The organism is Aeribacillus sp. FSL K6-1305 (genome assembly GCF_038050115.1).
GTDB classification, from domain to species: Bacteria; Bacillota; Bacilli; order Bacillales; family Aeribacillaceae; genus Aeribacillus; species Aeribacillus composti.
Map to the genome: position 1 here is coordinate 173,014 of NZ_JBBOQV010000002.1, position 57,671 is coordinate 230,684.

General features: G+C 37.3%; 45 protein-coding genes and 3 pseudogenes (2 of these 48 only partly in view). 17 read left to right on the forward strand and 31 right to left on the reverse strand.

Annotated elements, in window-relative coordinates:
- On the reverse strand, nucleotides 1–1,548 hold the 5' portion of the coding sequence (locus NST97_RS10670; protein ID WP_341343207.1) for an NEAT domain-containing protein. The gene continues 1,254 nt to the left of window position 1, outside the view; 1,548 of the gene's 2,802 nt are visible here — the first part of the coding sequence; it begins with the start codon at nucleotides 1,546–1,548; the stop codon falls past the left edge of the window.
- 15 nt (nucleotides 1,549–1,563) lie between these two features.
- Nucleotides 1,564–2,241, reverse strand: coding sequence for a heme uptake protein IsdC (gene isdC / locus NST97_RS10675; protein ID WP_063387709.1), 678 nt, complete (start codon nucleotides 2,239–2,241; stop codon nucleotides 1,564–1,566).
- A 1,052-nt stretch (nucleotides 2,242–3,293) separates the two neighbouring features.
- Here isdC and NST97_RS10680 point away from each other — a divergent pair.
- The 4 genes from NST97_RS10680 to ald all read left to right on the forward strand — a co-directional run bounded on the left by NST97_RS10680 (nucleotide 3,294) and on the right by ald (nucleotide 8,483).
- On the forward strand, nucleotides 3,294–3,425 hold the full coding sequence (locus NST97_RS10680; RefSeq protein ID WP_339193393.1) for a hypothetical protein: 132 nt from the start codon (nucleotides 3,294–3,296) through the stop codon (nucleotides 3,423–3,425).
- 324 nt (nucleotides 3,426–3,749) lie between these two features.
- A complete protein-coding gene (locus NST97_RS10685; RefSeq protein ID WP_063387708.1) occupies nucleotides 3,750–4,505 on the forward strand; it encodes an amino acid ABC transporter ATP-binding protein in 756 nt (251 codons plus the stop codon).
- Nucleotides 4,506–5,989: 1,484 nt separating this feature from the next.
- The gene (locus NST97_RS10690; RefSeq protein WP_327873952.1) at nucleotides 5,990–7,240 is read left to right on the forward strand and encodes a PucR family transcriptional regulator; all 1,251 of its coding nucleotides are present in this window, start codon (nucleotides 5,990–5,992) and stop codon (nucleotides 7,238–7,240) included.
- Between the two features lie 112 nt (nucleotides 7,241–7,352).
- Nucleotides 7,353–8,483, forward strand: coding sequence for an alanine dehydrogenase (gene ald / locus NST97_RS10695; protein ID WP_144598287.1), 1,131 nt, complete (start codon nucleotides 7,353–7,355; stop codon nucleotides 8,481–8,483).
- A gap of 462 nt (nucleotides 8,484–8,945) precedes the next feature.
- Here the strand turns inward: ald and NST97_RS10700 are convergent, their stop codons facing one another.
- The gene (locus NST97_RS10700) at nucleotides 8,946–9,278 is read right to left on the reverse strand and encodes an antibiotic biosynthesis monooxygenase family protein (RefSeq protein WP_340882166.1); all 333 of its coding nucleotides are present in this window, start codon (nucleotides 9,276–9,278) and stop codon (nucleotides 8,946–8,948) included.
- A 970-nt stretch (nucleotides 9,279–10,248) separates the two neighbouring features.
- Nucleotides 10,249–11,778: a malate:quinone oxidoreductase gene (locus tag NST97_RS10705; RefSeq protein ID WP_339197633.1), complete on the reverse strand. Its 1,530-nt coding sequence runs from the start codon at nucleotides 11,776–11,778 to the stop codon at nucleotides 10,249–10,251.
- 504 nt (nucleotides 11,779–12,282) lie between these two features.
- On the opposite strand from NST97_RS10705, the gene NST97_RS10710 reads away from it, so the two are divergent.
- On the forward strand, nucleotides 12,283–13,893 hold the full coding sequence (locus NST97_RS10710; protein WP_157727865.1) for an IS1634 family transposase: 1,611 nt from the start codon (nucleotides 12,283–12,285) through the stop codon (nucleotides 13,891–13,893).
- 659 nt (nucleotides 13,894–14,552) lie between these two features.
- On the opposite strand, the gene NST97_RS10715 is transcribed toward NST97_RS10710, so the two are convergent.
- Nucleotides 14,553–15,143, reverse strand: a complete 591-nt coding sequence (locus tag NST97_RS10715; protein WP_063388770.1) for a TetR/AcrR family transcriptional regulator — start codon at nucleotides 15,141–15,143, stop codon at nucleotides 14,553–14,555.
- Nucleotides 15,144–15,332: 189 nt separating this feature from the next.
- Here NST97_RS10715 and NST97_RS10720 point away from each other — a divergent pair, with 189 nt between their 5' ends.
- Nucleotides 15,333–16,892: an AMP-binding protein gene (locus NST97_RS10720; RefSeq protein ID WP_341343208.1), complete on the forward strand. Its 1,560-nt coding sequence runs from the start codon at nucleotides 15,333–15,335 to the stop codon at nucleotides 16,890–16,892.
- Between the two features lie 170 nt (nucleotides 16,893–17,062).
- On the forward strand, nucleotides 17,063–18,370 hold the full coding sequence (locus NST97_RS10725; protein WP_144598291.1) for an MFS transporter: 1,308 nt from the start codon (nucleotides 17,063–17,065) through the stop codon (nucleotides 18,368–18,370).
- A gap of 545 nt (nucleotides 18,371–18,915) precedes the next feature.
- On the opposite strand, the gene NST97_RS10730 is transcribed toward NST97_RS10725, so the two are convergent.
- The gene (locus NST97_RS10730) at nucleotides 18,916–19,794 is read right to left on the reverse strand and encodes a LysR family transcriptional regulator (RefSeq protein ID WP_063388774.1); all 879 of its coding nucleotides are present in this window, start codon (nucleotides 19,792–19,794) and stop codon (nucleotides 18,916–18,918) included.
- Between the two features lie 215 nt (nucleotides 19,795–20,009).
- Between NST97_RS10730 and NST97_RS10735 the strand changes: the two genes are divergently transcribed.
- On the forward strand, nucleotides 20,010–21,332 hold the full coding sequence (locus NST97_RS10735; RefSeq protein ID WP_341343209.1) for a short-chain fatty acid transporter: 1,323 nt from the start codon (nucleotides 20,010–20,012) through the stop codon (nucleotides 21,330–21,332).
- Between the two features lie 2,012 nt (nucleotides 21,333–23,344).
- Here the strand turns inward: NST97_RS10735 and NST97_RS10740 are convergent.
- Nucleotides 23,345–23,905, reverse strand: a complete 561-nt coding sequence (locus NST97_RS10740; RefSeq protein WP_311066568.1) for a hypothetical protein — start codon at nucleotides 23,903–23,905, stop codon at nucleotides 23,345–23,347.
- A gap of 75 nt (nucleotides 23,906–23,980) precedes the next feature.
- The gene (locus NST97_RS10745; protein ID WP_133309162.1) at nucleotides 23,981–24,454 is read right to left on the reverse strand and encodes a hypothetical protein; all 474 of its coding nucleotides are present in this window, start codon (nucleotides 24,452–24,454) and stop codon (nucleotides 23,981–23,983) included.
- A 120-nt stretch (nucleotides 24,455–24,574) separates the two neighbouring features.
- On the opposite strand from NST97_RS10745, the pseudogene NST97_RS10750 reads away from it, so the two are divergent.
- Nucleotides 24,575–24,897, forward strand: a pseudogene (locus NST97_RS10750) (transposase); the annotation flags it as partial.
- 56 nt (nucleotides 24,898–24,953) lie between these two features.
- Here NST97_RS10750 and NST97_RS10755 read toward each other — a convergent pair.
- Nucleotides 24,954–25,268: a hypothetical protein gene (locus tag NST97_RS10755; protein ID WP_339195866.1), complete on the reverse strand. Its 315-nt coding sequence runs from the start codon at nucleotides 25,266–25,268 to the stop codon at nucleotides 24,954–24,956.
- 468 nt (nucleotides 25,269–25,736) lie between these two features.
- Here NST97_RS10755 and NST97_RS10760 point away from each other — a divergent pair, with 468 nt between their 5' ends.
- From NST97_RS10760 to NST97_RS10770, 3 genes are all read left to right on the forward strand, one after another.
- Nucleotides 25,737–26,177 carry a hypothetical protein gene (locus NST97_RS10760; protein ID WP_339193423.1) on the forward strand — a complete coding sequence of 147 codons (441 nt, stop codon included), beginning with the start codon at nucleotides 25,737–25,739 and terminating at the stop codon, nucleotides 26,175–26,177.
- Nucleotides 26,167–26,979 (forward strand): ImmA/IrrE family metallo-endopeptidase, encoded by an 813-nt coding sequence (locus NST97_RS10765; RefSeq protein WP_339197666.1) that lies wholly within the window; start codon nucleotides 26,167–26,169, stop codon nucleotides 26,977–26,979. Before NST97_RS10760 ends, NST97_RS10765 begins: the two co-directional genes overlap by 11 nt.
- Before the next feature lie 121 nt (nucleotides 26,980–27,100).
- Entirely contained in the window at nucleotides 27,101–27,856 is a 756-nt protein-coding gene (locus tag NST97_RS10770; RefSeq protein ID WP_339193425.1) for a hypothetical protein, read from the forward strand.
- Nucleotides 27,857–28,301: 445 nt separating this feature from the next.
- Here NST97_RS10770 and NST97_RS10775 read toward each other — a convergent pair whose 3' ends face one another.
- From NST97_RS10775 to NST97_RS10805, 7 genes are all read right to left on the reverse strand, one after another.
- On the reverse strand, nucleotides 28,302–29,483 hold the full coding sequence (locus NST97_RS10775; protein WP_063388773.1) for an IS701 family transposase: 1,182 nt from the start codon (nucleotides 29,481–29,483) through the stop codon (nucleotides 28,302–28,304).
- Nucleotides 29,484–29,787: 304 nt separating this feature from the next.
- Nucleotides 29,788–31,062, reverse strand: coding sequence for an ATP-dependent helicase (locus NST97_RS10780; protein WP_341343210.1), 1,275 nt, complete (start codon nucleotides 31,060–31,062; stop codon nucleotides 29,788–29,790).
- Between the two features lie 70 nt (nucleotides 31,063–31,132).
- Nucleotides 31,133–32,710: an IS66 family transposase gene (tnpC, locus tag NST97_RS10785; RefSeq protein WP_094245431.1), complete on the reverse strand. Its 1,578-nt coding sequence runs from the start codon at nucleotides 32,708–32,710 to the stop codon at nucleotides 31,133–31,135.
- Nucleotides 32,711–32,771: 61 nt separating this feature from the next.
- Nucleotides 32,772–33,128 carry an IS66 family insertion sequence element accessory protein TnpB gene (gene tnpB / locus NST97_RS10790; protein WP_003352857.1) on the reverse strand — a complete coding sequence of 119 codons (357 nt, stop codon included), beginning with the start codon at nucleotides 33,126–33,128 and terminating at the stop codon, nucleotides 32,772–32,774.
- Nucleotides 33,122–33,442: an IS66 family insertion sequence element accessory protein TnpA gene (tnpA, locus tag NST97_RS10795; RefSeq protein ID WP_003352856.1), complete on the reverse strand. Its 321-nt coding sequence runs from the start codon at nucleotides 33,440–33,442 to the stop codon at nucleotides 33,122–33,124. The genes tnpB (NST97_RS10790) and tnpA (NST97_RS10795) overlap by 7 nt, the downstream gene beginning before the upstream one ends.
- 46 nt (nucleotides 33,443–33,488) lie before the next feature.
- Nucleotides 33,489–33,983: a UvrD-helicase domain-containing protein gene (locus tag NST97_RS10800; RefSeq protein ID WP_341343211.1), complete on the reverse strand. Its 495-nt coding sequence runs from the start codon at nucleotides 33,981–33,983 to the stop codon at nucleotides 33,489–33,491.
- Nucleotides 33,980–35,644 (reverse strand): ATP-dependent nuclease, encoded by a 1,665-nt coding sequence (locus NST97_RS10805; protein WP_341343212.1) that lies wholly within the window; start codon nucleotides 35,642–35,644, stop codon nucleotides 33,980–33,982. The genes NST97_RS10800 and NST97_RS10805 overlap by 4 nt, the downstream gene beginning before the upstream one ends.
- Before the next feature lie 71 nt (nucleotides 35,645–35,715).
- Here NST97_RS10805 and tnpA (NST97_RS10810) point away from each other — a divergent pair, with 71 nt between their 5' ends.
- Genes tnpA (NST97_RS10810) through tnpC (NST97_RS10820) form a run of 3 tightly spaced genes read left to right on the forward strand, consistent with a single transcriptional unit; the run spans nucleotide 35,716 to nucleotide 38,029 of the window.
- The gene (tnpA, locus tag NST97_RS10810; protein ID WP_066247376.1) at nucleotides 35,716–36,039 is read left to right on the forward strand and encodes an IS66 family insertion sequence element accessory protein TnpA; all 324 of its coding nucleotides are present in this window, start codon (nucleotides 35,716–35,718) and stop codon (nucleotides 36,037–36,039) included.
- Nucleotides 36,036–36,392 carry an IS66 family insertion sequence element accessory protein TnpB gene (gene tnpB / locus NST97_RS10815; protein ID WP_063389611.1) on the forward strand — a complete coding sequence of 119 codons (357 nt, stop codon included), beginning with the start codon at nucleotides 36,036–36,038 and terminating at the stop codon, nucleotides 36,390–36,392. The genes tnpA (NST97_RS10810) and tnpB (NST97_RS10815) overlap by 4 nt, the downstream gene beginning before the upstream one ends.
- A 59-nt stretch (nucleotides 36,393–36,451) precedes the next feature.
- Nucleotides 36,452–38,029 (forward strand): IS66 family transposase, encoded by a 1,578-nt coding sequence (gene tnpC / locus NST97_RS10820; protein ID WP_339211644.1) that lies wholly within the window; start codon nucleotides 36,452–36,454, stop codon nucleotides 38,027–38,029.
- A 20-nt stretch (nucleotides 38,030–38,049) separates the two neighbouring features.
- On the opposite strand, the gene NST97_RS10825 is transcribed toward tnpC (NST97_RS10820), so the two are convergent.
- From NST97_RS10825 to NST97_RS10860, 8 genes and pseudogenes are all read right to left on the reverse strand, one after another.
- The gene (locus NST97_RS10825) at nucleotides 38,050–38,481 is read right to left on the reverse strand and encodes an ATP-dependent nuclease (protein WP_341343213.1); all 432 of its coding nucleotides are present in this window, start codon (nucleotides 38,479–38,481) and stop codon (nucleotides 38,050–38,052) included.
- A 210-nt stretch (nucleotides 38,482–38,691) separates the two neighbouring features.
- Nucleotides 38,692–39,246 (reverse strand): hypothetical protein, encoded by a 555-nt coding sequence (locus tag NST97_RS10830; protein ID WP_339193432.1) that lies wholly within the window; start codon nucleotides 39,244–39,246, stop codon nucleotides 38,692–38,694.
- Nucleotides 39,247–39,792: 546 nt separating this feature from the next.
- A complete protein-coding gene (locus NST97_RS10835) occupies nucleotides 39,793–40,875 on the reverse strand; it encodes a HEPN domain-containing protein (RefSeq protein WP_341343214.1) in 1,083 nt (360 codons plus the stop codon).
- Between the two features lie 80 nt (nucleotides 40,876–40,955).
- On the reverse strand, nucleotides 40,956–41,165 hold the full coding sequence (locus NST97_RS10840) for a hypothetical protein (protein ID WP_341343215.1): 210 nt from the start codon (nucleotides 41,163–41,165) through the stop codon (nucleotides 40,956–40,958).
- 261 nt (nucleotides 41,166–41,426) lie between these two features.
- Nucleotides 41,427–41,682 (reverse strand): annotated as a pseudogene (locus tag NST97_RS10845) (transposase); the annotation flags it as partial.
- A 172-nt stretch (nucleotides 41,683–41,854) separates the two neighbouring features.
- Entirely contained in the window at nucleotides 41,855–45,196 is a 3,342-nt protein-coding gene (locus tag NST97_RS10850) for a DEAD/DEAH box helicase family protein (RefSeq protein WP_341343216.1), read from the reverse strand.
- A gap of 48 nt (nucleotides 45,197–45,244) precedes the next feature.
- Nucleotides 45,245–46,402, reverse strand: coding sequence for a restriction endonuclease subunit S (locus NST97_RS10855; RefSeq protein WP_339193437.1), 1,158 nt, complete (start codon nucleotides 46,400–46,402; stop codon nucleotides 45,245–45,247).
- 7 nt (nucleotides 46,403–46,409) lie between these two features.
- The gene (locus NST97_RS10860) at nucleotides 46,410–47,867 is read right to left on the reverse strand and encodes a type I restriction-modification system subunit M (protein ID WP_341343217.1); all 1,458 of its coding nucleotides are present in this window, start codon (nucleotides 47,865–47,867) and stop codon (nucleotides 46,410–46,412) included.
- Nucleotides 47,868–48,103: 236 nt separating this feature from the next.
- Here NST97_RS10860 and NST97_RS19285 point away from each other — a divergent pair.
- Nucleotides 48,104–48,315, forward strand: a pseudogene (locus NST97_RS19285) (transposase); the annotation flags it as partial.
- Nucleotides 48,316–48,534: 219 nt separating this feature from the next.
- Here NST97_RS19285 and NST97_RS10865 read toward each other — a convergent pair.
- The 4 genes from NST97_RS10865 to rlmD all read right to left on the reverse strand — a co-directional run bounded on the left by NST97_RS10865 (nucleotide 48,535) and on the right by rlmD (nucleotide 53,444).
- On the reverse strand, nucleotides 48,535–49,245 hold the full coding sequence (locus tag NST97_RS10865) for an MAE_28990/MAE_18760 family HEPN-like nuclease (protein WP_339193441.1): 711 nt from the start codon (nucleotides 49,243–49,245) through the stop codon (nucleotides 48,535–48,537).
- Nucleotides 49,232–50,368 carry a DUF262 domain-containing protein gene (locus tag NST97_RS10870; RefSeq protein ID WP_339193443.1) on the reverse strand — a complete coding sequence of 379 codons (1,137 nt, stop codon included), beginning with the start codon at nucleotides 50,366–50,368 and terminating at the stop codon, nucleotides 49,232–49,234. The genes NST97_RS10865 and NST97_RS10870 overlap by 14 nt, the downstream gene beginning before the upstream one ends.
- A 3-nt stretch (nucleotides 50,369–50,371) precedes the next feature.
- Nucleotides 50,372–51,679 (reverse strand): DNA methyltransferase, encoded by a 1,308-nt coding sequence (locus NST97_RS10875; RefSeq protein WP_339210472.1) that lies wholly within the window; start codon nucleotides 51,677–51,679, stop codon nucleotides 50,372–50,374.
- A gap of 391 nt (nucleotides 51,680–52,070) precedes the next feature.
- A complete protein-coding gene (rlmD, locus tag NST97_RS10880; RefSeq protein WP_341343218.1) occupies nucleotides 52,071–53,444 on the reverse strand; it encodes a 23S rRNA (uracil(1939)-C(5))-methyltransferase RlmD in 1,374 nt (457 codons plus the stop codon).
- Between the two features lie 180 nt (nucleotides 53,445–53,624).
- Here rlmD and NST97_RS10885 point away from each other — a divergent pair, with 180 nt between their 5' ends.
- Nucleotides 53,625–53,780, forward strand: a complete 156-nt coding sequence (locus tag NST97_RS10885; protein WP_082829588.1) for a Fur-regulated basic protein FbpA — start codon at nucleotides 53,625–53,627, stop codon at nucleotides 53,778–53,780.
- Between the two features lie 196 nt (nucleotides 53,781–53,976).
- On the opposite strand, the gene NST97_RS10890 is transcribed toward NST97_RS10885, so the two are convergent.
- From NST97_RS10890 to gatA, 3 genes are all read right to left on the reverse strand, one after another.
- Nucleotides 53,977–54,906, reverse strand: a complete 930-nt coding sequence (locus NST97_RS10890) for a diacylglycerol kinase (RefSeq protein WP_063388805.1) — start codon at nucleotides 54,904–54,906, stop codon at nucleotides 53,977–53,979.
- 269 nt (nucleotides 54,907–55,175) lie between these two features.
- The gene (gatB, locus tag NST97_RS10895) at nucleotides 55,176–56,606 is read right to left on the reverse strand and encodes an Asp-tRNA(Asn)/Glu-tRNA(Gln) amidotransferase subunit GatB (RefSeq protein WP_144597463.1); all 1,431 of its coding nucleotides are present in this window, start codon (nucleotides 56,604–56,606) and stop codon (nucleotides 55,176–55,178) included.
- A 13-nt stretch (nucleotides 56,607–56,619) separates the two neighbouring features.
- Nucleotides 56,620–57,671: the 3' portion of an Asp-tRNA(Asn)/Glu-tRNA(Gln) amidotransferase subunit GatA gene (gatA, locus tag NST97_RS10900; protein ID WP_094244375.1), read on the reverse strand. 406 nt of this gene lie beyond the right edge of the window; only the last 1,052 of its 1,458 coding nucleotides appear in the window; its start codon lies beyond the right edge, outside the window; its stop codon occupies nucleotides 56,620–56,622.

The following is a 57,671-nucleotide window of genomic DNA, read 5'->3' on the forward strand; positions in this document are numbered from 1 at the left end:
CTCGCCATCTTCTTGTCCTGGATTTTCAGGCTCTTGGCCGCCTTCATCCGGCTGCTCCGCCTGCACTGGTGTAATACTGTCTACGTCAAACTGGAATTGGACGGTATGCGTCATTTCATACATGTTCGGAACCGAAACAGTCAATTGAGCATTCAATTTTTTTGTTAAATCGTCTACTTCAAACTTGACGACTCTTGTATTTTTTTCTACATTCGTCGATACAACCTCTGCATCGACATATTCGCCATTTCGCTCTACTTTAAAGCTTTTAATTAATGAACTGCTTTTTAACGTCAATAAGACGTATTTTTTGCCGTCCTGCACTGTTAAACGGGCCGGCTTCTCTGTATAGTTGTCCATTGATGAGATATCATCTGTCCCGTTTTTGAACACTGTCAAGTCAATCGTATATTCTCCGTCTTGAAGCTGTTCCGCAGGCTGTTCATCTTGATTGCCATCTTCTCCCGGCTGCGGATTTGGCTCAGTATCTCCAGGAGTTGGATCTTTCGGCTCTTCCCCATCTTCTTGACCTGGATTTTCAGGCTCTTGCCCGCCCTCTTCCGGCTGCTCCGCCTGCACTGGTGTAATGCTGTTTACATCAAACAAGAATTGAACAGTATGAACCGTATCATATACCCCTGGTACGGCAACTCTTGTTTGAACATTCAGTTTTTTCGTTAAATCATCTACTTCAAATTTGACGACTCTCGTATTTTCTGTCTCATTCGTCGATACAACCTCCGCATCGACATATTCACCGTTTCGTTCTACTTGAAAGGTTTTAATCCATTCGCTGCTTTTTAACGTCACTGAGACGTATTTTTTGCCGTCCTGTACTGTTAAACCAGCTGGCTTCACAGTATAGCCGTCCATTGTTGAGGTATCTTCTGTCCCGTTTTTCAAGACCCTAAAGCCAATCGTATATTCGCCGTCTTGAAGCTGTTCCGCAGGCTGTTCATCTTGATTGCCATCTTCTCCCGGCTGCGGATTTGGCTCAGTATCTCCAGGAGTTGGATCTTTCGGCTCTTCCCCATCTTCTTGACCTGGATTTTCAGGCTCTTGCCCGCCCTCTTCCGGCTGCTCCGCCTGCACTGGTGTAATGCTGTTTACATCAAACAAGAATTGAACCGTATGAACTGTATCATATACGCCTGGTACGGCGACTCTTGTTTGAACATTCAATTTTTTCGTTAAATCATCCACCTCAAACTTGACGACTCTTGTGTTTTCTGCTTCATTCGTCGATACAACCTCCGCATCGACGTATTCACCATTTCGTTCTACTTGAAAGGTTTTAATCCATTCGCTGCTTTTTAATGTCACTGATACATATGTTTTGCCGTTCTGCACTGTTAAGCCGGCCGGCTTCACGGTATAGCCGTCCATTGTCGAGGTATCTTCTGTTCCGTTTTTCAAGACCCTAAAGCCAATCGTGTATTCTCCGTCTGCTAAAGCCGATTCAGCAAAAACAGGCTGTATTTTGACGGTCGGCAATAATAGCAGGACAACCATAAAAATGGCAAAAAACTTTCTAATCCTTTTCTTCACAAGAAACCTCCCCTTCTACGAAACTTTAAATCTAGATTTGAATTTAAAAGTTAGAAATGCTGCAGATAATAAAAATAAACCGATGAAAACATAAAGTGACGTGCTGTCACTAGTTTCCGGATTATTTTCTGTCTGCTTGTCTGTTTCATTTTGATTGTTTGTTTTATTTTGACTACTTTTTTCATTGCTTGTTTTTGTAGAAGCAGAGGTAGATGATTCGTTTGAACTATTAGAATCTGAGCTAACAGCTTTAATGCTATTTTGATCAAACTTTAGTCTTATTGTGTAATGGCTGTCATAAACACCCTCTCCAGGAAATTCTTCTTCTGGAATATAAACATGTATTTGAGAGGTTACAATGTCGGGAACTTGATCTACTTCAAATTGCGCAACTCTTTTATTTGCAGAAGTATCTGTGCTTATCACTTTTGTATCTACATTAGAGACTTTAAATTCTTTAATCCACGAACTATGATTTAATCTTACTTGAACAAAGTATTTGCCATTTTTCACAATTAGTTTTGCAGGCTTTTCCCAATAATCATTGGCTATGGATACCGAATCATTATCTGCTTTTAAAACTTTATAGTTGATGGTATATGTTCCATCAGCCAAGGAATTATTCGCCGATGCCGGCAATGAAGCATAAAAAACTACAAAAAGTAAAAAGACGACTGAAAAAATTTTTTTCATTTTTTGATCCGTACCCTCCTTTAAAATGTAATTAATAGATTGTTATATTCCAGAATTAAATAGCTTTCCCCCTTTCGGCCACTTATCAATAATGATTCTCAATCTCAAGAGTCATTTTATTAATAACGATTCTCATTGTCAATAAATTTTTATGAATCTTCCAGTTTTCCATCATTATAGAAATTTTTCATTTAGTAGTTTTTTATTTAGTTGTATACTCCGTATTAGAAGACTTTAGTCGAACTTTATACAAGAAAATAGAAAAATCTTGTTTAATTGAATTTCATCCATAAAAAAATAATTTGTATTTATCGGAATGATTGATTCGCTTTATGTCTGAAAAATTATTCGGACAGTGTATTATTCATGTGAATATAAGCTATCGATTAACAAAATGAATAGAAGAAAAAATGGAGATGCAACAAATTAGATCAGTTCCCTTTTTTCGGAAACGTGGTAGGGTAATAAAGCTGTTAAGGCCAAGGGGAAAATGGAAGATTTGGAGTATTTTTAAAAAATGCTTTTTCATTGATTAAACTTTATTAAGAAAATTTAATGTTTGTACCAGCACTTTCTTCTTTATGTATCGATAACGCAATATGAACTCCATAAAAATATGTATGGAGAAGCTGTTATCTCCATAAAAATAAGTTTAGTTTCTATAAAAAAGTAATATAGAGCAGATACAAAAACGGTAAAAATTAGACATAAACTTTTTTTAAAAAGTTTGAATACGAAATGGAGTGTAAAACGGAATTAATTATTTTTGAATAATTTTTTTAAATAATATTCGCCAGCTATTCTATATGAGTTTACAACTAGGCAATAATGTATTGAAAATACATATGAGCATTTCTTCAAACAATAATATTTTCGCTGTACCTACAATGAAACTTCAAAACAAGCTCATAGTACTAGTAACTCTCATGTCTTTTTATCAATTTGTCCGATCTGTACAATCAACTGTTGACTTTCAAATTATTAAGATCTATTATTATAGAAAATTAAACCTAGCTAAATAGTATGATTTAAATTTAGAACGACTCAATTAGATGGTGCAGATTTTTGAATGGATAAAAGGTGCAGACGACGAAGCGGTAGGTACAGATTTAGCATTACTCATCTACAAACAGGGTGTGGATCAAATACATCCTCTCGTTCATCATTTGACACTGCAAAAATAGTGATTCAAAAGCTTGCATATGACAGATCCTATCCTTATGCAAATGAAATCATATATACCTTATTGACTGCACAGTCAGTTGGATTAATAAATGATCAGACATTTAGAATGCTCATTCCTCAAACGCCGGCTGAAGCACTTTCAAATTTTTGTACAGCCACTGTCAATTTTATTAAAGCACATCATTAAGTCATAGGGTGCCATTGCATGAAATAATATTAAGAGCTTAACATGTCGGAATTTTTTGAATTTTATATTGATATGTAGTTTTGAAGAATATTTATAAAACTACCAGACTTAAGCTTGAAGGCAAGAGGTGGATAACATGCTGGAAATTAAAAATGTACATAAATCATTTGGGAAAAACAAAGTTTTAAACGGAGTTGATTTAAAAATAGATAAAGGGGATGTTGTCGTCATACTTGGACCGAGCGGATCAGGAAAGACAACATTGCTAAGATGCATAAATTTTCTTGAAAAAGCAGATCAAGGTCAGGCAATTTTTGGGGATATTCAGGTTGATCTTCATAAAGCAACTAGAAAACAAATTCATGCAATAAGACAAAAGACTGCATTTGTATTTCAAAATTACAATTTGTTTAATAATAAAACAGCATTAGAAAATGTAACAGAGGGGCTTATTATTGGCAGGAAGATTCCAAAAGAAAAAGCGAATGAAATTGGAAAAAAAGCATTGGATAAAGTAGGACTGTCCCACAAATACAATGCTTACCCTAGTGAATTATCGGGCGGGCAGCAGCAAAGGGTTGGAATTGCAAGAGCGATTGCTTTAAATCCAGACATCATTTTATTTGATGAACCAACTTCCGCACTGGATCCGGAATTAGTTGGTGAAGTTTTAACAGTTATGAAGCAAATTGCCAAAGAAGGAACAACAATGTTGGTTGTAACTCATGAAATGTCTTTTGCGAAAGATGTTGCCAATCGGGTGATTTTTATGGATGGCGGAGTCATTGTAGAAGAAGGATCACCTAAAGAAATTTTCACACATCCAAAAGAAGAAAGAACAAAACAGTTCTTAAAGCGGGTAATACCCGAGGATTTTACTTACTATATTTAAAAAGTGAACAGCCTCTGTCCTTTCACATCACTGTAAATACAGGCCCAAACACAGAAACCTCCTAAAATTCCTAGCCCTAAACGATTCCATACAATTGTTTAGGGCTTTTGCCGAATATTGATTGATTTCCTCCATATCCTTTACGAGCACCACTATTCAAGCTGTTTCCACTGGGCATCCTACGGAATGAACATATCAGGACGTGGAAGCTCCCGTAAAATAAAGAACCTTTGAAATGAGCCAGCGTTTCCCATTAAAGTATTAAATATCCACAACAGCCAAATATTTTAACGACACGACAAGCAAAAGCAAGTTTCTCAAGAACGTGGTAAAATAATAGCATCAGCATAGCCACTGTTCAGCAGCGCTGTATTCTTTCGAAATGCATGAGTACAAGCACTTTATTGATCCAACAGTAATGCAAATTCTCACCCGTTATACGAAGAAGTTTTTCGCGGAAGATTTCGATCAAGTGGCAATTATACAAAGCTGAATATCTATCCATATGTTTCCGGCAAAAATGTCCTATTCTTTTGGAACCCGGCAAATGTAAGCATCGTCGTCTATGCAATGAACAAGCAGTTCATCGGTTTTACCCAGATTTTATCCCATACGTTCGCCAACGTTTTCTAAAATAGGCAATTTTGAAAACGTTTACTTTTTATAATTTGTCAGATTTCCTGACGATAATATTGAGAATGCTGCATTTTAAAAAAATAATCTATTTAAAGACCGTTTAAATGGGCTGCTGCTTTTAATAAAGACGGAATATTTTCATTATAGATTATTAAAACCATTTTAAGGAGGTGGAATCATTCAATTAATGATTGCAGATGATGTGCTTGAGCCTAATACCATGAAATTGGTAAGATCGCTGCCGAATGTAATGAATTGATGACGACACCTTTGATTTGTGAAACTGCTGAACAATCGGCAAGATTAATTCAAAATAACTATGAACTAACAGAGATTTTTATATATGCTGACCCCGTGTTTTTCTACTTAGCAAAAAGTGCGTTTCCTATTAGTAATTTTTCGTATTACATCCCTTTTGCAGGATAAATGATCGGCAAAGAATCGATCAATCAAAAAGGAAAGCCAGGCCGGATTTAGGAAAAATCAATATCACGAAATTATCAAAACACGTAAATGAAAAAGGAAAAGCAAATATTTAGTTTTCTTCATAACTGTAAATCCTTGGATAATTGGCTGCATTTATAGAAGCAAACAAAATGTAATCTGTAATTCTCGGTGTTTGGCTGACCATGTAGAGATTCTTTTTTCGCCATATGACTCTTTATGTTACCTTAGGCGGTATGAGCTTCTTGGCAAGGATATTTGGTACGAATCTTGTTTAGGCTCTTCTAATAATTGTTCAGAAATTTTTTTAATAATGATCGACAAAACGGGTGATTCTTGTTCATTCAATTGACCCTTCATTATTGGATTTAGGACTGTAAAAATGCAAAAGGGGGCAAGAATTAATGAGGAATTCATTAGGCTATCCACAATTACTTTCGCAGTTGCGTCAAGACGATTCCCTAGACCTTTTGGCAGACCGTATTGGTGAAATGCTTGAATGTCCAATAACGATAGAGGATTCCAATCATCAGATCATTTCCTACAGCAGACATAAAGAAAATGTTGATGAAGCAAGAATGGCCACGATTATGAGTAGAAAAGTGCCAGATAAAATCATTAACAGCCTTTGGAAAAATGGGATTATGGCAAAACTGTTCGAAAGCGATGAACCTGTTATTGTCCCTGCAATCAAAGAAGTTGGACTAGGCAACCGTGTCGCTGTTTCGATTCGAAAACATAATGAGGTTTTAGGTTTTATATGGGCACAAATCAATGATAAAACAATGGACGATGATCAATTGCATTTGCTAAAGGAAGCCGCAAAGCTTGTGAAAAACCAGCTCCTCCTTCAGCGAATAAGAAAACGAAAAGAAGAAGAGAGTCATCAAGAATTTCTATGGAAGCTATTAACAGGTCATCTGAACGATGTGTCTAAGATTAAACACCAGGCTAAACGAGTTGGGGTTAATCTGGATGGAAATCTTGCTGTTGCTATCATTAACTTTGAAAATGATATAACACAAGCTATTGAAAAACATGCCTATTATTTAGCTGAAACATTGCACCAAGTTCAAGTAGTCAGCAAATTATTTGATCAAAATCAACTAATATTGCTTACCCGGCTCAGAACAGAAAAAGAGGCGATGAACGCTCTTTCCGGTTTTATTAAAGATTTTATCAACAAAATAAGTATGCGTTTACAAATCCGAAATATATCTGGTGCTTTCGGCTCCGTTTATCATTCTCCGGAGCATGTTCATTGCAGCTATAAACAAGCATTGAAAGTATTAAGGCTTAAGGAAAAATTCCCCGATGAATTACAGCAAAAGTATAGTTTTCAGGAGATCGGCATCTATCAGTTTTTAGATGAACTTTATCAAATCCGAGTTCGTGACCACTATCAAAGTGAGGCAATCAAAAAATTAAGAGAGTATGACCTCAAGCATCACACCGATTTATTGCTTACGCTTAAAAGTTATTTAGAATGTGACTGCAATGTTTATCAAGCAGCGCAATTATTACATGTTCATCCGAATACGTTAAATTACCGTTTAAAAAGAGTTGTAGAAATAACAGGAGTAAACCTGAAAGACCCTAACCAGAAAATAACATTATTTCTGGATTTAAAACTTGAAAGCATGAATGTCGAGTAATTTGTATATTTACACAAATTACTTTTGCGGTTTTCTGATTTTTTCATAAAGTAAGGTTCAACTAAAAGAGATATGATAGTGGTGCAGATGTTATTTTAAGGAGATGGTGAGGATGATCATCGGGGTACCGAAAGAAATTAAAAATAATGAAAATCGTGTAGCTATCACACCTGCAGGGGTTGTGCAATTAATAAATGCAGGACATAAAGTTGTTATTGAAGCAAACGCTGGAATCGGAAGCGGTTTTACCGATGAAGAGTATAAACAGGCTGGTGCCGAGATTGTTGAAAGAGCTTCAGAGGTTTGGGAAAAAGCAGAAATGATTCTGAAAGTAAAAGAGCCCCTCCCGGCTGAATATGTATATTTCCGAAAAGGGTTAATTTTATTTACCTATCTCCATTTGGCAAATGAACCGGAATTGGCCAAAGCTTTAGTGGAAAATGAAGTAACCGCTATTGCTTATGAAACAATTACCGTCAATAATACACTGCCATTATTGACACCAATGAGCGAAGTTGCCGGCCGCATGGCAGCTCAACTCGGGGCGCAATATTTGGAAAAATCTAAAGGAGGAAAGGGAATACTGCTAAGCGGTGTTCCTGGTGTCAAACGCGGGAAAGTCACGATTATTGGCGGCGGTGTAGTCGGAACGAATGCAGCAAAAATTGCACAAGGCCTTGGTGCAGATGTAACAATTATTGACTTAAATCCTGCTCGCCTGCGTCAATTAGAAGACATTTTTGGTTCAACTGTGCAGACGTTAATGTCAAATCCTTATAATATTGCAGAATCTGTCAAAGACTCCGATTTAGTTATCGGTTCGGTGCTGATTCCCGGTGCAAAAGCACCTAAGCTTGTAACGGAAGAAATGGTAAAATCTATGCAGCCCGGGTCAGTCATAATCGACGTTGCTATTGATCAAGGCGGAAACTTTGAAACGATTAATTATGCAACAACTCATGACAATCCTATTATCGAAAAATATGGAGTGCTGCATTATGCAGTCGCCAACATTCCAGGTGCGGTTCCACGTACAGCAACAATTGCCCTAACAAATGTCACGATTCCATATGCTGTGCAAATTGCTTCCAAAGGTGTAATCAAAGCAATTAAAGAAAGTGAAGCGATTAAAACAGGCGTGAACGTCATGAATGGAAATATAACTTTTAAAGCAGTAGCACATGACCTTGGCTATGACTATGTTCCAGTCGATGACGTTATCTCCGAACGATTGTATTCTTAAAACGCTGATGAAACACCCTTCATGCTTAGCTGTGAAGGGTGTTTTTAGGATTCTTTAAATGGACGAACGTTCATTTGCATTTTTATTCCATCTTTTTTTCGGCACATCATGCCAATTATTGAATAATAATTCTCAACAACACTCAGCAACTGAAAATTAGATGTGTGTCTTAATGCCACCGTGTACGGACTTTGCATACCATAAAATCCAGAAGGGGAGATCGCGTCCAACAACGATCTCCCCTTCTTATGTATCTACTATTCTTCTAATAGCAATGATTTAAGTTCTTCTAATCCTTTTTGACGCTCAATTGGATCCAGAAACCCCACGCATGAATAGATTCTTAAGCAATAAAAAAACACCCATTCACAATTGACCATCAGCTAAAATGAATGGGCATTTAAAAATTTTTAGAGCATATGTTCAGGAAAAACCTACTTTGGGACTGGAGGCTGCTTTATTTTATCGAGTAGAGGACTCTACATAGCCTTTCTGACCCAGCACATAGAAGACATCTTGACGGCTCTCCAAAATGTAGGAGGGAGCAGGCTTGCCTCGGTTCGCCCGGTGAGAAGCAAGGTGAGCCTCGCTCTTCTCCCAGGCTTTCCAAGCCTCTTCTGATTCCCAGCGAATCATAATTAGGATCTCTTCATTCCCTTTTCTCTTCCTTTTCTTAAGCACGCTTAAATCGATAAAACCCGACTGCTGTTCGATTATTCCCTGTGAAGTGAAGCGGTCAACAATTCGATCGGCATGTCCTTCTGTCACTAAAATAGTATTTATTTGAACAAACACTCACATTGCTCCTTTCATAGTGATTATACATTATTATATTTGATAACAATTATCATTTTCAATAATACCCGCAAGAAATATTCATCTTTTTTCAAAACTCTTCTCTATCAATTCATTTAAAAAGATGATGGCCAATAGCAAAGCGCCTGATCCACAGCACAACATATGACGATATAGCTCCGCTGTCCCCACCAGATGAAAAATTGAATTGCCGGCACACTATCACTATTTAATTGTTTCTCTACCTGTCCGGCTTTCGTATCAGATACTCCATTAGCCAAGATAATATTCATTCATTATTTTAAAAAACTATTTTAATATAAGTTCGCAACAAAAAAACACACGTTTATGAAGTCAAACGAAATCAACTCCTAACATGTTTTTTACGTGGCAATATTGTTGTCAATCTTGATAAATAAGTTTAAATCTTATCCAAGACAGGTGTCTCTTTACGAACACAAGTTTTACAATGCTTTTAAGGCTGCGGCAGAGCAAGCTCTTTATTGTCAAAAATGGCTTCTCCATAATTCCATTCAAATTCCGCATGTGTGTAACACCGTAAGGATAAACTCTTTTGGTTATCATAATAAAACTCCCCATGAAGATAAACAGATTTTTATTTTTTAATCTGTCTACCTAATGGGGAGGCATATCAAAAATCAAAACGTCATTAAAACAAAAAACACATAAACATCAATATATAAACGTTACGAAAACATTAAAGGGGAGGTCTATAAGTCGAAAAAACGACTTATTAGACATCCCTCTTTTTTTCGTCGTGACAAAAAATTTTTAAAAACGGATTATTTTCAATTATATTCTATTATTCTGCAATTTTTTTATATTATCTCTGCTTTAAAATCATTGACTTATCAGTCTCTTTTCTTTATTATAGAAACAATTATCCACTGATGAAAAGTGGCTGTTTTAAACTTTATTCATTCCACACCTTTGTTTCTCATCCAAGAAATTAGCTATAAACCGGTTCTTTTTCGTTTACACCAGAGATCGGTTCTTGTCCGTTTAGACCAAGCGTCTCTGCTGTTGAAGTATGAAGTTCATGGAAAAGATCCGGGTTTTCCACTAGTGACACACCATAAGAAGGAATCATTTCTTTAATTTTCGGTTCCCATTTATTCAAATGTTGAGGAAAGCATTTTTTAATTACTTCAAGCATTACGTGTACAGCAGTAGAAGCTCCAGGAGAAGCACCGAGCAATGCAGCGATCGAGCCATCTGCAGCCGTAACAACTTCTGTACCAAATTGAATCGTTCCTTTACCGCCAGCTTCAGTATCTTTGATAATTTGCACACGTTGGCCTGCGACGACTATATCCCAGTCCTCTGATTTAGCCGTCGGGATAAATTCACGCAACTCATTCATGCGCTTTTCTTTCGTTAACAGAAGCTGCTCGATCAAGTATTTTTCCAAAGAAAAGTTTTTAAAGGCTGATGCCAACAAAGTTACGAAATTGTGCGGTTTTACGGAAGCAAACAAATCCAAATTTGAACCAGTTTTTAAGAACTTAGGCGAGAAGCCTGCAAACGGTCCAAAGAGCAATGTTTTTTTGTTGTCGATATACCGTGTATCAAGGTGCGGAACTGACATAGGAGGTGCACCAATTTTAGCCTTACTGTAAACTTTTGCATGATGCTGCTCTACAACTTCTGGATTATTACATACCATAAATAATCCGCTTACAGGAAAACCACCAATATGTTTACCTTCTGGAATACCAGATTTTTGAAGCAAGTGCAGACTTCCCCCGCCGGCTCCAATAAATACGAATTTAGCCTTATGGATTTCAACTGAACCGCTATTGAGATCCTTCACTTTCAATTCCCACAAACCGTCGCTTGTGCGTTTAATATCCTTAACACTATGCTTGTAGTATATTTCGACATCTTTCTCTTTTAAGTAGTCAAATAACATGCGTGTTAAAGCTCCAAAGTTAACATCCGTACCTGAGTCGATTTTGGTTGCTGCGATCGGTTCATTCGATGTACGTCCTTCCATTATAAGCGGAATCCATTCTTTCAGTTTTTCCGGGTCATCAGAAAATTCCATTCCTTGGAATAATGGATTGTTTGATAGCGCTTCAAAACGTTTCTTTAAATATCTCACATTATTTTCCCCTTGGACTAAACTCATGTGGGGCAGCGGTCTGATGAATTCCTGCGGATTTTGTATTAGATTGTTTTTTACAAGGTAAGACCAAAACTGTCTGGAAACTTGGAACTGTTCATTAATTTTTATAGCTTTGCTAATATCAATAGATCCATCCGGTTTCTCGGGTGTGTAGTTAAGCTCACATAGTGCAGCATGCCCCGTTCCTGCATTATTCCATTCATTAGAGCTTTCTTCTCCTGGTTTGTCGAGTTTTTCAAACACTTTAATTTCCCATTCCGGCGCTAATTCTTTCAACAGTGTCCCTAAAGTCGCACTCATAATTCCGGCACCAATTAAAATAACGTCTGTGTTAGTTTGTCTGCTACTCATTTTTCCCCATCCTTATCCCCCAATATTTGTAGAAAGGATGCAGGCGACCTGCCTAATTCAAAGCTCTACATGGCTTTCGCCACACGCCTTTTCTACAACAATTATATCTTAATTATAGTATATCATTATTTAAGTATAGTTCATTATTAGTATTTCTAATTAAAGTCCATCACGATTATTTATAGATTTACAGATTCTATATCAACTTTATACAACCAGACCGCTAAAATTAATTTTTTCTTGAAAATGAATCATTTTACTCCACCAACATATCCTATTATTTACCAATCGCCAGATATCACCTGAACGAATGAGATGTGCTGTTTAAATAAGAGTTTCTACCGATACTCAAGTTTGACACCATTTCACTACATGTGGATAACTAAAGGTGATTATACCAATAGTTATCCACTTTTTTTATCGAAAATATAATCATTATGTAGTGTTATGTGGATAACTTTTGTATATCCAATAATATGTAATATATGTTATACTATTAGTGCTATGTATATTCGAATTAATAAGCAAAAAAATAAAAATGGTTCTGTTCGTCAATATCTACAAATATGTCGTACATTTCGTGTAGACAATAAAGTTCGGCAACAAACGCTTTGTAATCTAGGGAGGTTAGAACATTTATTAGAGAATGGCTCTGTCGATAACATAATCGAGGGATTAGCCAAATTTTCAGAGCGTTACTTTGACCGAATTCACGGGCAAGGCTCTTCCTCTTCTGTCTCCGTGCTTTGGACAAAAGAGTTTGGGCCGGTTTATCTGTTCCGAAAGGTATGGGAAAAGTTAGGGCTTGGTCGGCTATTACGTAAAATCATGGATGATTCCGAGGCTGCTTCTCGGTATGACGAAGCCATTTTTGCTATGGTGTTAAACCGTCTCATGGATCCCAATAGTAAGCATTATATCTTCAAACAATGGATCGACACGATTTATGCAGAAGGTCTTTCAGACATTCAACTCCATCACTACTATCGTGCATTAGACTTCTTAAGTGAACAAAAAGAAAAAATTGAGGAACAACTTTATGGACATTTAACCGATTTAACCTCATTAGAAGTAGATATCGTGTTTTACGACACGACAAGCACCTATTTCGAAGGAGAGGAAGCAGACGAACTGCTGGCTCACTATGGTTACTCCAAAGATCATCGTGGAGATCGAAAACAAGTCGTGATTGGCTTATTAATGACCAAAACAGGGATTCCGATTGGGCATCAAGTCTTCCCTGGAAACATGCATGATACGAAGACATTTGGCATGGTGGTTGGAGATCTGAAGAAGCGCTATCCTATTCAGAAAGTCATTCTAGTGGGAGACCGCGGAATGGTTAGTGAAGCCAACTTAGATCAAATTCGTGAACTGGGCATGGAATATATTGTGGGTGTCAAATTACGAAAGTCGAAGAAAGCCCAAGAGCTATTATCCATCCGTGGGCCATATAAGAAGGTTCTCCCGAATCTAAAAGTGAAGTCAAAGAAAATCGATGGCGAAACGTATGTACTCTGTTACAATCCGGACGCTGAAGAACGTGATCGAGCGAGTCGTCAAGTCGTGTTAGAAAACCTTCAATCGAAGCTTGATGAACTCGGTCCATCTGGACTCGTCAAAAACCGTGCGTATTCCAAGTTTTTAACGATAGAAAAAGCATCGGCCAAAATTGATGAAGAGAAGGTATCCAATGACGAAAAGTTTGACGGAAAGTACGCCATTCGGACCAACTCGTCATTAACGGATGAAGAGGCAGCACTTGCCTATAAAGAGTTGTGGAGAGTGGAACAAGCCTTTCGTAACCTGAAGTCGAATCTAGAACTTCGCCCGATGTACCATCGAGTGGAATCTCGTATTCGAGGCCATATCATGGTTTGTTTCCTTGCGCTTGTCATGGAATCCTTTTTGGCCTATAAGCTAAAAGAAATAGGATGCCAAACAAGTGTAAAGGATATTTTGCATGATGTAAGCCAGATGAAGGCCTCGAAAATACGCGTGAATGGTGAAGAGCAAATCGTTCGTACAGAATTACAAGGTCAAGCAAATCTAGCATTTGAAGCACTTGTCACACAAGCGCCTCCTAGAGTATTAGAAAAAAACACGTGCCACTAACAAGTGTAGTGGTACGTGTTGTGGGTAAAGTCCAAAACACCAGTATTTTCGGGCTTTTCTTTAGTGTACTCTGTCAAACTTGAGCGATAAAGAAGATCAAAAAAGAATCCATAAGCAGTCAAATAGAGCTCTTTATGGGATATATCTTGGTTAAAGGGGGATATCGAAAATTTTTACGTTGATGCAAACGCGAACAGTTGCACAAAATAAAACAGATAAATCACCTCTTCAAACAACAGATGATGAACATGTCACTCAATTATAAAATCAGTCACTTATTCTGCCTCCCAAAATAGATAATTTGAACAAACAGTTCCAATTGTTTTTTTAGGATTTATTCCTTTGTTTGCTTATCTTGCCAGCAGTGATGATGTTCTGTCATTTTTTGGCGTGGTTTTTCACTCTATGCAAAAAAACACAAATTTTTACATATAGGATGTATGTTTGAATTTGATCATTTAATATTAAGTCACTTTACAGAGGATCGACCACATAAAAAATGAGCCACGTGATTTCCCATTTTCAAAACCTCTCTTATGCTTGTAAGTATCAGAACATTCAAACATAAAGAGAGGAAGAAAAGGATGATGAGTATGGCTCAATTTCATACCAAGGATAAGTAGTTTCCTACGATTCTAAAGCTCTAGTAATTTTTTGAATCAATATTTTTCAATTCCTTGAAAAACCGCTTGAAGCATCTTTTCAATCTCGATGACCGGATCTAGTTCCTTTTCGAAAATAAACCAATCATATAAAGTTCCCCGCATGCACCTGGAAATGATCATGGCCAGCTCTTGTATTGAAAAATCTTCGGTGAACTCCCCTTTTTCCTGTCCCTCTTGTAAGTAATTTTCAAGAATGTGATATAATCTTCGATTCGTATCCGCAAGAAACTTGGCGCTTTGAGGATTCATATAAATCGTTTGCATTAACTCTTTCCCTAAATCGTTTTTCAAATACTTCATTTGTGTGATGGAAAGACGTATAATTTTTTCCTTAGCAGATAAATCATTCGGCAATGTTTTGCAAAATTCATCATAAAAGTTATCAATTTCCTTAAACTTTTCCAAAAAAATTTCTGACTTCGAAGCAAAATGCCCGTAAAAGGCTCCCTTCGACGTTTTGCTTTTCTCGACGATTTCATCCACAGTGACTTGGTTATATCCTTTTTGACTAAACAGCTCCAAAGCTGTTTCCAAAATTCTTTTTTTGGTTTTAAGCGCTTTTTTTTGCTTTGCATTTAATGTCATAAAAAAATCCCCTTTTTTCCTAACTCAACTTGTCTTTTATTATATCTAATGGTCTTGGAAAACCTATTATACAAAATATTCTAAATTAACAAAATATTATTGACAAATCAAATATATTGAAATAAACTATGGTCTATAAAGACTATAGTCTATTTTCGTTGTAAGCGTTTACTATAGGGGGTGAAATCGATGGATATTATTGGAGAAAGAACGATTATCGATTTGCTTCATGAAAAATGCAGGTTACACGGAGATAAACCATTTCTTGTCTTTGAAGATAATAACAAAAAAACCACCATGTATACTTATCAGACGTTTTTGCAAAAAGTGAATAAATTCAGCCGAGTACTTTTGGATTTAGGGATTCAAAAAGGCGACCGGGTTACTCTCCATCTTCCAAATGGTTCTGACTTCATTGTCTGCTGGTTTTCATTGGCTAGAGTCGGTGCGGTTATGGTACCAACAAACATCCTCTCGACTGCAAATGAAATGGAATATACAATAGCCCACTCGGAATCGGTTCTCCTAATTACAGAAGAGGGGTATTTGGAAAAATTTCAATCAATTCATAACAAACTGCCAAATCTTAAAAAAATATTGTTAAGCCGCTGCAAAAATGATCAATACAAAGAAATAAGCGTGGATCATTTAATTGAAAAAGCAGAGGGAGACATTCCTCCTATATCCCTTAAAAGCGATGATATTGTCTCCATCATGTATACTTCGGGAACAACTTCTAAGCCGAAGGGATGCATGATTACTCATGCCAATTATCTTTATACTGGCGAGGCTGTTTCGAAGACCCTGAACTTTACCCCAGAAGACAGGGCTTTGATCGTACTTCCTCTTTTTCATGGCAATGGCCAATACTATCTGTTTATGCCTGCCTTAACCGTTGGAGCAAGTGTTGCCATTACGGAACGGTTCAGTGCTTCCCAATATTTTAAGCAGGCAAAGAGGTTGCATGCAACGGTCGGTTCATTGTTTGCAGCACCCATCCGCATGATTTTAGCACAGCGTTTTGACGAGGCAGACAAAGAAAATCCTCTCCGCTTAATCATCTTTGCCCAATCGGTCACGCCTGAACAACTGCAGGAATTTGAACAAAAATACAATGTACCGCTGTTGCAGCTATACGGAATGACAGAAACTGTAGCACCGCCATTAATGAATCCATTATATGGACAAAAGGACAATACCGGAATCGGAAAACCCATCCTCAGCGCCGAAGTCAAACTTGTGGATGAAACCGGAAAAGAAGTACCAGTCAACAAACCCGGTCAGATCATTGTAAAAGGCATTCCGGGGCGCACTATTATGAAAGGGTATTTCAAAAATGAAAAGGCAACCAACGAAACTATTCAAGACGGCTGGCTGTATACAGGGGACAACGCCATTATGACAGAAAACGGTTATTTTTACTTCGTTGATCGAAAAAAGGATATGATCAAACGTGCTGGAGAAAACGTAGCGGCAATGGAAGTAGAAAATGTAATCATGGAACATCCGGACGTGTATGAAGCCGCTGTCATCGGCGTGCCTGATGAGATGCGGGATGAGGCCATTAAAGCGTTTGTAATTTTAAAAGAAGGAAGACAAACGACGGAACAGGAGCTGATTGAACATTGCCGGAACCGTCTTTCAAAATTTAAAATACCGAATACCATCGAGTTTGTGAAGGACTTTCCTAGAACGTCTGTCGGAAAAATTCAAAAACATTTGTTGAGGAAATCCGAAAATGTACTTTAAAATCATTCAATTTACTTTTATGAACCTGCTTTTCCAATATTTTAAACCTCGGAATGTCGTTAATGAAATTCCGCCGTTCCAGTGCAAGCGATAATGAAATAACCGTGAATTCCCTCAAAAAGAGAATTTGAATTTGATTATTAGATATGTGAGATGAGGGGTGTATTTTTATGAACAAAATCCGTATCTTGTTTGCCAGCTTATCAGGGTCTGTCATTGAATGGTATGATTTTTACCTATATGGTACTGCTACGGGACTTGTGTTTTCATTTCTATTCTTTCCAAGTCATGATCCGGCTGTAGGATTGTTGCTTTCTTTTGCAACCTTTGGCATCGGCTATGCAGCCAGACCTATCGGCAGCATTATCTTCGGTCATTTTGGTGATAAGATGGGAAGAAAGGCCGCTTTAATATTTACACTTATTGGAATGGGCGGAAGTTCATTTTTGATTGGTCTTCTTCCTACTTATGAGCAAATTGGTATTTGGGCGCCGATTATACTCGTCCTTTTAAGGCTCATCCAAGGTATTTCCCTTGGGGGTGAATGGGGTGGAGCTGTTCTGTTGGCCACCGAATATGCCCCGAAAGGCCTTCGCGGACTGTATGGTTCCATTCCCCAGTTAGGTGTACCTATCGGTTTAGTTCTCGGTTCATTAAGCTTAACGGTTATTAGTTATTTTACTTCTGATACACAATTTTTGGCATGGGGATGGCGGATTCCGTTTTTATTTAGTGTCGTTCTGATTGGACTCGCGCTCTGGATCCGAAGCGGAATTGAAGAGACTCCTGCCTTCAAACAACAAAAGGAAGCTGGAGCAATTGCGAAAATACCATTTTTGGAAACGTTCAAAACGAATTGGAAAAGTGTTTTGCATGCTATCGGTTTAAAAATTGGGGACGGATTTTTCAATGTATTCTTAATGTCATTTATTCTTTCTTATTCTACGGTGTACTTGGGGTATTCCAACCAAGTGGCACTAACAGCCCTTACCATTGGCTGCGCGACTATGATTATCACCATTCCGGTTGTAGGATACTTGTCTGATTATATTGGCCGAAAACTCATTTATATTGTCGGATTAATTTTATTGTTTATCTTATCTATCCCTTATTTTTCATTGGTTGACGAGGGCGCTTCCTGGTTATACATCATGCAAGGCGTGATGCTGGGAATCATCTGGGCATCGATTTTCGCAACACAGGGCACCTTATTCTCCGAATTATTTCCGGCAAAGGTTCGCTACACAGGTTTATCCTTCGGGTATCAAGTGGCAGCCGCCATTGTTGGTTTCGGTCCAATGATTTGGACAACAATGGCCGAATCCTTCGGTCCTTCCCCATGGGTCTTTGGCGGATTTATGATGGGAGGCATTATATTATCCCTTATTTTAAGTCTGTTAGTTCCGGATACGAGAAAACGTTCGTTATACGATCATCATATTGAAACAGCTGAAAATAATTTCAGCATAAAAATGTAAGGGAAAATAAGATTTCTATCCTTCCACAGGGTACCATAAAATTATTGAATGAGGTTACCCTGTTTTCATTTTTAAATAAAACTCCTTTGGTATATCTATGTGTGGGGCCTAATTATGGTGTGAATGCCTCTTACGCAGTTGCTAGAAACGAAAAACTCAAGGGTGGAGCCACTCCCTGAAGGAAAGGGGATGCCTTGACATTATTTGAATCTCTCATGCTCGCTATTTCCTCTGGGGGTGGATGGACCAATACTGTCTTTTTTAAAAAAGTAATCCGCTCTTGAGTTGGCGGCTCAGAGTGGATACAGTTAGTGCCGCTGAATCGGCTGGTCCCCCTGACAGAGAATCGTTTAAAGACGGTTATCAATGTTCGTCGTACGGATAACTTTTTCATTCACCAACAATTTATACGTTTATTATATCTTTTGTACAAAAAATGAAAGAATGCAGCCAAGGAATTTCCGTCCCAAGGTACTTTCCATCATTAGGAAACGGTTTATTTATTCATTGAAATACAATGTTACTCGAAATGGAATGTATAGATATCACTTCTCTTGTTCCGTAAGCATCTCCAGCAATTTTTTCAAAGCAAAGGAGCGGTACCGACCCTTTTTCGTGATAATACCAAGATGCCAAAGAACCTTTTCTTTCAAGGGAATAATAACAATATCCGGATTATTTTGTTTTCCGCCTATCACTTTCGGCAGCAATGTGATCCCCATTTTTGATGAAACAAGCTCCAAAATTAAATCCCATTGGGAACTTTCATAGGCGATATTCGGGGTAAAACCAGAATTTTTGCAGGTGTTAATGATAAATTCATGCAACGTAAAGTTTTTTGCAAATAATATAAAGCTTTCCTTCTCCAATTCTTTGACGGACACCCTTTGTTTGCAGGCCAGAGAATGATCCTTGTGGATAAAAAGGACAAATTCATCCGTAAAAAAAGAAGAAATGTGAAAAATGGATTCATCCACCGGCAGAACCACAATGCCGACATCAATTTCCCCCTCTTCTACCAGCTGCTCTACTACCCTTGCGCCAACCTCCACCAACTCCAATTTGACATTCGGGTATTGTTGATGGAAGTTTCCGGCAATGGAAGGGAAAAACAACGTTCCAATAAGGGGAGGAATGCCGATTTTAATTTCTCCAATGGCGACGTTTGCCAGTTCATCCAGCAGCATTTTCGTTTCTTCCAAAATACTCATTAACTTTTTTCCCTGTTCATAAACAACTTTTCCTGCATCCGTCAATTGAATATGCCTCGTGGACCGTTCCAATAGTTCCATATGAAATTCCTCTTCCAGCTTTTTCACGGCTTTACTTAATGACGGCTGGGATAAATAGGAGTGCTCCGCAGCTTTTGTAAAACTCTGATGATTGGCCACCTCAATAAAGGATTGAATGTCCCGAAGTTCCATCGAATCCCCCTTTTTATTCCCAAATGTAATAAATAAGATTCATTTTATTTATTTTACTTTACCGTTTGTCCCTGTGTAAACTTTTATGTAAGCGGATGCAAAAAGGGATTTTGAAAGCGATTCCATCATGCGCTCATTTACTTGTTCTTATTTTTTAACGGAACCGGTGGAAAAATCAAACAGAATTTATTATTTGCTAAAGGGAGGAGAAACCATTGAAGACACTTACATCCTTTTTCAACCGGGTGGTGCAGCGTTATTTGCCTGATGCCTTGCTGTTCGCCATTATTTTAACGTTTTTAGTATATTTATTAGGTGTTTTCTTTACAGACAACAGTCCAGTGGACATGGTCACCCATTGGGGTTTAGGTTTTTGGGATTTACTGGAATTTACCATGCAGATGACCCTTGTGGTTGTAACCGGCTATATATTAGCAAACACTCCCGTCATTAAAAGGCTTTTGGCGAAAGTAAGCACCTTTGCACGCACCCCTGTCCATGCCGTCATGCTTGTAACCATTGTTTCATTAATCGCCTGCCTGATTAATTACGGTTTCGGGCTGGTGATCGGCGCTTTGTTTGCCATACATGTTGCCAAGCATGTTCCATCCGTCGACTACCGTATTTTAATTGCCAGTGCATACAGCGGATTCCTCATTTGGCACGGGGGATTTTCCGGTTCGATCCCACTTACCATTGCAACCCCGGGCCACTTTTTGGAGGAATCCATGGGCGTGATCCCAGTGACGAAAACCCTTTTTAGCCCGACAAATTTGTTTATTGTTATTGCCCTTTTGATCACCTTGCCGCTGTTTAACCGTTATTTGTTAAAAAATGCAGAGAGCCAGCTCGAAGATCGAACGAAATGGGTGATTCCAAATGAAGAAGCAGCAGCAGTAGAGCATGTGACACCTATGACACCAGCAGAAAAATTGGAAAACAGTCGGACAATATCCCTGATCATCGGCATTATGGGAATTGCATTTATTGTTTATCATTTTGTTGTAAACGGATTTAACCTAAACATTAATATCGTCAATTTTATTTTCCTTTTCCTTGGAATTTTGCTTCATCAAACACCGAAAAGGTTTCTGGATACGGTAGCGAACGGCGTTAAAAACGCCGGTGGGATTATCATCCAGTTTCCCTTTTATGCTGGAATTATGGGAATGATGATTCATTCAGGATTGTCTGAGCAAATCGCATTATGGTTCGTCAGTGTTTCGACCGAACAAACCTTGCCTTACCTCTCCTTTCTTAGCGCTGGCTTAATCAATATCTTTGTTCCATCCGGGGGCGGGCAATGGGCGGTTCAAGGACCGATTATGATTCAGGCAGCAATGGAATTGGGAGCAGATCCGGCCAAAACAGCAATGGGGGTAGCCTGGGGAGATGCTTGGACAAATATGATCCAGCCGTTTTGGGCGCTTCCCATTTTAGCGATCGCAGGCCTCCACATCCGAGATATTATGGGATTTTGCGTCATGATTCTAATTTTCAGTTTTATCCCGATCTCCATTGGATTTCTGCTGTTTTAAAGCTTCAGTTGTCCCATAACAAAAATTTTCCCAATATTCTATGTTTTACAAACAAATCCCAAGAATGCTGTTATGACGCCAGCATTCTTGGGATGGGTTTTTTTAAGTTTATCAAAAACTATCATTTGCTTTTAATCCTTTTTTTGTTCCTTCTCCGTTTGACGGGATTGACGGTATCCCGGGTGTTTTGAAAATGGTTCCCTTTTTTTTGTTCCAATTAGGAACATGATCGTTCCAGCATTCTTGTCTAATGATGGGACTGGATGCATATTTTCTTGTAAAAAATACTCCCACTTTGCTGTTTCTCCTAAAAAAATGTTGCCGTGCTTGCTGTGCTGTGCAGAAGGTTACTATCTCTCCCGTTAGATACTGAGGATGAATCGAATCCCGGCCGATGAGCTTTTTCAAATAATTTTTGACATAATCCAATTAAAGCAGACCGTTTTGTGTCCTGAATTTGTGCATTACAAAACCAAATCTTTCACAGCCAACTCGATCATTTTCATTTTTTCCTCATTCATCATTTTCTTCTCCTTCTAAACTATTGGATAATTCCAATTTCAATTTCCTATTGAAAACGTTAATAATAGATAAAAAGATCGGTTCTATCACTCAAAAACCGTAAACCAGAAAAAATCACCATCTCTTTTTTCATAGAGGAGAAGAAAAATAAGAGAGGATCGCAACAGGGAAAGCCTATTGCATTTTATAGAAACCTATTCGCAAAAGACATATCAGTTAAACGATGTGCCTTTTTTTCAATAATCTGCCTCCCAAAATACAAAATAGATAATTTTAACAAACAGTTCTAATTGTTTTTTGGATTTGTTCCTTTGTTTGGTTTTCTCGCCAGAAGTGGTGTGATGTCTGTCATTTCTGGACGTGGTTTTTCACTCTATGTCGAAACAAACTACTAACTTCTATATATAGGGTCTATGTTTCGGTAAATCCGTTTTTTGTCACAAAAAGGGAGAAAATACAACAAAGAAACTCCTGACTCATAGGAGCAGGAATTGTTTTTGTCATTGTTTGACAGAGTATTTTTCTAAAAAAGATTGTACAGCCAGTAGAGAATTCTCGAAGCATATTTTACGCAATCAATGCAGGAGTGGATCGAAGCTTGTAGAGATAGGCTGCGAGGTAATGAAGCAGGAAATTCTCATAGAAACATGGAGAAGCACGCCACTTTAGTGAGGGTGTGAGGTTCCACCGCGGTAGAAAACTGCTAATCCATTTCCAAAAGCTACTTTCAGATAAAAATCGAAAAAATATAAATCGAGTAGGAGGGAGCGATTAACTCCCGTCCTCTCACACCACCGTACGTACGGTTCCGTATACGGCGGTTCAATTAAGATAATTGACGCAAGTCTTTATAACTTCCGTGAATAGCTGTTCTCTTTATGCCAGTGGTCACTCCACCCTCCAAGAGATCTCCCACGGGATTCACCGCTTCCTCCCTCAAGTGAGGTACTACGTTTTCTGTGTTCATCATGACTCACTGAATGCCAAGGGCTATTCTCTCTTAATTGTTCGGTCCTTCTTAGTTGTTCTAGACCAACTAATACTATGACCTCTGCTGACTTCTGACGGTTCAGCTATCTATCACTAGATAGGTTACCAAGGTTACTTGGCGTGCCAGCCAGACCTCCCCGGGTAAGAGTGTAATCTTTCCTTCCATCCATCTGCTTCATTTACTCTGTATCACCTTCGGCAGAAAGGGCTTTGTTTTGTCTTGCAAACTCACCCAGTGATACCTAGCCTCATATGAAGTTCGTGTTCCGAGAGACCCAAAGTTTGCCGCTCGCTTCCTTCAGATTCCGCGTCACCACGGACACCCTTGCGTTAAGCTAACTGCTACTTCTGCCTTCGCAGCTCGGGACTTTCACCCTATAGATTACACCCATGCCGGGCGCACAAGCAGGTGGAGAGAAACGCATTGTTTTTCTCCACTTGCTTCATTTTAGGGACTTATCGGACACCCCCGCCCGAAAATTGAATAGAAACTGGTGAGATTAAACAGATACGCTGAATGTACTTCCCGATGAGATGGCAGCACCATCGATAGTATTGCCTTTCCCATAATATGCCTCGCGCCATGCTTCAACGTATATTGCGCTAAACTCACTAGTTCGTGCCATTTCTGCTTTTGTCATCACCATTGTCCAACCATTATTTTGTGAATAATGGGCAATGACATTATTACCTGCATCTTTGAACTCCACAAAGGATATTCGGCCTTTGCCGGCAAAACTTTGGGATGCTTTTGCGATAATACCTTTTCTATCTGGAGACACAACGGAAATATAGCTTTTCATAAGATTTCTGTAGCCCGCAGATTCACCGCCACAGATACCTTTGGCAGCATCTTTTTTTGCCTGTTCAATAATAGCCTCTCTGAATTCTTCTTCACTCATGGCAGGGGCTGTTTTCGTGCAGAAATCGAACCTGGTAAAGTCAGGGGACGGAAAGCCATTCATCCGCAGCTTATTGTCAATTTTTGTTCCAAGCAATATATTGATTAAGTTGACATCTAATGGTTTTATACGACTTATTTTCCATTCACTCCTTTTCATAGGATTTCGCCTGATACTTTGCTGGAAAATACCTGGCGATAACCACTACTTACCTATCCGGGTTTAAGATGTTGTTTAGTAGTTGTAGTACACCGTCAGCTTTATATTTTTATATGTTTTATAACCGGGAGACAAACTGCTGACGTTGGTTCCCGTATAGTAAAGTTGATATGTGCCATTCGCAAGTGTGCCAATCAATTCTGCAGAAATTTCTGTTTTGTTACCAGATCCCCATGGTGCCGATGTCCATCCGGAAATGTTACTAGTTGTTATATACAATCTGTTTGACAGGATTGCGCCAGAATACGACATCGTGTTACAATCAGCAACGACCTTTGTAATGACCGCATCTGCCGGTAATCCGGAGACATTAATTGTAGCAATAGACGAGGAACCACTCTCACCCGGGTCAAGATACAGACTCATTGAACCGATTGTTCCAGAGGATGAGGTGAATGTTTTCGATGACGAAGCGGCGAATGCGGTTGTTGTCATGAAAAATACTACGACCATCACAAGCAATAAACTGATTAACCTCTTTGCTTTCATATAAGCACCCCCTTTCAAATGTTATTTTTGAGGATTCACCAGCCCATAGAATAATTGACCCTCATTATATATATCGTCCAGATATTACCATTATTTTACACAAAATTTCATATTTGCCACTTACACGTACCACGGCATCGTAATGGCAAATTTAGTACCGATCTCTTTGAATGCTATCAGCGTAGCGAACAAGCATTATTGCTTGCTATGTTGGAAATAGTGGTAAACGGTGTTTCAACTCGGAAAGTACAAAAAATTACAGAACAATTATGTGACAAGAAATTCTCGAAATCCACCGTTTCAGCCCTTTGCAAAAAACTAGACCCTATAGTCCATGAATTTAAAATGAAGCCCCTACAAACTCATTACCCTTTTTTAATTGAGATGCCTTGTATCTTAAAGTGCGGGAGAATAATCGAGTCCAGTCCAGGGGTCCTCTAATCGATGGGGATGGCTTTTCGCATTTCCTTCTCCACTCTGGACATGGCCTCGGTAAAGCTTACGCCGATCCCTCGCCCATGTTTTGGCCGATACCAGCAAATACCTTCGAGGACGAATTGATACTAAGCAGGCTTTTGGCGCCGTCCACGATGCCGGAGAAGAAGCCGGATACCTTTTCGTCGAGCCACGAAGCGAGAGACTTGATGCCTTCCCACAGACCGGTTACGATGTTCTTACCGATTTCAAATACAGCGCCCACGGCCTTTCCCAAACTACTGACAATGGCCGCGATAATCTGCGACAGCGAGGCTACGAGCTGCGGAATCGCTTTAATTAATCCTGCCGCGAGCTGAACTGTAAGCTCGATGCCCATTGCGATAATCTCAGGCAGGTTATTGGTAATAAAGTCCACTATGTCGGTAATGATCTGGGGCAGGGCTTCTACAGCTTGGGAAGCGCGTTAGAGCAAAACCTCGAGGTGTTCTTGTTCTTTAAAGACTAACGTCACAATTTCTTCATCGGATCATCGACCAGTCGAAATGAAAGCAGAAATCAATAGGTTCTAAATTATTATCACAAATTTACATGGCTCCTCTGTAGTCATGATTCTTTAGCCAAGCGCCAGCTTCAAAGTTTTGGCAAAACCAAAAAAGGTTATCATGGCTCCCCCTCCATATAAAGCTCCATTGCATATCACTGCATAAGGATTTTGCAATTCTCTGCACTTTTATTTTGTAAGAAACATTCATCTTATAAAAGTATTCAAAACGCGTACTATTTTATCTAACATAATGTGCTTTTTTACGCATATTGCGTATAATAATATATAGAAGTATATAAAATGAATACCAAAAGACTTGGAGGTGTGATGATGAGCGAGACCAAAAAAATCATTGGAGAAAATATAAGGAAATATTTAGATGCGAAAGGTGTAAAACATAGCTGGGTTATAGATCGATTAGGAATAAGTAAAGGTGCTTTTTATAGATTTCTTAAAGGTGAAGGAAATGTTGATCAATTTGAGGAGAAAATGTTAAAGCTGTTTAGAATTAAAGATCCGTTTTATTTTCATCGTAAAGAAATGGATTTGCCTAAAGGTGTCAATGAAAAAATTGAAGAACAAAATTTTATGGATTTTGCTGCACTTTCTTTAAATGGAGAAGTGAATGAAGCATTTAAAGAAGGTATGAAAGTTTTTAGAGAATTTGTAGAATTGATTGATGTTCTCAAACCTTTGTCTCATTCACCAGTTATGTTTGGGGGAGAACATCGTGATCAATAAAGAGAATATAGAACAAGTAGTCAATTTTAACCGAGATTATTTGCCTGAAGTGAAATCAAAAATTGAGATGTTAAAGTCTTCCGGTGATCCTCTTATTGCCCCTAAGCCTTTAGAATTCATTAAAACTTATTTATATGAAAATGCACGCGTATTAGAATTTCCCATTAAAAATTATGATTATGGCGGTTTAGTTTTTTATTACAATCAGGATTTTTATATACAAATCAATACAGCACAGCCTAAAATTTATGAGAACTTTATGTGGGCGCATGAGTTCTACCACTTTTATTTTGATAAAGATAGAGTTAAGAAAAAAGAAGAAAATTTTGTTATGGTAGATAGTATTTTTGATGAAAAGGAGAGACTGCCAAATCTTTTTGCAGGTGAAATTCTTATTAATGATCATATTTTAAATCGGAAATATGCATTTTTGAAAAAGGATAACAGTCTTAGTTTAGCCGATATTGCAGTTCATTTAATTCCTGTTTTTGAAGTTCCTTATAAGGCAATCGTAATAAAACTGGTTCAAAATCAATTCATTACCATAGATGAAGCGAAAGATATTATTGATTATGATTATAAAAATAACCTGCCTGATGAAATAGACTGTACCTTATTTGCAGCCAGCAATAAAATTAAAATTGACGATTATAAAAACTTGATATCAAAAGCGGAGAATAACCTAAATGAAGAAGATTACCAATCCATTATCAATAAATATAAAAAATTATATCAATTAGTGCTAGATTGGCGAAAAGAGTCAGCGGGTGAAAGTGAAAATGAAGGCTATCGAAAATCCTAAGATCCGTCCCATAAAACCTTTTATCCAATTTCATTTGGATAGCCTAAAAAAGTCTCTATACGCTAATCAAGCACTTTACATTATGGATAATATGATGCTGTCAAAGCTAAGGAAGGATGCTGTGTGTAATCCTTTCATAATACAAAAGGGATTTCAATTTTCTAAACTTATTCTTATTCCAGACATCATCCTTGAGGGAGCCTCCAAAAACTTACCAGATGAAAAGGCATTTGAACAATACTATTATGAATTATTTCGAATTCTTTCTACAGAGCATGAAATATATGTAGTAGATTTAGAAATCATATTTGAATTATTAAGGGATATGATTGGCACAAAAGAAGCTGCATTCAATATATTGAAAAACATATCTTTAGAAGCTGTCAGAACGAATCAAACAATACGTGATTCCATTAAAGAAATCGATTCTCATTCTGAAGCTGCTCTAGAAACATTAATTGGTTGTATTATTGCCAATGGAAAAAATGCCGGCGAACGTTTTATCACTATTTTTTCCCTCGCATTATTGAGCTTGTATTTCGGTCCTGTTTATATCGTCAGTGAAGATGAAAAGGGAATTTATGGACCTTTTAGGACATTTTTAAACAATGAGAGGTTAATGGAATTAATTAATATCGATCATACTTTTGACCTTATTCAACTTTATCAATTCATGTCCTATGAATCCTTAATTCTTTCTCTTTTTCATCAAGCTGATTTAAGTAAAGAAGAATTGTTCGATTTGATTGAAAAAAGCAATCGTGATCAATCAAGAAATATTCTATATAGTTTGAACGGAACCTCTTTTCACACACCCATTTCCAACCAAAAATTGGTTGAATGGATTAGCCAACAAATAATCAAAATACAATTTTAAAAGTTCCTGTCCTTCCATGAGGCAATCCCTGAATTTTCTTCATTGACTAAATCGAAATAAAAGCAGATGGAGCTCCGAAAATCTTTACGGATTTCCAGCTCCCTCAGCTTAATTTTCCCTCAAAACCATCTTCGCCACACACTCCACATGGCTTGGGTGGTAATCGCAGACATATTGATGTAGCAGTGTTTGCCTGAAACCACTAGTTATAGAGGCACTACCTCTATCTCGCAATTTATTATTAATTCTTGAATGATACTCCTTGATTCTTCGGTCATATTCTTCTGTCAACTTGTTTATAAAATTCCTTCAATATTTTAGTGTTTCAAAATTAAATAAAACGTTATCCAAAAATTGAATTGAATCAGCTACTTTCTTATATACTGTAGTTGAGCAATTTTCATTACAATAATTACCATGTAAAAAGAGACAAACGGAGTACCCCTTATGCCACATGAAGCTGTTTTTTAACGACATCAATGGGAATATCTTGTTTCGCTGCATCGTAAATAAACTCCACGAGGCTATGTCCTTTCTTCTTTCGAAGGAAGTCAAGCCCGGTAGAGAAATCGCTGTTGGATTCGACCATACTGTACACATAAGCGAGTTGCACCAAGATCCAATACCGTTTCACCGCCCGACGTTGACGAACGCGGTACCCATCGAGCTTCAGCTGGTCTTTCGCTTGTCGAAAAAAGCATTCGATCGACCAACGCTGGGCATAGTAGCGCAAGATCTCTTCATCGCTTAGCTCCCGGTCGGTGCTCAAGACGCAGTGAAGATGTTCAGGTGTCATCGGCTGATCGGCTTTCCAAGCCAACAACACAACGGCATCATCGAGACCTTTCAGCGCTCCCTCGTAGCGATACACGCGATAACGCTCTTCTCCCACCGTGACGAGATGGGTGTCGTTCGGTTCGATATAGCGGGCAAACTGTTTGGCTTGGATGGCGATGCCTTTTGGATAAAGAACCCGATTCGTCTTGAGCATCGCAATGACGTGGAATCCTTTTTTCAGGCAGGCTTCCACGAGTGTTTTCGATGGGTACCAAGAATCCATCAGCACATAAACAGAACCGTGCACATCCAAAGAAGAAAGCATCTCGATGGCCCATTGACCCTTGCTTTTCCCATCCGCCTTGTCGTAGAGGCGAAACGCAAAGGGAAAGGCTTGCGTCATCGTATGAACCATGAGCCAGACGAGAGAGTGTCCCCAAATCGACTTTTTGTCCGCGTGAGAATAATGCCAATTACACCCTTCAATAGCGTGTTTCGCCTGTGACGAAGGCTTCGTTTTTCGGCAGATCGTATCATCGATCGAAACAAAAATGGGGTGATTCTTTCGCTTGGCCGTTCGTTCCACATGACGAAGCATCCACTGCTGGAGTTTGCGAAGCAAGATTTCTTCATCCCAAGGGCTTTTCGTGAAAAAATGGCTCAGTGTCGTTCGATGGTTGGGATGAAAGCTCTCATGATGCAGATCGGTCAAGGTTCCCACAAATCCTTTCGTTGTCAGCGCATCGATAATATGAACGAGATGCTTCATGACCGGCTTAGAGAAATAAAGGGCCAGCCCCAACATTGCGAAAAACTTGTCGATTCCTTGGTGATGTGGTAGTCTATTCATGAGACATGAACCTCCTTGAGAATGGTTTGGTGACACATCTATTCTAATCAAGGAATCGGGTTCATGTCTCCTTTTTTGTTCGGATGTAAATTTATGTTAGTGAATTTGCTCATCTACAGTTATATATTAATTCTTTTTTTAACTCATAAAAATCAGTTTGCATCTCTAAAAGATCTCCTTATCTACTTATTTAGTTTGAAAAACTTACTATCCTAGATAAAAAATCGCTTTCGGCAACATTGCTCTCATATAAGAAAGGCTGGAATCAATTTCTAAAAAAATATTAATAAGTTTATATTTGAATTCAATTAAGTTGTGGAATGTCCGACAGATCTTCTATCCGAATACTATATTTTTCTTTTATAAACTTCTGTTCCTTCTTTAATAACTTAGGAACTACAATGAATAACAGACTTATCGCTCTACTCATACCAACATAATAAATCCGATGTTCCTCTTCATTTTCTAAATCAGGACTAATTAAAAATTCAGCAGATTCCGAAATTAATAAAACATTTTCAAATTCATCACCTTTTGCTTTGTGAATAGTACGATGATGACTAATATCATCTTTATAATTTATACAAATCGCAATGTGCTTATATAAATTTCTATTATAAAAATCTTTAGCAGCTCCTTTTCTAAATCCAGCCATAAATTTAAAGTATGGTTTTAAAATATTATAAAAATCCATAATAGGTTTATCTTTATAATTACTATAGTTACGTAATAACTCTTGAAGTAATATAATAGAGTTGTTTATTTTTTCTTTATTTGAATAATCACTAAACAACTCTTTCATTTTTTCCAATGCATTTTTATAATCACCAATTCGTGCAAATTCAACGGATTCAACCGAGTTTAAAATTATTTTATATCTCTTTGGATCAGTATCCGCCTCTTTAAATATTGTTAATAAGTTTGTATTCATTCCATCTAAAGTAATCATTGACTTCATCGCATTAGCTGTAAGATTATCCCTAGACAATGTATGAATAATAATATCTTCCCCATATAATTGCTTTATTCTATTAAAAGCATCTATAGGTTTTCCAATAAATAATATAGGTACATCATTATCAATATTTTTATATTTATTTTGTACAATATCCATTCGAACACTATTTAATAAATTAATAATCTGATTTGAACTTCGTCTATTTTCAAGAATTTGATATTGGACCATGTTTTCTAATTGAAAATTATTAAAATCTTTTAGACTTGCCCCTTGAAAGGAATAAATGGACTGTGCAGGATCCCCTATTATGCCAATAATAGTTTCTTCTTCTCCTATTAATTTAATAATTTTTGCTTGAATCGGATTGGTATCTTGAAATTCATCCAAGAAAAAATATGGAAATTTTGATCTTAAAACTTTTAATATAAATGGATACTTTGTAATTAATACATAACTAAAAAATAAAACATCATCATGATCAATTTTTCCATTTGACCAAAATAATTTTTTATAACTTATCAAATCATCTTCTAAAATTTCAGCCACCTTTTTAATTGCGCCTGCTTTTTCGGGATTCCCTACTAACTTTAAATTTTCTTCTGGATCATACCTATATTGCAAATTTTCAAGCCACCTTAGCAAAGTAAGCGTAAAATAATCCCCACCTTTTAATGATAGGGATTAAATACTATTATTGTGATAAGTTATTAAAAACCCGACAATTCAAAGGAATTGTTTTGGACCAAGGAAGTAGTTGATCAAGCTCATCCATATTGCTTATATCCATATTGGGAAGCCTTTCAAATAAGTAGCGAAGATAATAAAATGGATTTAATTTATTCTCTTTTGCTGTCTCCACAATACTGTAAATGATTGAGCTGGCCTTAGCTCCTTTCGGAGTATTGCTAAAAATCCAGTTCTTCCTTCCGATCACAAATGGTTTAATGGATCGTTCACTTCGATTATTATCGATTTCTAAACGTCCATCCTCTAAAAATGCCACGAGTTTTTCCCATTGGTTGAGGCAGTATGTAATGGCTTGACCTAATAGACTCTTTGGTAAAACATTGCTTTTCTCTGTTTTTAGCCATGCTGAAAAAGCCTCCAACAATGGTTGGCTGTGTTTAAGTCGTTTTTTATATCGTTCTTCTGGTGTACATTCTTTCAAATCACGCTCGATGGCAAATAGCTGATTACAGAAATTGAGTCCTTCCCGAGCTGTGACTGCTGAATGACGTTTGGATTCAGGAAGTACGTTTAAAGCCTCATCGAACTTTCTGCGGGCATGAGCCCAACATCCAACTAATGTTACGCCGGATACCTTATGGTATCCTGCATATCCATCGACATGCAGGTATCCTTTAAACCCTTTTAGGAATTCTTTGGCATGTTCTCCTGCTCTAGTTTCCTGATAGTCATAAAGGACAAGTGGTGGATCCTCTCTTCCAGTCCGATAAAGCCACATGTAAGATTTCGATGTACTTGACCTTCCAGGTTCATGTAAAACCTGAACAGTTGTTTCATCCGCATGTAGAATGTCTTTAGAGAGGAGATGCTCTTTCATTCGTTGATAAATTGGCGCAAGCCATTTTTCGGCACCATAAAGCATCCAATTGGCCATGGTTTGCCTGGATAAGATCACACCTAATCGTTTGAACTGTTGTTCTTGGCGATATAGAGGTAGCCCCTCTACATATTTTTGATTCATAATATATGCCATGCTTGACGGTGAAGCTAAACTTTTTGGATACACAGATTTTGGGGCAGGTGCTGTAACGATTGGTGTCTCTATTTCATTACGCTCACAATGACGGCATCCATAGACATATCGAACGTGTTTTAAAACTTTGACTTGAGCCGGAATAATCACTAATTCTTGTCGTACTTCTGTGCTCATTTCGTGTGTTTTTTCACCGCAACACGAACAGACCTGCTCTTCTTCGGGTAAACGATATTCAATCGTTTCCATAGGCAGGTTTTCAAACGTAGCTTGACGTTGACCACGTTTCTTTTTACGACGATATGTAATTGTTTCAACAGTTGGCTCTTCGGCTTTTACATTAGACTCTACCTCTGCTTCATTGAATAAAGGTAGTTCTAATTGATTAGGATTTGTTTTTTCGCTTGAAGAGCCAAATTTTCGTTTTTGACTAAGACGATACTGTTCTTCATACCATTGTAATTTCGCCGTCAATTCAACGATTTGCTGTTGAAGTTTTTCAATTAATTCAAATGGGTTTTGGTTAGGATTCTTTAAATTTTTCATCATGTAGTAATAATTCGACGGTTTTAGCTATTTTCCTCCAAGGTTTTTGTTAAAAGTAAAAAATTCATATAACTGTTCTAGCCTTTACTTCTGGGTGTGCTTTCTTTTGCTCCATTGCAAGACCATCCAATAACCAGCGTAATTGCCGATAACTAATTTGTATCGTTCCAGTGTCATTTTCATTTGGCCATTGAAATTTTCCTTTTTCCAATCGACGATAATAAAGCCAAAAACCATTATAGTCCCAGTGAAGAATTTTTAATTTATCTCGCTTTCGATTACAGAACACAAAATAGCTTGATGAAAAGGGATCTAAATCAAATCCCTCTTTCACCAAAGCAGCTAATCCATCAATGGATTTTCTCAAATCAGTACTTCCTTTTGCCAAGTAAACTCGTTCAGCTCTTGTACCAACTAACATGTTGATTTCAACGTCCTAACCACTTCTGAAAGAAAGGCCGGATCGAAACCAGGTTTTACTTCAATTGAAATCCCACTAATTTCAATCCGTAATGAATTTTCAACTGTTTGTGAATGATCTTCTAGGGTAACGGATGCCCATTTTGTAGACTTTCCTTGATTTTTTATTGGATTTTCAATTTTTCTTAACCAGTATTTAAACTGGTGAATACTCCATTGATTTTCCTTGCACCAGTTTACTTGAGTTTGACCGCTTTTACGATAGTCAGCGATTCGTTGTTCCCAAACCTTTCGTAATTCAGGATTCTTAGGCATAAAAAAACCTCCTTCAATTTCATCTTGAGGAGATTATCTCATGAAATTAGCACATCAAGAAGGTGTGCAAGATTTGACGCTTACTTAGCAAAGAATCGAACTTTTCTTCACGGAGTAATTGCTTCCAAGTATTAGGAGCTACTAAATCATCTACTCGTTTATGACTCTCTAACCATTTTCTTATAATAGAGTATCGGGGACTTATACTTTCATGACCATTAACTTTTTTAAAGTTCACTTCAAATTCATCAGCTATTATAAAAAGATAGGGTTTTACAACATGCCTATATAAAAAACTATGAATAGTAGATACTTCTACTCTGTTAGCTATGCTAGTACCTAACCTTTTCATAATAGTTTCTACAGCAATATTTGTGTATGTGATACATGCTATCTTCCGTGTCTTTTCTAATCTCACTGAATTTTTAACAACATTTTTTATATGGTTAACTAACCAATGTGTTTTTCCTGCACCTGGCCCAGCTATGACTTTAAAATGTTGCTCTATAGGAATTAAATCGCTAGAAGTTATAGTAATCAATTTTCACACACCCATTCTATAGCTTCCTTTATATAATCAGGTACAACAAAATCCACATATTCTTTCGTACCTTTTTTTGTTAAATTTTCTTGCAAAACATGAGCTAATTCCAAAGCATTAACACCTTTGCCCACTGAATTTAAATATCTAGCAGCTATTAATGCTATTTTTTTGTCATTTTCAGCCCATTTCAAATTTGGGTTTTGAAGTGCCTCAATAATTCTATTATTTTCTTCAGATTTACTTATTCGTTCAAACATTTTATTTAGATCTTTACCTTTCTTATACAAATCCATGAGTTCTTTTATTTCTTCTTTATTCGACATTGAATTTGTTATTAAAATTTCAGCAGTAGGGTTAAAACGAATTAAATCATACTCTAAAGTTTTTCCATAAACCTCATCCTGTAAGAAAAATTCAATGTTTGATGAATAGTCTGCTTTTCGTTTATTACATTTATATTCATATTGTGTCGGTTCAATTTGCATTTCAAAAGGGTAGCATTTTTTATAGGAAGTTTTTTCTACTGAAAGATTTTTTCTTTCTGGATCTCTATCTGTAATACATGCAACTTTTCTATTAATTGCATATTTATTTTTAGTATTAAATAAATATAAAAAATGATCGAAGTATCTTCCACCTACATTGATAACTGCTACATGGTTATCTTCTAACAACTTTTCTAAATACTCAGCAAAAACAGACATAAGCAATTGTTCTGCCATTCCTTCTACTAAAATTATTTTTTCTGCAAAGAGCATATTGGATTTTGTAGCATCTAAAAATCTTTCCACATATTTCTTACTATCTTCATTATTTTCAAAAACTCTACCTGGATAACTAACGTGTGTTTCATTTTTAACCTTATATAAACAAATCAATTCATCTAAACTTAATGATCCTGTTATATGAGTGGAATGTGTAGTTATAAATATTTGTCGCACCTTTTTTTGTTTTAAATTTTGTTTTAAAAACTTTAATAGTTGTCCTTGCATCGTAGGATGTAAATGTGCTTCTGGTTCTTCAATAATAAGCATTGGATATACTTTCGCATTGCTTCCTAGATACGTTTCATTCGCATTTACTTGCATTTTTGCCAATAATAAAGACATAAAAATCAAATTATTATAGCCAAGGCCATTATGTGTTATAGGCAATTGAATTCCAGTTTTATTTTCTATAATTAATCGAAGTGCTGAATAAAGTTCAATATCTGTAATGCTGCCTGCAAAATTGGGTACAGTATTATCAAAAGAAGCACCTATATCTTTTGAATACGATAAAATTTGTTTCTTGCCTTCTAGCATCCTTTCATTCAATAAATCCAGTAATAATTTAGCCTTTTCTTCAAATTGCATTTTTTTATTTTTTATTAGTTGTTCTTTTTCACTATCATCTATATTTTTAGACTTAATATCATAGTCCATAAAGAAATCTAAAACATTTTTTAAAAGTGTATTCTTCCCGCTAAACATGTCCCTTTCCACATCTCGAATAGCATCTAAAAACTGATAATCAAATTTCTTTAAATACTCTCCATCTGCTATAATTTGATTTTCTAAATTACCACCATAAATTTTGTATGTATATAGCCTTAAAAAATTTCTATCAATAATTTCCCAAGCCTCTACTTCAGATTTTGCTGAAGACGTAAGCGTCAAATACTCAGCACCTTCTAGTTGTGAATGTTACATGAGATAATCTCCATAGAAAAAATGCTGGAGGTTATGCTATGAATGATGCTGACAAAAGAATAGAATGGAAATCCAGGTATGATGCTTGGAAAACAAGTGGATTGAGTGCTGCTGAGTGGTCTCGCATCAATGATGTAAAAATACATCAGATGTACTACTGGATTCGAAAGTTTCGTGAGGAAGAAATTTCTACGAACGAGCATCAATCAAAATGGTTGACGGTGGATGTCCAAGAAATCTCCTCCCATCATACGGGTCAGGAATCTGTGCTTATTCATTACGGTGCACTGTCCATCGAAGTACGTCCAGGCACCGATTTGAATCTACTTTCCGATGTAGTGCGTGTGATTCAAAATCGATGATATCTAACGCAAATTTTGAACGAGTGTACCTTGCACGTGGAAGCACCGATCTCCGGAAATCGATTGATGGTCTCGCAGTCATCGTCAAAGAATGCTTCGATTTGGATCCATTTTCCCCTTGTTTATTTGTTTTCTGTAATCGGAAAAGGGATAAACTTAAAATTCTACAGTGGGATAATAATGGGTTTTGGCTCCATTATCGAAGATTAGAAAGAGGAACTTTCAACTGGCCATCTGAACAAGAAGGAGTGCCGATGGATATCAGTCCTCGTCAGCTACGCTGGTTATTAGATGGCTTATCCATCGAACAAAAACAAGCCCATCCCACAGTGAAAGCACGCACGATTCTATGAAATTAAAAAACTTGAGAATCCGACTGGTCAAGCCGGATTCTTTTGCGTATACTGGAACTATGAAAAACACGGACACAAAAATTCAGGAAACAATTGAATACTATAAAGCGCGTAACGAAAAGCTTGAAATAGAAAAGGAAGCTTTGGAAGCGAAGCTAAAATGGTATGAGGAGCAATTTCGGTTAAGTCAACAACGTCGTTTTGGTTCTTCCAGTGAGAAGACCAATTCAGACCAACTGTCCCTTTTCAATGAAGCTGAAGCTACCGCAAATCCTGATGATGAAGAACCGACGATTGAAACCATTACATATACACGCAAGAAGGAGCGAAATCGTCGAGATGAAAAACTAGAAAACCTGCCTACTGAAACGGTGGAATACCGTTTGCCAGCTGAGGAACAGGTTTGTTCGTGTTGCGCTGGACCTCTACACGAAATGAGTACGCAAGTACGCAGAGAAATAGAAGTTATTCCAGCACAAGTAAAAGTGAAAAAGCATGTCCAATATGTTTATAGTTGCCGTCATTGTGAACGCCATGAAATAGAAACGCCTATTGTCACGGCGAAAATGCCGGCTCCTGTTTTTCCGGGAAGTCTGGCATCTCCATCGTCAATGGCTTATACGATGACGCAGAAATACGTTGAAAGTATGCCTTTGTATCGCCAGGAAAAACATCTGGAGCGATTTGGCATATTCATTTCCAGGCAAACTTTATCCAATTGGATTTTGTATGGAGCCGACACCTGGTTGAGTCCTGTTTACGACCGAATGCGTAACCATCTATTGAATCAGGATATCCTCCATGCGGATGAGACCACCTTACAGGTTCTTTCAGAACCTGACCGACGAGCGACTTCCAAATCATTTATGTGGCTTTATCGGACAGGACGAATGGGGCCTCCAATTGTTTTGTATGACTACCAGCGAACCCGTGCATCCAAACATCCTTTACGATTTTTGGAAGGTTTCCGTGGATATTTACATGTGGACGGGTATGCCGGTTATAACGGAATCCCTGATGTCAGTCTGGTCGGTTGTTGGGCTCATGCCAGACGTAAATTCACAGAAGCTTTGCAGGCTCTTCCTGAATCGGCTAAAACTACTCACGTTAAAGCCAAAGAAGGTCTTGCATTCTGTAACCAACTTTTCTCGATAGAACGGGATTTAAAGGACGTTAGTCCTGAAGAACGTTATAAGAAACGTTTAGAACGCAGCCAACCGGTATTGGAGGCTTTTTTGGCATGGCTTCATGAACAAGCCCCAAGAGTGTTGCCAAAAAGTGCACTTGGGCAAGCCATTAAATATTGTCGTAATCAATGGGACCGTTTAGTAGCTTTTTTAGAGGATGGTCGTTTAGAAATTGATAACAACCGCGCAGAACGATCCATTAAACCGTTTGTAATCGGGAGGAAAAACTGGCTGTTTAGCAATACCATAAAGGGGGCTAAATCCAGCGCAATCATTTATAGCATTGTGGAGACTGCGAAGGAAAACGGATTAAACCCATTCAATTACCTTAAATATTTATTTGAACAGCTTCCAAATATTAATCTGACTGACAAAGAAAAATTAGATCAACTCCTTCCTTGGTCCACAACAATTCCAGAAGAATGTCGTGTTCCTAATAAAGCTAAATAAATCATAACAATAGTCCACATCTAAAGGTAGGTGTGGACTATTTTACGCTTACCTGAAGATAACATTCTTTTATAATCTTCATGGTGTTTTAATGGCAAGCAAAATTCATAATGTAATTTTGCTTCGTATGGCTCCTCCAATTTAGTCAACCATTGACTTACTATAACCAAATCATCTCCCATTAAATTTTCTTTATCATCTTGACTAAAAGTTACTGAAATATTAATTTTAGGTGGTTGCAATTTTAGTTCTTCAAGTGAAATAGTCTTATTAAAATCATCAATAGATAAATTCTTTTTTTCAGAAGGGTTAAATATTAATGCCATAGCTCTTAATAAATTAGATTTACCTGAATTATTAGAGCCAATAATTACGTTAATTCCTTTGTTAAATTCAATAATATTTGACCTAAAATTTCTATAATTATTTAGTTCTATGCTCGAAATATACATTTCTTAAATCCCCTTTACACGATAATTAATTTGAATATAGTACATTAAAAAATATATGTTCCTCGAAAAAGCCCGTTTCATTGATTTTCAGAAACGAGCTTTTCCAAATATTTATTTTTTTATAAGCAACGCACAACTCTCCACATGCCTTGAGTGGTAATCGCAAACAATTTTGATGTAGGAGTGTTTGCCTTTAACTATCAGCATGGCTTATCTTTTTAAGCCATTTTCCCTTCTTATTTTCTCTATAAAATTATCAGTAACCCACTCATTTAGTATTTTATCGAAACTAGCAATATAAATTTGATTATTGCTTTTCATTTCATTAAGTTGTTTTTCAATCATAGGAAGTAATTTTTCAAGCGCTAAATCTAACTCCTCTACACTCTCAAGGCCTTCCAACTTAAAAAATATTTCATTATTGTTAATACGTGTTACGATACTTATAGTTCGGTCGCGTTCTTCAACTTTCTTAGATGTCACTTTATAAAATTTTTTACCTTTTGTTTTTAAAACAACATATTTAACCATTGTTTTAAATCCATCCCACACCACACTCGCACCTAAAGATACAAGGAGACCGCTACTAATTACAAAGTCAATAAAAATAGTTATTACTGGATTTAACTCATCAATATTTGCAGTAATTCTTCTTCCCTTATCAATGACCTTAAAATTCACTCCTTCTATATCTAAAAAACTTTTTAATTCTTTAATTTCTTCATTATTAAAGATACTATCAATATACATAAGACCTACCCTCATATACATTCTCCTAACAAATGATTAGGTTGATACTTTAATTGCTTTGGATTTTAATTTAATTTTTCTAGACTTCAAAATTTTTGTTTATTAATACCTTCTCTCTATATAGAAAGACAGACAATGAAGAATTGCCACAGTTAGAAATTAATCAGTTAATCACAAAAATCATTCATAGAGATAAACAGGGTAATAAGAAATATAACGTGCAAAACTTCAGACGCTACAATTATAATCGTACTAAGGCAACTTCGTAATACTTTCTCTATCAACTCTTTGGACAATCTCACCGTTATTCTATACAGTTTTCCTCTTAATTTTGGCCATATTCTCTGCTTTTTTGCAAGTTTTACCGAGGACTTTTTAATTAGCTTGTAACATAAAAATAAAGAATACTTAAATCCTTTGATATCAAGGGATTCTTAATATAAAAATTCGGTAAAGCAAGCATCAAAGAATACCTCGATGCTTATTTTACCGAAAATAATATTTTTTTCTGCTCACTTTACCTAATTGTTTTTAAAGGAGCCTCCCAATCATTTAAATAGCTTAACCAATCTGCGTAATTCTTTTGACCTCTGATAAAAATTCATCCGCTTTATTTATACAATCTTTGCTTTCTGGTTCATCTATTTTTGCAATATTATAATCTGCTATCCATCTTTTTTGTTTAACATATCTAAATGAATTTAAATAACTTTGCGATATTATACCATTATTTACCAAAGTTATTAATTTATTCTCTAATTGTTTATGATTTTCTTTAACGTTCAAAACACTTGGCTCCCAGTCAGAAAGCATTTTTTCTTTTTCTAATAATGCTTTCAATGAATGCATCATTGAATAATAAGATCTATTAACAGACTGATTATACAACTGTTCTCCATGTAAGGTTTGAGCAGCCTTCAAGTCATCAGCAGCTGATTGTATTTCCATTATATAATTTACTACTGGTTTAATTAGTGTTTTTTCTAATTGTAGTGTTTGTGCATCTACGTTTTTATGGAAAGTCTCTGCACCATTAATAATTGCATTTTTGATCATATCCTTATCATTCATAGATAGCTCGTTATTTTCCAATACAGCAAGTATTATTTCTATTAATTCATCAACTTGTAAACCTTTCATATTAAAAAAACTATCATATATAGGTATGTACTTAACTTTTTCCCCAGCTTTTTTGGTTTTCCAAATTCCATACACAAAAGCTATACGTTTTGAAAATTCACTGTTAAAAAATTCATAAAACGAGTTATATAAATGTCTGTTATCTCCATAGAGAAAGCTGACAAGCGTAAAAAGAAAAGCACTTCTAAAAGAATTTAATAGTGATTGATTTTCTTCGTTAAAGTCTGTCTTCCAAGGACCCAAATAAATCTGAATATCTCCAAAATCATATTGTCTTATAATATTGGTGTATAAATCTTTTAAAATATCAAGTACAATGCATTCCCAAGTTTCCTTTTTAATATAAGGAACATAATCCTCAATAAGTTGTAATTCTGTAATACCATTATTATTGATCATTTCTACGCCAAAGTTTGTCAAAAAATCCATAGTTTTACTTTCACTATTAATATCTGGCTTTTTTATATTGTTAAGGAAGGGGCTGTCCAGAAAGTCAAAATCCATTGAAAACGGAACATCATAAGCATTGATATATCAACATTTCTAAAACATTAAAGGGCGTCTATAAGCCGGAAAATCGATTATTAGACAGCCCCTTTATCACTAAATTTTTCCTTATTCGCATATTTTATAAGAAGGTTTATTTCATTTTTATCTTTAATATTTTCTAGATATAATGAATTAACGCTTCTAGGTAAATGATAAACTTTTGTGTATTCACCATTAATGTCTTTTTCTTGAATACTCATTATCACAGGAAAAATTGATGAATTAATCAATATTTTAGTCCCCATTTAAACCCTCCCTCTCCTATTAATTTGTGATATTGATTAAAAAAATATTGGTACCGTCAAGAATTTTGTGTAATGCAAGATGGGTATCTCTGAAATAGATTTGGAATGGATAGTGGACTCGTTTCCTCCACACATAAGACTGAATATTCAGTACCCTTTGTAGAAAAGGAGAATCCCCTTATCATATACATTTACATTATTTGGTTAATTGTAACGTTCTTCAAACATGCGTTGGAGGGCTTCCTGCGCTTCGACAAATCCTCACAACTTTCGTCCTGCCCTTTCTCATCAAAGTCCTAGATGGTTAAATGCACGACTTTTTCTGCAGACTCTAAACTGCTTAAACTGTTCATCGGCTTTAGACGTTTCCGAATCTCCTTGATCGTTCATTCGATAGTATTGGTTGTGTAAATCACATTTCGAATACAGCTTGAATCATCCATAAATGTAAGGAGGATACCCAACTCATTGGCCCAAGATTGAACTTTTTTGGATATTTGCCGGACCATTTTGACTCAATATAAGCTATCTAGACAATTTTTGTACTTGTTCCATATGTATAAGAAATATAAGGCATCTTCAAGACGTTTCCAGCCTCAAAGATGCCTTAACACCGAAGAAAAACAAAATATATTGAAACGTTAGCAACAACCCCAACGGCTAACCAGATATCACAAAGAACGCTTTTGCTACGCCCCCACAATATCTTCCGAATTCCGGTTAATCTCATCGATAATACTAATAATCTTCCGCGCGTCATCCATGTTGTCTTTAAAGAGTTCAACAATGCTGCCGATGGTTTTAAACGGTTCTTCCTGCAGCACCCGCTTGTCCATGACTCCGTTTTTCACAAAGTAATCGACGATCAATTTGACAAAACGGCTTTGTTGGATGTTCAATAGTTCGCTTGATAAAAATTCGGAAAACGCTTCGTTGGCGGCCTGCGGGTCAAGGCCGACGATTTGGCGGACAAGTTTTGTAATCGGTGTGTCTCCGAATTCTCTTTTATAATCTTCCTGTGTGCCAAGCTCATTCCAAAGAATATGCTCCAACGTTTTTAAGTCTTGGACGGTTAGCTTTTTATTATTTCGCAGCTTATAAATGGCCATCTGGTCGCGGTGTTCGTGCAGATAATGTTCCACCTTTTTCCGATAATTTTTCAGATCATTGACAGTAAACATCGGACCGTTTTCTTTGACCTCTAAAACTTGGTCTTTAAAGTTCGTATAGTAAATTTTTTGCGTTTCTTTTTCAAGGAATTTAACTAAGTCACGCAACGCTTCGCGAACAGCTTCCAATTCGAAAATATCGGCTTCGCTCCAAAACTCTTCCGTCTGCACCTTTTCGATGATGTATTTTTGCTCCATCACTTGAGGAATTGAACCGAGCTTAGATAACGCCTCTGCGGTGCGAATCACACTCCGAATCGGCCTCGTCGCATTTTTCGTTTGCAGCTTCGCCAGCTCAATCGTGTACATAAGCAAATCAAAACGTTTCGCCAATTCATCATCGTTTAGCGGAACAATCAGCGGCGAAATATGTTCTTTGATTTCATTAACATCCATCGCTGTTAAGGAGTCCCATTTAGCCCGATTTTTAAACTTGTGTACGTATTGAATATGTTGGCGTACGAGGAAGTTTTCTTCGTTTAACTTATTGATTTCCGCTAGCACCTCGTCAATCAATTCATTGCGATAGGCAATATACTCTTCTTCTTGGTATTGTAAATGCTGCAGTTCTTTAATGATTTCGATTTTGGCATTAAATAGACGCTCCGTTAAGCTTTCCACCGCTTTTCCTTCGATTCCTTTCGGATTTTCCCGGAAAAACTCAAAGTTGCCGCAATAGTCAAAAATAAGGAAATGCGTTTTATCTTGTCCGACTCCGAATAAGTCTTTGCATAAACGGGTTCCGCGTCCAATCATTTGCCAAAACTTTGATTTGGAGCGTACCTTTTTAAAGAACACAAGGTTGACGACTTCCGGAATATCCACTCCAGTATCGAGCATATCGACCGATACCGCAATTTGCGGCCATTTGTTACGGTCGGAAAAATCATCGATTAATGTTTGGTAGTAGTTCACGCTGTAATCAATGACTCGTGCAAAGCCGCCCTTGTATTCAGGGAACAATTGATCAAAGCGCTCCACAATCCGTTCCGCATGACGATGATTTTTCGCAAAAATAATCGTTTTGCCGAGTTTGTCTCCGCCTTCGACGCGAATTCCTTTTTCCATTAAATCTCTGAGTACCGTATCAATCGTATCGTCATTAAACAGCCATTCGTTTAACGCTGCACTGTCAATATCCTCGCCTACTTCATCATCAAATGTTTCTTCATATCGTTCTTTTTCTTCATCAGATAACTCATCGTAATGAATGCCCTCTTCAAGAAATTTAAGCTTTGTTTCAATGGTACGATAATCCACTAAATATCCATCTTGAACTGCTTGATCTAACTCATAGGCATAGGTCGGCACACCGTTTTCCAGATCAAACACTTCATACGTATTGCGGTCAATTTCGTCCTTTGGTGTGGCGGTAAGCCCAAGCAATATTGCGTCAAAATAGTCAAAAATTGCTCGGTACTTCTTATAAATACTGCGGTGGGATTCATCGACGATAATTAAATCAAAATGCCCGACGGTAAAGAGGCGTTTGCCGTCTTTTCGTTTCGCTTCGTCAATCGCGTTCATCATTGTCGGGTACGTCGAAAACACCATGCGGCTTTCCTCTGGATTATCTTTGTTATCGAGCAAATTACAAAGTGTCAAGTTCGGCAACAAATGGCTAAAGCTGTTTTTGGCTTGCGTTACCAGAGTTTTGCGGTCCGCTAAAAACAAAATATTTTTTACCCAATTATGACGGGTAAGAACATCGACAATCGAAATCGCCGTCCGGGTTTTGCCGCTCCCCGTCGCCATGACAAGCAACGCTTTGCGCCGTTTGTTCTCAAGCGCGTCACATACGGCTAAAACCGCTTCTTTTTGGTAATAGCGATTCGTTATGTTGTCATTGATTTGCACATTTTTTAGCGGCTTCTTCATCGTCCGACGATCAATAAGCAAGCTTAATTCTTCCTTATTGTAAAAGCCGGAAACTCTCCGCGCCGGATAGTTAAGGTCGTCCCAAATATACGTTTCAAAACCGTTTGTGTAAAAAATAATCGGACGTTGGCCATGCATTTTCTCAATGCAGTCGGCGTATAGCTTGGCTTGTTGCTTTCCTTTGTTCGGGTCAGCGGTTGTCCGTTTCGCTTCGATGACCGCCAGCGGCTTTCCGTTATCGCCAAAAAGAACGTAATCGACATAGCCGACTCCTTCCTCATTCGGCATGCCAACGACAGGGTATTCCACAATAACGTCCTTTTTAAATTCCCAACCCGCCAGCTTCAAATCTAAATCAATATATTTCTTTCTTGTTTCCCATTCGCTTAGTTCATCGACTTGGAAGTGATATTCTTTTGTATTCGCTTCCCGTTTGGCGGTGAGAAGAGCGCGAAGCTGTTCGTTTTCTTTCATCATCTCTTCAAGACGCTTGTCTTTGGAACTTAGCCGTTCGTATAAATCTTTCAATTCTTCCGGACGCTCGCGCTTTTCCTCTCCGATTGGCAGCAATGATTCGTCAAAGTCCGTAGCCGTATATTCATCCGAATAACAATAATCAATCCAAGAGACGAACTGATGAAGATTATGCAGGGAAAGAATCGCTTCTTCCCTCGTAATCATCGAGTTCGTATGAACCGCGACATTTCCCAGTTTGACAATGTAACGCAACAACGGCAACAAGTCTTCATCAATAATGGACAAAAAGACGTTGTCATGAATCAAACTGGAAAGATTATCTTGATACGGAACTTTCAAAGCGCTGTCAAAGCTGTACACCCACTTAACGGCAAGCTCCAGCGCACGGCGCGTCAAAATCGCGCACGTCGCCGGACTCACAACCAAACTTTTCTCCGCCTCTAAACAAGCATTTGTAAAGCTCTCATAATGAGGTTTTCCTATTAAAAAATGAAAGTTGGATAACAACAAATCCCCCTCCCTCGACCAAACCAACATGAATTTCCTTCACATTTATTAATCGTTGAATAGTTCTCCCTTAAATACACGTTGCATGAGGGAATTGAAGTTATTTTCGAGTTCTTCTAAACTTTTCTGCAATAATTCTTTTTGAATTTCAATTTTTTTAATAATTTCAGCAAATTGATTTTGTAATTCAATAGGAGGAACAACTACCTCAATATTGTTAATTTTTTTTAATGTTAGTCTCTTAATTGCTCCACCGTTCATACCACTTGTTATTTTTCTGAAAACTCTCTCGTTATTAAGAAAATGGGTTAAATAGTAATTATTCAATTTATTAAAATCGACTTTAATAAGTGCCAAACTAGATAGCATACTAAATTCGAAATCATAATGATTTATTGCAGCAATGCCTGTTGTAGCTCCATCTTTTATATATAGAACGTCCCCTTTCTCTGGGTTACATCTTTCATAAATTTTTTGATGATCTTCTAGCGAGACGTAAGTAGGGTCTTTGAAGAAATCTAGGCCTCCCTTGTTCAAGTGTTTAGCAGTAATGTACGGGATACCTTCTTTTACAGTAGGTGGCGAGTGATGAGTACCATCCGTTATTTTAATACACAAATTAGCTAACTTTTCTTTCTTGTATTGATTTGTATTTTTGATTGGATCCCCAAACATCTCCAAAAACACACTTTGCGTTAACTGGTCCAACGCTTCAATTTGGGCTTTTCGTTTGTCGATGAGTTCTTGGGCTTTGTCTAGTACTTTAGCTATTTTTTTCTGTGTTACTAAATCTGGAATAGGGACAAGAATATTATCAAAGTATTTTTTAGTAATGTGTTTCATGGTAGAACCATGTAAATATTTTAATGCTCTTTCTAAAGACCTTTGTACTATATATTTAAAATAACTTTTATCAATATCCTCTTTGTCGAAAATAACTTTGAAGATATGTTGATTTAGTACTGCTTTCTCTCCCAACCATTCAAATACACCTAGACTAGCGGACCAAGATATGAGTATATCTCCTTTATTTACAATATATTTATCATCAATTTCCCCTTGATAATAGTTAAATGGGCTATCTGGGTTTGTCAAGTTTTGAATTCTTATTATAGGCAAACCTTTGTTTTTCCAGTCAGTAGGCTTAAAAGCATAACCATTAACATAAGTGGCTATGTCACCAAGTCTCTTTAAAGTTACTGTCATAAGACCCCTACCCTCTAATCATTTGTTTCAACTCTTGTAATCCTTGCATAATCTCTTTTTCCAACGTTTCCACTCTTTCAAGTATCACACTTGGCGCTTCATACTGTACTTCTTCATACTCAATTTCTTTATATTTGTTAATCGAAAGGTCATAGTCATTTTCCCGGATTTCTTCCACCGGCACGAAGAACGACTGCTCCGTACGTTTCCGGTCTTTTTCCGCTTCACGGTTATGGAAGCGCGCAATGATGTCCGGAATGTCATTTTCCTCAATCGGGGTACGCTTGTCATCCAACGAGTAGCCATCGGCTTTCATGTCATAGAACCATACTTGATCCGTTCCGCCTACGCCTGTTTTCGTAAAAATCATAACCGCTGTTGAAACGCCGGCGTATGGTTTAAATACGCCGCTTGGCATGGAAATAATCGCTTCTAATTTATGATTTTCCACAATTTCTTTGCGGATGTCTTTATGCGCCTTCGAGCTGCCGAACAATACCCCATCTGGCACGATGCACGCACAGCGTCCGCCCGTTTTTAAGATGCGTAAGAATAACGCCAAGAATAAAAGCTCTGTTTTCTTTGTTTTTGTAATTTTTAATAGGTCACTAGAAACGGCTTCGTAATCCAAGGAGCCTTTAAACGGCGGATTGGCAAGGACAAGGGTGTATTTGTCCTTATCTTTGTTTTGTTCCGACAAGGAGTCGCGATATTCGATATTCGGATTTTCAATGCCGTGAAGCATCATGTTCATCGCACCGATGCGCAACATCGTGCGGTCCATATCAAAACCGTAGAACATATGGTTATTAAAATGCTCTTTTAAACTTTGCACTAAAAATAAGTCGCTGCGATGTTTGCGCAAATATTCGCCCGCTGCGACTAAAAACCCTGCGGAACCGGCGGCCGGATCAACAATAATATCTTCCGGTGTTGGTTTGACTAACTCTACCATCATCTTGATAATATGACGCGGCGTGCGGAATTGCCCGTTCGTACCTGCTGTCGCGATTTTGGATAGCAAATATTCATATAAATCCCCTTGTAAATCGCGGTCCTTCATTGGGAGCTTATCAATGCCGTCCACAATTTTGGAAAGCATTTGCGGCATAGGAATCATAAAAATCGCATCGCTCATATACTTGGCATATGCGGAATTTTTATTGCCATGCAAGCTTTTAATAAAAGGAAATACTTCCTCAGATACAATTTCATACATTTGGGAAGCTTCTAGATTTTTAAACTTGCTCCAACGCAAGTGTTGTTTATCTTCAGGAAAGATTCGTTCAAACTCAATTCCTAATAAAGCAGCCTCTTGTTCTCTTTGGGTTTCAGCTTCATCGAGTCCTTTAATAAATAAGAGGTATGTAAATTGTTCAATGACCGTCAGCGGGTTCGTAATTCCGCCCGTCCAAAACGTTTCCCATATTTTATCGACTTTGTTCTTTAATTCTCCAGTAATCATATAGCAGCCTCCTTATTATTTCCGAATTTAATTATACATTGTTCTATCAGCATTAAAAACTCCAATATAATGAAATTAAACCTGCTGTCAAAATTAAGTTCGTCATTGTGTAAAAAAGAAAATAGAAAAAGAGCCATGTTGTTCCCTCTTTGTATAGAATAAACAGCAAACATAAAGAGGAAAGTAACAGTGGCTCTATGTCATATTACTATAAATTGTTAATTTTGGTATGAGTTATGACCAGAGATGAGGGATTAACCAATTCGCCGGAACCAGTCCTGAATCAAATTCTCGAGGCGCAAGTAGAAGAGCAGCTAGAGACGCACCTTATGAACACATAGAAGAACGAAAAGGCGATTGAAACTTCGTATCCACGTCAGTTGACGACCCGAGTAAGACGTTGACCTCGTACATCTTTCCACTCACAAGAGATGGAGAGCTCTCCACCGCCACACCAAAGTATATACAGGATGCTTTGCTTGAGGGAGATTCGCGGGATTCTTCATGCTCCAAACATGCAAACGGACCAGCTGGCTGTTGGAATTAAATAAAAGGAATTTTAATAATATTAGGATTTGATTAAAAAAATAGATTATGAACATACAATACTCAGGATGCTTAATTAACTTTTTTACTTCTGTCGATTTACCAGTGCCACTTTACTTAATTAGCAACTTTCTTTTAAATATCTTTTTTCTTTTAAAGCACTCATTATAACTTCAATAACTGCTTTCATTACTTCAAAAGTTGCCTTTTCAATTTCTGAATATGTGTTTTCATCAAACCCTTCTTTATCACGACCATGTGCAATTCCATTACGCCTATTCAATAACATTGAAATTTGGCCTTCATATTCTTTAAAAGCATCATATGGCAAACCCAATCTAAATAATATCTTTTTTAAAACAACAGGCCAAAGATTAGATTCTGTATCTACAACCGTATCAGGTATAGTTACCGGCTTATCTAAAAAAGAATGCATATTAGAAATAAAATCCACTTGACGGGCATAAGAATGTAATTTTGTATCGTCAGGTAATTTATTTCCAAAAATTTTCCTATAAATTTCAGGCTTTCTACTAGCATCCTCATAAGCTTGAAATTCTTCTGCAAAAGAACATGCAACTATATAATCATTAGCTGCTTTGCGTAGGACTTTCGCTTTATTGATAGCATCTACATAAATTAGAAAAGCTGTTCTGCAAAACCCTTCATAATGTGAATAAAGCATAACAACTAATGCTTTTCTATATCTTTTTTTATCTTCATCATCTTCTATATAAGCAAGCTGATTACGTAATAATCTAATCTCATTACTTCTCCATGTCATTTCCTCTTCAAGTTGAGAACGGATATCAATTAAATCAATTTCTCTCATTTATTAGTGCACCTACCCGATCCTCAACAAACTTAATTCTTTGCGCTAATTGATTAGGGGTATTTTTACCTCCTCCTGTTGTTAATGCTTTAAAATTACTATCATTTTTTATTTCAATAAATTCATTTTTTAATTTTTCGATAAATTCATTATCATAATTAATTTGGTCTAAATATTTTTGTATTCCTAAAGTAAAAGCTTCAAAATGATAAGGAGAAAAAGAAGATATAAATTTTCCATTGTTATTCGTTCTAGAAAAAACATATTCTCCCAAAGTTAAATTAAGTACTTTAAAAGTTTTATTAAAAATTTCTCTTTCCTTATCATAGTCAAATTCTATATGTCCCTCTTCGCCTTTCTTATAAGAGACCCCTTCCATATAATCCGTCATAAAGGATCCGACATCATGTCGATATTTATGGCGATAATTTTTAAAGGCAAAAAATCGTAACACTAATTCTTCATCATATTTTTGATCTTTCTTTTCATCAGATAAATTGGATATACAATTTACAAAATCTTCATTTTTGCTTAATTCAATAATAAACTCATTAAATTTATCGTCTAACAACCTAATAGTACAATTTCTTATTTCTTGTTCACTTAAAAGTTCCCCACCTGTATTTAACCTTTTAAACATATAATAGCGTAATCTCTGGTCACTTTCTCTTCTAATAATTTCAACACGTACAAAATTCCTTTTTAGTTTTATTTGAAGTGGCTTTGGCAAATCATTATATGTGTAGCCATCTAATTGATTAACTATATCGCACCCAGTTAATGTTAAATATTGGTTTTTCTTAGTTTTTAATGAACCGCGAAAATGTAAATAAGAAGATATCCTTTGTAAACCATCTATTAGTTCATATACTCCTTCTTCTCTCTCAATTACATATATTGGTGGGATAGGCATTTCTAAAATTAGAGATTCTATAAAGCGAGATTGTTTTTCTTCAGACCAACGGAATAATCTCTGATAATCAGGGTCTATTATAAGTTCACCATTTTCGTACATGTCTAACAACTCATTAAATGACAAATCTAAACTTCTCGTTCTGACTTTTTTTATCTTAGAATCAACAATTTCTATAAGTTCATTATCTGTAATTCGAGATTTTTCCACTTTTCATCCCCTCGTTTTTTTAAATATAATGACACTTTCCACACTTTTAGTATTTACTCTATATTTTCTGATTTTTGGATTTATTTCTGCCATTGAAACTTTCGATTCAAAATCCTCTTTACAATATTGAGTCCATCCTAAACCTTTTGTCATTTCAATTATAATTTGTGGTAAGTTAACATGTACATCCTTATAATATGAGTCTTGAACAACAAAGACACCATATCCATTTCGCTTCAACACACGATTAATTTCTACAATCGACTTATAAATTGAATCAAAATATTGCAAATATGTTTTGTAATAATAAGTTTTTGATGCTTTGGAATTATGGCTACTAATTTTTGATAATGTTTCAAGGCATGTTTTTCCCCAATTACTATTTAATGTTGGAATACTTTCATTAATGACAGGTGATCCAATCATTCTTTTCCTTAATTTCTCCATTTCCTCAATTGGACATCCTATAAGAGCTAATTCTAAACTAGTTAAAACAGCATAATCAATTCTTGTACAATATGGTGGAGAGGTAATGACTGCATCTATTTCATTATCTTTAAGAGGAATATTATCCGATGATGCTATATCTATTTTCGTTAAGCGTTCTAAATCAACATAACTATCTGATTCATGTTCAAATTGATTTATCATAAATTCAACTTGATATTGGAACTCCCTAAAAATATCCTCTTTTTTTAAATCAACCCTTTCCTCTGGAGATTTTGGTTTCTTAATCCAAGTAGGGTTAGATGATCTAAATTTTTCCAAAAATTTTTTCAAGGCTCTAAATAATGCAACATAAAAAAAGGCAGCCACACTGTTTATAGATTCCAAACTCTCTTCATAAAAAATTATCAAATATTCATCTTTATCACATGCAATCTGTTGAATCGCTCTTTCAATATTTCTAAACACTTTTGCACTCTTTGGTGTTAGCCAAATTTCTAGTGGTTCAGGCGAAATCCAAGGATACTTCCAATAGTATTTTGCTTTCTTTATTATTTTTTCACATATCATTAATAACTTTGGTATAGAATTTCTATTAACGCACCTCGCCTTTGAAACTATTACCATAATAGGATTAATATCAAATCCTATCGAATAATATTTATTTTCTGCCGCAACTTGAGTTGTTGTTCCACTTCCGTTCCAAGGATCTAATATAATATCCCCTTCTTGTAGATTAAGGATATCTAAAATATTTTTAACAAATCGAGGTGAATATCCTGCATAATACTCATACCACGCTGTTTTCCCAAATTTGTACAAAAAATCTCTCTTAGGATTGTTAGACACTCCCAATAACATCATAACCTCATCCTTATGTCTTTTCTATAAAAATATTGTTTACACTATTATAACGCGTAATTAACATAAGATTCCTTCATTATATTTATCATAAAGTTCTTCATCAATTTACCCTAAAATAAAAAAGTCCTAATCATACTTGTTAAAGACACTTCATCCACTATGTATACTTCAATTTTTTGTTCGATAAAATTTGCTAAATCCAAATTTTCTGTTTGATATAAAAACCAATTCTTTCCATAACACCTATTCTTCGATTTTTTCGCAAATAAAAAATAAAAGTCTTGCTAAAAAAAGTGGGTTCAAAGCTTGAAGGAGAAGGATTTCCCCTTCTCCCCTGTCTTCCTGTTTTTTCGCAAAATTTTATTTTCAATCACAAATGTTTATTTTAAAGTTATAGCTTTTTTACGAGCAACGCACAGCACTCCACATGCGCCGTATGCGGGAACATGTCGACTGGCTGGACTTCTTTTGTTTCGTAGCCGCCTTGTTCTAGGATGGCAATGTCGCGCGCTAATGTCGCCGGGTTGCAGGAGACGTAGACGACTTTTTTTGGTTTCATTGCTATAATTGTTTGAAGCAGTGAATGATCGCAGCCTTTTCGAGGAGGATCCACGACGATGACGTCTGCGCGAATTCCTTGTGCATGCCATTTGGGCATGATCTCCTCTGCTTCACCGACGGCAAATTCAACGTTCTCGATGCCGTTTAGTTTTGCATTTCGTTCGGCATCTTCAATGGCATCGGGCACAATTTCCACGCCGTACACTTTTTTAGCTTTTTGCGCAAGGAAGAGTGAAATCGTTCCGATCCCGCAATAGGCGTCGATGACCGTTTCTTCTCCGGTAAGTTCGGCGTATTCTAACGCTTTTTCGTAAAGCACCTTCGTCTGTTCAGGGTTCACTTGGTAAAAAGAGCGTGCGGAAATGGCAAACTTAATTGATCCGATATAATCATATATATATTCCAAACCCGAAAGCAGCTTTGTTTCTTCGCCAAATATGACGTTTGTCCGTTTCGGGTTTATGTTTTGGACAATCGATCGAATGTTTGGAAATTTAGCGGTAATTTCAGCTAATATTTTCTTTTTATGTGGAAAATCAGCTGTTCGGGTAACGAAAACAAGCATCGCTTGCTTTGTTTGATACCCGTAGCGGACAACGATATGGCGCAGCCATCCTTGATGGGTTTGTTCGTTGTAAGCCCGGATGTGATAGCGGTTCAATATCGCTTTAACTTCTCGGACAATTCGATCGTTTTCCGTCTGCTGAATGAGACATCTCTCCATATCGATAATTTCGTGCGTTCTTTGCTGATAAAAGCCTGCAATCAGGGCGCCTTCCCGCTCCCCGATTGGAACCTGTGCTTTATTTCGATAATTCCAAGGATCGCTCATTCCGATCGTTGGATGAACCGTGACTTTTTCTACATCCACTTTTCCGATGCGGGCAAGCGTTTCTTTTACTATTTTTTGCTTATGGCGCAGTTGGCCGTCATAGCTTACATGCTGAAGCTGGCAGCCTCCGCATTGTTTGTATATAGGACAAAGCGCATCTGCCCGATCGGGGCTTGTTTCCGATAATTTCATGAGACGTCCGTATCCATAGCCTTTTTTTACTTTGACAACTTTGACTGTTCCCTTTTCTCCAGGCAAAGCATTCGGGACAAATAAAGGAAAGCCGTTGATTTTGGCTACTCCTGCCCCGTCATGTGTTAAATCTTCAAACAATACATCGTAATAATCATTTTTCTTCACTGGTGCTTCCATGTTGTTTTCTTCCTTTTTGATCAGAATGGACTGAAAAAATTGTATCACAACCGCAAAAATGACCCAAGTGATTTTATTATTGTCATAATAGGAAATACTATTGTAATGAAAATATAAAAGGGCGGCACGTAACATTGGTTGATGAAAAAGCGTCTATATTAGCTGAAGGAGTGAATTTACATGGATCAAAGTTTTAAAGAGTCACTCATCGAACAGCTTATTGCCAACGGTGTTTACAAAGGGGAAGATGGACAACAATTATATGAATTGAACGTCATTGAGTTGTTAAAACTTGTCAATAAAATTGAAAGCGATCATTACCATTATGGAAAATAAAAATTTCGTTTTTCCAGCTTGAAAGCAAGGCTGTAAAAACAGCTGCACCTTTCTTTCATTACATTTTGTTTAACAAGCTGCCTGCAAAGCTTTTGCAGTGGTTTTTTTAAGCAAAATGTTGCAGACAAGTCATATAAATCGTTGAAATTAGCGCGGGGAGCCGCATTTCATCTATTCAAAAACGGTAAAGAGCAGCCTATTCGCTGCTCTTTTCAATTGGCGCGTTTTTTTCTGCTTTTTCTTTCGACATGATGATCTCAATATATTGATACAGGTTTTCAAATTCAGCAGGCAGGAGTCCTCCGTATTCGCCGTCCAAGTTTAACTGCATTTTGTCTTCTGTCTTTACTTTTATCCGATTGGCTTTTGTATAAATTACATTTTCACTGTGAATATGCTCGCCTTTTAACGCCAAGCTGGCAAGGCGAATAAACTCCGCGAGGCTGACTTTTTTCAAAATCAGTAAATCAAACATGCCATCATTTAAAATTGAGTCTGGAGCCAGCTTTTCAAACCCTCCGACCGAATTTGTCAAGCTGATTAAAAACAGCATGATCTCTCCTTGAAACAGCTTGCCATCATATTCAATTTCCACCTCTGTCGGATGGATGGAAGGGAGCATTTCAATGCCCTTTAAATAATAAGCAAGCTGTCCTAAAACGGTCTTTAATTTGCTTGGAACGTCATAAGTAAGCTCTGTTAATTTTCCGCCGCCGGCAATATTAATAAAATATTGGTTATTCACTTTTCCAATGTCTATTTTCCTTTTTACGCCGTTCAGCAGCGTATCGACTGCGTGCAAAATATTGTCGCGGGGAATGCCGATTGCACGGGCAAAATCGTTTGTAGTTCCGACGGGGATGATTCCGAGCGTCGGACGATTTTCCATGACTGCGAGCCCGTTCACAACTTCGTTCACCGTACCGTCTCCACCCGCAGCGATAATGAGGTCAAACCCGCGTTCAGCAGCCTGTTTCGCTGCATTTGTCGCATCTCCTTCACCGGTAGTAGCATGGCACGATGTTTCATAGCCGGCCTCTTCAAATTTAGCAAGAACTTCAGGGAGCTGTTTTTTGAAAGCCTCTCGACCAGATGTGGGGTTATAAATGATTCTTGCGCGTTTCATTCACATCATCCTATACTATCCATTTCTATTGTAAAAATAGAATCATTAATAGATTATTCCTTTTTGCCAAAACAAACAAGTTTTTTCTATCATTTGTGTTCATTTATACTACTTTTGTCAATAAACGTTTATTCTATTTTTATTTTGATAAAACTGTTCGCCATTTAAACACTTTTTTCAAATTCCAGCTTCAAAAATTCACGGATGGGTTTTATTTCCATTTTACTATAAATAAAACACCCAGCTGCTAAGCTGAGCGTCTATTAAAATTATCGTTTCTTTATTTCTTGTAATAACAATTTGTTTACTAATTGCGGGTTGGCTTGCCCCTTCGTTTTTTTCATAATTTGACCGACTAGAAAGCCAATCGCTTTATCTTTTCCGTTTTTAAAGTCGATAACCGATTGCTCATTTTCATCCAATGTTTCGATTACAAGCTTTAAGATGGCACCTTCATCAGAAATTTGAACAAGCCCTTTTTCTTTCACGATTTTTTCAGGGTCTCCACCTTTTTCAATCAGCTCTTTGAACACTTTTTTCGCGATTTTGGAGGAGATGGTTCCATTTTCGATCAGCTTGATCATTCCTGCAAGACTTTCCGGGGTGAGCGCCACTTCAGACAACTCTTTTTGCTCTGCATTTAAATATGCTGATACTTCTCCCATCAGCCAGTTAGAAGCTTGTTTCGCATCAGCTCCGGCTTTAACTGTTGCTTCAAAGAAATCAGACATTTCTTTCGTCATTGTCAGCACTTTAGCATCATACGCTGGGAGTCCAAGCTCTTCAACATATCGTTTTTGGCGCGCATCCGGCAGCTCCGGAATCGATGACCGGACTCTTTCTTTCCACTCATCATCAATGTAAAGAGTGACTAAATCAGGTTCAGGAAAATAACGATAATCGTCTGATCCTTCTTTCACGCGCATTAAAATCGTTTTCCCTGTAGCCTCATCAAAACGGCGTGTTTCTTGTTGAATGACTCCGCCGGATAAAAGCACTTCCGCCTGACGTTTTTCTTCATATTCGAGCCCTTTGCGCACAAAGTTAAATGAGTTTAAGTTTTTCAATTCTGTTTTTGTGCCAAATTCTTTTTGTCCGATCGGGCGGAGCGAAATGTTTGCGTCACAGCGAAGAGATCCTTCTTCCATTTTACAGTCGGATACGCCAGTATATTGAATAATTGATTTTAATTTTTCCAAATATGCATAGGCTTCTTCAGGTGAGCGGATGTCCGGCTCTGATACAATTTCAATCAGCGGTGTTCCTTGACGGTTAAAGTCTACAAGAGAATAGCCGTCGCCAGTATGCGTCAATTTGCCAGCATCCTCTTCTAAATGAAGGCGCGTAATGCCGATTTTCTTTTTCTTTCCGTTCACTTCAATTTCAATCCAGCCGTTTTGACCGATCGGCTGATCATATTGGGAAATTTGATATGCTTTCGGGTTGTCCGGATAAAAATAGTTTTTCCGGTCAAACTTTGTATAAGTAGCCACTTCGCAGTTCAATGCCATCGCAGCTTTCATTGCGAATTCAACGGCTTCTTTATTTAAAACGGGCAAAACTCCCGGGTATCCGAGGTCAATGACCGTTGTGTTTGTATTTGGTTCAGCACCGAAAGCGTTTGGTGCACTGGAAAAGATTTTCGATTTCGTTTTCAATTCCACATGTACTTCAAGTCCGATGACCGTTTCAAAGTTCATTAGTTCTCACCCCTTACAGTTCCGGTTTTTGTTTATGGAAGTCTGTTGCTTGTTCGTATGCATGGGCAACGCGATAAACGGTGCTCTCGTCAAAATGCTTGCCGATGATTTGCAATCCCAGCGGCAGGCCGTTGGCAAATCCGCAAGGTACGGAAATAGCAGGAACTCCGGCAAGGTTCACATTGATTGTTAAAATATCGTTCGCATACATCGTGAGTGGATCGTCAATTTTTTCGCCGATTTTAAATGCTGGAGTCGGGGTTGTCGGTCCGATGATGACGTCATATTTTTCAAAAACGTCTTCAAAATCTTTTTTAATAAGCGTGCGCACTTGCTGCGCTTTTTTGTAATAAGCATCATAATATCCAGAGCTTAATGCAAATGTACCGAGCATAATGCGGCGTTTTACCTCATTCCCAAAGCCTTCCGCGCGTGTTTGTTTATACATATCGATCAAGGTTTCAGCGTTGTCGGAGCGATAGCCGTATCGGACTCCGTCAAAACGGGCGAGATTCGCAGATGCTTCGGATGAGGCAAGCAAATAATATGTAGCAATACCGTATTTGGAATGCGGCAAAGATACTTCTTCCCATTCTGCGCCCAATCCTTCGAGTACTTTTAAAGCAGCCAGTACGGCCTCGCGCGACTCACGGCTTACCCCTTCACCTAAATACTCTTTCGGAACCGCAATTTTCAGCCCTTTAATATCTCCAGTTAAAGCGGATATATAATCAGGAACTTCCACATTTGCACTTGTGGAATCCATTGGATCAAGACCTGAAATGACTTGAAGAAGGTAAGCGTTGTCTTCAACAGTTCTTGTTATCGGTCCGATTTGATCTAATGAAGACGCGAATGCGACTAATCCGAAACGGGAGACTCGTCCATATGTAGGCTTCAAGCCAACAACCCCGCAGAATGCTGCCGGCTGGCGAATCGAGCCGCCTGTATCAGAGCCTAGTGCAAACGGAACTTCTCCTGCGCTGACAGCCGCTGCGCTGCCGCCGCTGGAACCGCCCGGAACCGCTTCTAAATTCCATGGGTTTTTCGTCTTTTTAAATGCGG

What these genes read in the sequence shown, in the direction of transcription:
- NST97_RS10885 (WP_082829588.1), top strand. Translation starts at nt 53,625, where the DNA reads ATGGATCAAAGTTTTAAAGAGTCACTCATCGAACAGCTTATTGCCAAC.
- NST97_RS10725 (WP_144598291.1), top strand. Translation starts at nt 17,063, where the DNA reads ATGAACAAAATCCGTATCTTGTTTGCCAGCTTATCAGGGTCTGTCATT.
- NST97_RS10835 (WP_341343214.1), bottom strand. Translation starts at nt 40,875, where the DNA reads ATGGATTTTGACTTTCTGGACAGCCCCTTCCTTAACAATATAAAAAAG.
- NST97_RS10875 (WP_339210472.1), bottom strand. Translation starts at nt 51,679, where the DNA reads ATGATGTTATTGGGAGTGTCTAACAATCCTAAGAGAGATTTTTTGTAC.
- ald (WP_144598287.1), top strand. Translation starts at nt 7,353, where the DNA reads ATGATCATCGGGGTACCGAAAGAAATTAAAAATAATGAAAATCGTGTA.
- tnpA (WP_003352856.1), bottom strand. Translation starts at nt 33,442, where the DNA reads ATGCCTAAGAATCCTGAATTACGAAAGGTTTGGGAACAACGAATCGCT.
- NST97_RS10740 (WP_311066568.1), bottom strand. Translation starts at nt 23,905, where the DNA reads ATGAAAAGGAGTGAATGGAAAATAAGTCGTATAAAACCATTAGATGTC.
- tnpC (WP_339211644.1), top strand. Translation starts at nt 36,452, where the DNA reads ATGAAAAACACGGACACAAAAATTCAGGAAACAATTGAATACTATAAA.
- NST97_RS10755 (WP_339195866.1), bottom strand. Translation starts at nt 25,268, where the DNA reads ATGGGCATCGAGCTTACAGTTCAGCTCGCGGCAGGATTAATTAAAGCG.
- rlmD (WP_341343218.1), bottom strand. Translation starts at nt 53,444, where the DNA reads ATGGAAGCACCAGTGAAGAAAAATGATTATTACGATGTATTGTTTGAA.
- tnpA (WP_066247376.1), top strand. Translation starts at nt 35,716, where the DNA reads ATGAATGATGCTGACAAAAGAATAGAATGGAAATCCAGGTATGATGCT.
- tnpB (WP_003352857.1), bottom strand. Translation starts at nt 33,128, where the DNA reads ATGTTAGTTGGTACAAGAGCTGAACGAGTTTACTTGGCAAAAGGAAGT.
- NST97_RS10840 (WP_341343215.1), bottom strand. Translation starts at nt 41,165, where the DNA reads ATGGGGACTAAAATATTGATTAATTCATCAATTTTTCCTGTGATAATG.
- isdC (WP_063387709.1), bottom strand. Translation starts at nt 2,241, where the DNA reads ATGAAAAAAATTTTTTCAGTCGTCTTTTTACTTTTTGTAGTTTTTTAT.
- tnpB (WP_063389611.1), top strand. Translation starts at nt 36,036, where the DNA reads ATGATATCTAACGCAAATTTTGAACGAGTGTACCTTGCACGTGGAAGC.
- NST97_RS10855 (WP_339193437.1), bottom strand. Translation starts at nt 46,402, where the DNA reads ATGACAGTAACTTTAAAGAGACTTGGTGACATAGCCACTTATGTTAAT.
- NST97_RS10830 (WP_339193432.1), bottom strand. Translation starts at nt 39,246, where the DNA reads ATGAGGGTAGGTCTTATGTATATTGATAGTATCTTTAATAATGAAGAA.
- NST97_RS10685 (WP_063387708.1), top strand. Translation starts at nt 3,750, where the DNA reads ATGCTGGAAATTAAAAATGTACATAAATCATTTGGGAAAAACAAAGTT.
- NST97_RS10775 (WP_063388773.1), bottom strand. Translation starts at nt 29,483, where the DNA reads ATGAATAGACTACCACATCACCAAGGAATCGACAAGTTTTTCGCAATG.
- NST97_RS10730 (WP_063388774.1), bottom strand. Translation starts at nt 19,794, where the DNA reads ATGGAACTTCGGGACATTCAATCCTTTATTGAGGTGGCCAATCATCAG.
- tnpC (WP_094245431.1), bottom strand. Translation starts at nt 32,710, where the DNA reads ATGATGAAAAATTTAAAGAATCCTAACCAAAACCCATTTGAATTAATT.
- NST97_RS10760 (WP_339193423.1), top strand. Translation starts at nt 25,737, where the DNA reads ATGAATACCAAAAGACTTGGAGGTGTGATGATGAGCGAGACCAAAAAA.
- NST97_RS10825 (WP_341343213.1), bottom strand. Translation starts at nt 38,481, where the DNA reads ATGTATATTTCGAGCATAGAACTAAATAATTATAGAAATTTTAGGTCA.
- NST97_RS10890 (WP_063388805.1), bottom strand. Translation starts at nt 54,906, where the DNA reads ATGAAACGCGCAAGAATCATTTATAACCCCACATCTGGTCGAGAGGCT.
- NST97_RS10745 (WP_133309162.1), bottom strand. Translation starts at nt 24,454, where the DNA reads ATGAAAGCAAAGAGGTTAATCAGTTTATTGCTTGTGATGGTCGTAGTA.
- NST97_RS10865 (WP_339193441.1), bottom strand. Translation starts at nt 49,245, where the DNA reads ATGAGAGAAATTGATTTAATTGATATCCGTTCTCAACTTGAAGAGGAA.
- NST97_RS10680 (WP_339193393.1), top strand. Translation starts at nt 3,294, where the DNA reads ATGGTGCAGATTTTTGAATGGATAAAAGGTGCAGACGACGAAGCGGTA.
- gatB (WP_144597463.1), bottom strand. Translation starts at nt 56,606, where the DNA reads ATGAACTTTGAAACGGTCATCGGACTTGAAGTACATGTGGAATTGAAA.
- NST97_RS10705 (WP_339197633.1), bottom strand. Translation starts at nt 11,778, where the DNA reads ATGAGTAGCAGACAAACTAACACAGACGTTATTTTAATTGGTGCCGGA.
- NST97_RS10715 (WP_063388770.1), bottom strand. Translation starts at nt 15,143, where the DNA reads ATGACATTAAATGCAAAGCAAAAAAAAGCGCTTAAAACCAAAAAAAGA.
- NST97_RS10860 (WP_341343217.1), bottom strand. Translation starts at nt 47,867, where the DNA reads ATGATTACTGGAGAATTAAAGAACAAAGTCGATAAAATATGGGAAACG.
- NST97_RS10710 (WP_157727865.1), top strand. Translation starts at nt 12,283, where the DNA reads ATGTATATTCGAATTAATAAGCAAAAAAATAAAAATGGTTCTGTTCGT.
- NST97_RS10690 (WP_327873952.1), top strand. Translation starts at nt 5,990, where the DNA reads ATGAGGAATTCATTAGGCTATCCACAATTACTTTCGCAGTTGCGTCAA.
- NST97_RS10720 (WP_341343208.1), top strand. Translation starts at nt 15,333, where the DNA reads ATGGATATTATTGGAGAAAGAACGATTATCGATTTGCTTCATGAAAAA.